Source organism: Microcoleus sp. CAWBG27 (assembly GCF_020883145.1).
Lineage (GTDB): Bacteria > Cyanobacteriota > Cyanobacteriia > Cyanobacteriales > Microcoleaceae > Microcoleus.
In genome coordinates this window covers 1-42,560 of record NZ_JAHREU010000063.1, presented here as the reverse complement: position 1 = coordinate 42,560, position 42,560 = coordinate 1, and the positions used below count along the sequence as shown (strand labels likewise).

Annotated in this window: 31 protein-coding genes; 18 read left to right on the top strand and 13 right to left on the bottom strand. The window is 44.9% G+C overall.

Annotated features, from left to right (window positions below):
- Positions 1-7,225, bottom strand: a 7,225-nt coding sequence (locus QZ938_RS26315) for a filamentous hemagglutinin N-terminal domain-containing protein (RefSeq protein WP_293365656.1), incomplete at its 3' end; no start/stop codon positions are given.
- Positions 7,226-7,613: 388 nt separating this feature from the next.
- Here QZ938_RS26315 and QZ938_RS26310 point away from each other — a divergent pair.
- Positions 7,614-7,769, top strand: coding sequence for a hypothetical protein (locus QZ938_RS26310; RefSeq protein WP_293151297.1), 156 nt, complete (start codon positions 7,614-7,616; stop codon positions 7,767-7,769).
- Between the two features lie 664 nt (positions 7,770-8,433).
- Here QZ938_RS26310 and QZ938_RS26305 read toward each other — a convergent pair.
- Entirely contained in the window at positions 8,434-8,670 is a 237-nt protein-coding gene (locus QZ938_RS26305) for a hypothetical protein (RefSeq protein ID WP_293151300.1), read from the bottom strand.
- On the opposite strand from QZ938_RS26305, the gene QZ938_RS26300 reads away from it, so the two are divergent.
- The 3 genes from QZ938_RS26300 (at position 8,669) to atpC (ending at position 11,538) form a co-directional block, all read left to right on the top strand.
- Positions 8,669-9,373, top strand: a complete 705-nt coding sequence (locus QZ938_RS26300) for a PEP-CTERM sorting domain-containing protein (RefSeq protein ID WP_293354406.1) — start codon at positions 8,669-8,671, stop codon at positions 9,371-9,373. The two genes, QZ938_RS26305 and QZ938_RS26300, sit on opposite strands and share 2 nt — an antisense overlap.
- A gap of 126 nt (positions 9,374-9,499) precedes the next feature.
- Complete coding sequence (gene atpD, locus QZ938_RS26295) at positions 9,500-10,957, top strand: F0F1 ATP synthase subunit beta (protein ID WP_293151306.1); 1,458 nt, start codon at positions 9,500-9,502, stop codon at positions 10,955-10,957.
- Positions 10,958-11,130: 173 nt separating this feature from the next.
- A complete protein-coding gene (atpC, locus tag QZ938_RS26290) occupies positions 11,131-11,538 on the top strand; it encodes an ATP synthase F1 subunit epsilon (protein WP_293151311.1) in 408 nt (135 codons plus the stop codon).
- Between the two features lie 217 nt (positions 11,539-11,755).
- Here atpC and QZ938_RS26285 read toward each other — a convergent pair whose 3' ends face one another.
- Positions 11,756-12,055: a hypothetical protein gene (locus tag QZ938_RS26285; RefSeq protein ID WP_293151314.1), complete on the bottom strand. Its 300-nt coding sequence runs from the start codon at positions 12,053-12,055 to the stop codon at positions 11,756-11,758.
- 136 nt (positions 12,056-12,191) lie between these two features.
- Between QZ938_RS26285 and QZ938_RS26280 the strand changes: the two genes are divergently transcribed.
- The 6 genes from QZ938_RS26280 to QZ938_RS26255 all read left to right on the top strand — a co-directional run bounded on the left by QZ938_RS26280 (position 12,192) and on the right by QZ938_RS26255 (position 21,761).
- Entirely contained in the window at positions 12,192-13,019 is an 828-nt protein-coding gene (locus tag QZ938_RS26280; RefSeq protein ID WP_293151317.1) for a transposase, read from the top strand.
- Positions 12,934-13,206: an IS200/IS605 family accessory protein TnpB-related protein gene (locus QZ938_RS33155; RefSeq protein ID WP_363318898.1), complete on the top strand. Its 273-nt coding sequence runs from the start codon at positions 12,934-12,936 to the stop codon at positions 13,204-13,206. The genes QZ938_RS26280 and QZ938_RS33155 overlap by 86 nt, the downstream gene beginning before the upstream one ends.
- Positions 13,091-13,360, top strand: coding sequence for a hypothetical protein (locus QZ938_RS26270; protein WP_293354404.1), 270 nt, complete (start codon positions 13,091-13,093; stop codon positions 13,358-13,360). The genes QZ938_RS33155 and QZ938_RS26270 overlap by 116 nt, the downstream gene beginning before the upstream one ends.
- Before the next feature lie 194 nt (positions 13,361-13,554).
- Positions 13,555-14,610, top strand: coding sequence for a sulfonate ABC transporter substrate-binding protein (locus QZ938_RS26265; RefSeq protein ID WP_293151320.1), 1,056 nt, complete (start codon positions 13,555-13,557; stop codon positions 14,608-14,610).
- Positions 14,611-14,728: 118 nt separating this feature from the next.
- Positions 14,729-18,004 (top strand): response regulator, encoded by a 3,276-nt coding sequence (locus tag QZ938_RS26260; protein WP_293354402.1) that lies wholly within the window; start codon positions 14,729-14,731, stop codon positions 18,002-18,004.
- A gap of 358 nt (positions 18,005-18,362) precedes the next feature.
- On the top strand, positions 18,363-21,761 hold the full coding sequence (locus tag QZ938_RS26255) for an ATP-binding protein (protein WP_293354400.1): 3,399 nt from the start codon (positions 18,363-18,365) through the stop codon (positions 21,759-21,761).
- A gap of 210 nt (positions 21,762-21,971) precedes the next feature.
- Here the strand turns inward: QZ938_RS26255 and QZ938_RS26250 are convergent, their stop codons facing one another.
- From QZ938_RS26250 to QZ938_RS26240, 3 genes are all read right to left on the bottom strand, one after another.
- Positions 21,972-22,244: a peptidoglycan-binding domain-containing protein gene (locus QZ938_RS26250; protein WP_293151329.1), complete on the bottom strand. Its 273-nt coding sequence runs from the start codon at positions 22,242-22,244 to the stop codon at positions 21,972-21,974.
- A 70-nt stretch (positions 22,245-22,314) separates the two neighbouring features.
- On the bottom strand, positions 22,315-22,596 hold the full coding sequence (locus tag QZ938_RS26245; RefSeq protein WP_293354398.1) for a peptidoglycan-binding domain-containing protein: 282 nt from the start codon (positions 22,594-22,596) through the stop codon (positions 22,315-22,317).
- A gap of 949 nt (positions 22,597-23,545) precedes the next feature.
- On the bottom strand, positions 23,546-23,752 hold the full coding sequence (locus QZ938_RS26240; protein ID WP_293151338.1) for a hypothetical protein: 207 nt from the start codon (positions 23,750-23,752) through the stop codon (positions 23,546-23,548).
- Between the two features lie 622 nt (positions 23,753-24,374).
- On the opposite strand from QZ938_RS26240, the gene QZ938_RS26235 reads away from it, so the two are divergent.
- Together QZ938_RS26235 and QZ938_RS26230 are read left to right on the top strand one after the other, a co-directional pair.
- A complete protein-coding gene (locus QZ938_RS26235; protein ID WP_293365655.1) occupies positions 24,375-24,557 on the top strand; it encodes a hypothetical protein in 183 nt (60 codons plus the stop codon).
- A gap of 10 nt (positions 24,558-24,567) precedes the next feature.
- The gene (locus QZ938_RS26230; protein WP_293151342.1) at positions 24,568-28,029 is read left to right on the top strand and encodes a response regulator; all 3,462 of its coding nucleotides are present in this window, start codon (positions 24,568-24,570) and stop codon (positions 28,027-28,029) included.
- Here the strand turns inward: QZ938_RS26230 and QZ938_RS26225 are convergent.
- The 3 genes from QZ938_RS26225 to QZ938_RS26215 all read right to left on the bottom strand — a co-directional run bounded on the left by QZ938_RS26225 (position 27,962) and on the right by QZ938_RS26215 (position 30,707).
- Positions 27,962-29,416 (bottom strand): hypothetical protein, encoded by a 1,455-nt coding sequence (locus QZ938_RS26225; protein WP_293354396.1) that lies wholly within the window; start codon positions 29,414-29,416, stop codon positions 27,962-27,964. The genes QZ938_RS26230 and QZ938_RS26225 overlap by 68 nt on opposite strands.
- A gap of 125 nt (positions 29,417-29,541) precedes the next feature.
- On the bottom strand, positions 29,542-30,162 hold the full coding sequence (locus QZ938_RS26220; RefSeq protein ID WP_293151344.1) for a DUF3177 family protein: 621 nt from the start codon (positions 30,160-30,162) through the stop codon (positions 29,542-29,544).
- A gap of 308 nt (positions 30,163-30,470) precedes the next feature.
- Complete coding sequence (locus QZ938_RS26215) at positions 30,471-30,707, bottom strand: Calvin cycle protein CP12 (RefSeq protein WP_293151347.1); 237 nt, start codon at positions 30,705-30,707, stop codon at positions 30,471-30,473.
- Positions 30,708-30,734: 27 nt separating this feature from the next.
- Between QZ938_RS26215 and QZ938_RS26210 the strand changes: the two genes are divergently transcribed.
- Together QZ938_RS26210 and QZ938_RS26205 are read left to right on the top strand one after the other, a co-directional pair.
- Positions 30,735-30,878 carry a hypothetical protein gene (locus tag QZ938_RS26210; protein WP_293151350.1) on the top strand — a complete coding sequence of 48 codons (144 nt, stop codon included), beginning with the start codon at positions 30,735-30,737 and terminating at the stop codon, positions 30,876-30,878.
- 291 nt (positions 30,879-31,169) lie between these two features.
- Complete coding sequence (locus tag QZ938_RS26205) at positions 31,170-32,423, top strand: FIST N-terminal domain-containing protein (RefSeq protein WP_293354394.1); 1,254 nt, start codon at positions 31,170-31,172, stop codon at positions 32,421-32,423.
- A gap of 852 nt (positions 32,424-33,275) precedes the next feature.
- Here QZ938_RS26205 and QZ938_RS26200 read toward each other — a convergent pair.
- Complete coding sequence (locus tag QZ938_RS26200; protein ID WP_293354392.1) at positions 33,276-35,291, bottom strand: iron uptake porin; 2,016 nt, start codon at positions 35,289-35,291, stop codon at positions 33,276-33,278.
- Between the two features lie 1,567 nt (positions 35,292-36,858).
- Between QZ938_RS26200 and QZ938_RS26195 the strand changes: the two genes are divergently transcribed.
- The 4 genes from QZ938_RS26195 (at position 36,859) to QZ938_RS26180 (ending at position 40,736) form a co-directional block, all read left to right on the top strand.
- A complete protein-coding gene (locus QZ938_RS26195) occupies positions 36,859-38,481 on the top strand; it encodes a glycosyltransferase family 39 protein (RefSeq protein ID WP_293354390.1) in 1,623 nt (540 codons plus the stop codon).
- Between the two features lie 5 nt (positions 38,482-38,486).
- Positions 38,487-39,455, top strand: a complete 969-nt coding sequence (locus QZ938_RS26190) for a hypothetical protein (RefSeq protein WP_293354388.1) — start codon at positions 38,487-38,489, stop codon at positions 39,453-39,455.
- Between the two features lie 283 nt (positions 39,456-39,738).
- On the top strand, positions 39,739-40,275 hold the full coding sequence (locus QZ938_RS26185) for a hypothetical protein (protein WP_293354386.1): 537 nt from the start codon (positions 39,739-39,741) through the stop codon (positions 40,273-40,275).
- Positions 40,276-40,295: 20 nt separating this feature from the next.
- A complete protein-coding gene (locus tag QZ938_RS26180; RefSeq protein WP_293354384.1) occupies positions 40,296-40,736 on the top strand; it encodes a hypothetical protein in 441 nt (146 codons plus the stop codon).
- 47 nt (positions 40,737-40,783) lie between these two features.
- On the opposite strand, the gene QZ938_RS26175 is transcribed toward QZ938_RS26180, so the two are convergent.
- Genes QZ938_RS26175 through QZ938_RS26165 form a run of 3 tightly spaced genes read right to left on the bottom strand, consistent with a single transcriptional unit; the run spans position 40,784 to position 42,429 of the window.
- Positions 40,784-41,212: a hypothetical protein gene (locus tag QZ938_RS26175; protein WP_293354382.1), complete on the bottom strand. Its 429-nt coding sequence runs from the start codon at positions 41,210-41,212 to the stop codon at positions 40,784-40,786.
- 45 nt (positions 41,213-41,257) lie between these two features.
- Positions 41,258-42,031, bottom strand: coding sequence for a hypothetical protein (locus QZ938_RS26170; RefSeq protein ID WP_293363479.1), 774 nt, complete (start codon positions 42,029-42,031; stop codon positions 41,258-41,260).
- Entirely contained in the window at positions 42,007-42,429 is a 423-nt protein-coding gene (locus QZ938_RS26165) for a hypothetical protein (RefSeq protein WP_293354378.1), read from the bottom strand. The genes QZ938_RS26170 and QZ938_RS26165 overlap by 25 nt, the downstream gene beginning before the upstream one ends.
- Between the last annotated feature and the right edge of the window lie 131 nt (positions 42,430-42,560).

Here is a 42,560-nt window from a genome sequence, read left to right as displayed (position 1 = left end):
GCCGAACACTACCAGTGTTCGGCCCATTTGTCGGCGGAATGATACCCGGGTTCGGCTCATTTGTCGGCGGAATGATACCCGGGTTCGGCTCATTTGTCGGCGGAATGATACCCGGGTTCGGCTCATTTGTCGGCGGAATGATACCCGGGTTCGGCTCATTTGTCGGCGGGATTGGCTGCCGATTTGTTGGCGCTGGATCTTTGCCGTCGTCAGTCAACAACACAATATTACCCACAATACTAGAACGCGGAAACGACTGCGATGTAATTCTAGATTGTCCAGTTGTAATTGCACCCGCCGTACCGTTAATAGTAGTATCTCCCACGACAAACGGTTGAATCGGCGGCCCTTGATCTCCACCAGCGTGCACAATTGTAATTTTGCCACCACCGGCGCCACCGGCAGTAGAAATACTAGCAAATCCTGTTGGCGAAAGTGAGGTGGAAAAACCACCTGTAGCGCGGAAAAAATTCCCCGTCGAAATAAAGACATCGCCACCAGTGCCACCTGTACCGCCTTGGGCATTAATTGACTCTACTTGCAGATCGCCGATCGGATCTAAGAACACATTACCACCATTTCCGGGTGTACCGAAGGAGGTAATTTTTCCCGCCGTAATTGAATTTAAAGCTTTAACGGTAATGTTCCCGCCAGTATTTCCCGCTGTATTCAAATCTCTAGCATTCACTTTTCCGGTAGGGCTCAACAGCTCGATTGTCCCTCCATTTGCCCCGTTTGAAGCAGTGACATTTCCCAACAAATTGATATTTCCGGTGCTATTTACTTGCAAGCTTTGCGCGTTAATCTTCGAGTTTGCTGTCACATCCGCAGCATTGGCTGTCAGATTTCCTAGGGCTGTGGTTGCGCCCACCGATCCATTGAAAGTGATGCTGCCGCTACCTGCTGCGAGATTTAGATTCCGGGCGCCATCTATACTGTCGATCGCACCTCCAAAGCCAATATTCCCCCCAGCCGTCTTCAATACAGCATCTTTCGTCAACCCGAGAGTACCGTTAACATTGATATTGCCGTTATTCGTGGTAACATTGCCACCCAACTTAGTATTTAAGGCAGTAACATTCAAACCTGTCAGTGGCGTTGTGTTGCCGATATTTCCTTGCAGCAGCACATTGCCTTTAGTAGCATTGATGTTCAAGCGCCGAGATCCATCGATCGCACCTGCGATACTAACATTACCGACGGCACTGCTGAGAGCGACATCACTGCCGAGTTTGACATTATTGCTGTTAAGAGCAATACTGCTGTTGTCATTTCCGGTAATATTGGCGTTAAGTGCGATCGTACCACTGCCCGCTTGAATCGTGACTGGGGCGGTAAAAGTGAGATCGTTAGGAATAGTAATATTGCCGGTGCCATTCAATTTCCCGATCGCGATCGAGCTAAATCCCTTTTGAATCAAATTAATTTCCGATGCCGTCAAATCTAAAGCGGGAGTAGTGTTGTCGGTGCCACCAACCACAATATTTTGTCCTGCCTTTGTCGGTTGCAACGCTAGCGATGCCGTACCAGAAACCTTATCGGAAAAATTTATTTCACTTGCTGTTAAATTCAGCGAGTTACTTCCTGCTGCTAAAGTCGAACCGAAAGCAATAGTTGCATCTCCCGGTGTCAAACTTACAGGAGCTTTTAGTGTCACCGGGCCTTGAAAACTGATGTTATCATTAGTTGTGGTGACATTGTCGCTAAGCGCAACACTTCCCGGCCCTTTTTGACTGAATGCACCGTCTAAATTCAGGTTTTTCTCAATATTGAGATTAACCTTATTGGTAATTGTGAGCGTGCCGTCATTGTTGGTTGTGACAATTCCTTTGAGATTAACATTGTCAGCAGCAATACCGAGATTGCCAGCTACCTCAACAGTCTTGTTGAAAGTAACGTCGCTGCCTGCGAGAATCTGATTGTTGGCAATTGTCACTGCATCTGCATAAGTTTGAGCGCCAGTTGTCGTGACGCTGCCACCTAAAGATGTTTTGCTGTTGGCAGTTAAACTTGTCAGAGGAGTTGTTTTGCCGATCGCACTTGTGAAGGTAACATTACCGCTAGCCGCCTTCACCGTCAAATCGCCACCACCGTCAACAGTATTGTTAAAAGTTAATTCGCTGCCAGACAGAATCGGATTGTTGGCAATCGTAACTGCATCGTTATAGGTTTGAGTGCCGGTTGTAGTGACATTTCCCTTCACTTGAGTTATACCACCCGCATCTGTAGTCAAACTCGCCGCCTTGACTGTTTGATTAAATGCAGTTATTCCTTGAGAGTTAGCTTTCAGATTGCCGATCGCACTTGCAGCCCCAACTGCACCGCTGAATGTAATATTGCCACTACCCGAATTCACAGTCAAATCGCTACTACCGTCAACACTATTATTGAAAGTCACAGCGCTACCTGACAGAATCGGATTGTTGGCAACTGTGACAGCATCTCCATAGGTTTGAGCGCCAGTTGTAATGACATTCCCCTTGAGTATAGTTGCACCAACCGCATTGGTAGTGATGCTAGCAGAACTGACAGTATTAAATGTGGTTATACCTGTAGAGTTAGCAGTCAGATTGCCGATCGCACTTAGAGTCCCAACTGCACCGCTAAATGTAATATTACCGCTACCCCCATTCACAGTCAAATTGCTGCTACCGTTCACAGTATCCTTGAAAGTAACGCCGGTGCCTGCGAGAATTGGATTGTTGGCAATTGTGACAGCATCTCCATAGGTTTGAGCGCCGGTGGTAGTCACATTGCCATTTAATTCAGTTTTGCCGCCAGCATTGGTAGTGAAACTGGTAGCAGTGACAGCATTAAATGTAGCCGTACCACCACTGTTGACAATAATATTTCCTAAGGGTGCGGTATTACCTATAGCACCTTTCACCGCAATATTTACCGTACCTGTTTCTAAAGTGAGATTGCCACTGCCATCAATATTATCATTCAACAGAATCTTGCCACTTGCTGAATTTCCATTGCTGATTAAGACGCTATCTCCGACTGAGACATTACCCTTAATTGTGATATCTTGAGCTGCGGTGGTAATATTTCCATTCAGGTTATTAGTAGTAGCGTTGAGAGTAACTGAAGCATCATCAGTTCCCGAAATTGCTTGACCTTTATTTACAACAATTGTGCCTTGAGTATTAAAAGTCACAGGATCTTTGAAAACAGCAGGCAAATTGTCTACCGTGATATTGCCTGTTGTAGAATTAGTTCCGATCGCAATTCCACTAAATCCATTAGCCAAGGACGATAAAAATTGTTTTCCTAAATCGATCGCCTTCGGATCGTCAGCAAGTGCATCCTGGAAGCGAATTCCGACATTGGGCGAAGACGGCGCAATTGACAAAGTACCCTTACCCTGTACGGAATCTGGGCCTCCCGAAAAGCTCATGTCATTACCGCTAATGCTAATATTTCCCGTACCGGGCAATCCCCTAGCATCAATGATATTGATCCGAACTAGATTGGGTGTGGCGATCGCGATATCGCCACCCGCACCGTTCGTAGAACTAGAGTTCCAAACTACTCCGGGATCTGCTAAAATGTTGCCTGTTTTGCCCGTGAGGGTGATTTTTCCACCATAGCCAGCGGTAGAACTAGAGTTAAGATTACCAGGACTAATATTGTTGGCACTCAGTGCAATCGGGCCGCCAATTCCGGTAGTAGAACTGGTATCGATCGCCCCTGTGGAACTCCTCGTAATATTACCATTGTTGCTCGTAAGCGCGATCGCCCGTCCGGGATTCGTAATATTGCCTGTAGTAATATCGCCAGTAGTGGTAATCGCGATCGGGTTTGATTTAGAATTGGTAACATTCAGAGAATTAACTATTGTCAGGGAAGCCAAAGGCACAGTCCCCCCTATTGCTTCGCTGAGATTGATAATACCTGTTCCCGAAGTCAAAGTTAACTTCCCATCACCGTCAACAGTTCCCCCAAAATTAATATCGCCTGCCTTCGTTAACCCAGTATCGAGAGTGACATTAGAACCCTGAACGAGAGACACTTTACCACCAAACGTAATATTCTGTTCGTTGGTGACAACATTTGCATTTAAGTTAGTAGTGGGAGCATCAAAACTAATTGAAGCATTATTTATCCCTTTAATGTTGCCATTGACTGCAATTGTGCCGCTAGTTTGGGGAGATCGAAAGGTGACCGGAAAATCAAAAGTAACAGCACTGGGGTCAGCAATTGCGATCGTCCCACTGCCGTCCGCCCGCCCGACAATCATTTGGGAAAATCCCTTGAAAGCTGCGAGTTCAGTAGTGCTGAGATTCAAATCAGTAGAATTACCAGCAGTGCCAACAGTAATACCTAAACTTGGAGTCAGGGGTTGCAACAGAATCGTACCTTTCCCACTGACTTGAGACGTGGGTGAAACCGTAATTGCATCACTGGTCAAAGTAACATCATTACCGGTTCCCGCCGTCAGGTTAATGTTGCTATTATTCAGGTTAATTTCATTAGTACCGCTTGGCCCATTACCAGTCAGAGCAACATTTCCCACCGTCGATTTGAGCGCTCCATTATTCAGATAAATTGCCGCCGAACCGATTGCTGCCTTACCATTCAGATCGATACTTGCCTTCGTCGATTCTACTGCTGAATTACCCTCAACAATAATGCCATAATTTGTTTTATTGATACCAGTCCCCGCACCTGTGCCAGTCATGGCGATATTTCCACTCGCCGATCGCACGTTAGAATTAGCAACAGATATCCCGCTGTTATTGTCTGTGCCCGCACCAGCCGTACCGTTGAAAGAAATACTTCCGCTTCCAGTTGATTCAACTAACGATCCATTTAGAAGTGGTACCTCTGACGACGGCAGGTTTTCCATGCGAATACCCTGGTTACCGCTTCCAGTGCCACCACCTGTCCCTGCGAAACTGATGTTTCCATTGTTTGATAGCACTTTGCTGGCGTTAATCAATATCCCGAGATTGTTGTTTGTGCCCGCACCGCCGGTACCGCTGAAAGAAATACTGCCGCTTCCAGTTGATTGCACTAAGGCCGCGTTGTCGATCGCAATACCGTAATTACTGCTGCCACTGCTGCCACCTTTTCCAATAAGACTGATATCTCCATTGAGCGATTTAACGCTGCTATTTGTCTCAATAGATATCCCTCTATTGCTGCCATTAATCCCATTGCCACCCGTACCCGTCAGGCCGACTTTTCCCGTTCCCGTTGATTCCACCACGGCATTACCCAACATCTGAATTCCGTATCCAGATCCGCTGCCGTTACCAGTCAGTGTAATCTCACCATTGAATGAACTTATCGTAGGCCCGCGCAAAACTATCCCGGAACTATTGAGGCTACCACCGCTAGTGCCGCTAAGGGTAATCTTTCCCGTTCCAGTAGTTGCTAAAGTAGCTGTTGTAGCAGGTGTAACGGTTCCGCCAGATACTTGAATGCCGACGTTGCCTGACGAATTTACTGCACTACTACCAGTGAGATCAATATTTCCACCACCAGCATTAATTGTACCACCATTAATATTAATCCCATTTCCATTGACAGTATTCCCGCGGCCAATACCGGTAAAATTGCCACCATTTGTATTAATCGTCGCATTGGTAATGGTGAGACTACCACCGGTGAAATTATCGGCATCTGCATTGACGGTGATATTGCCTCCCTGAGTTGTGATATTGTTGTTAACAAATATGCTATTACTGGCATTCAGAGTCAGGGAATTTTTATTGGCCCAAGCAATCGGAGCGCTAACTGTAATATCCCCTGCACTCGCACCAAGAGATGTAGTAGAAATAGTGACATTACCTAAACCCAATTGCGTTTGCAGCGTCCCGTTATTAATTGTAGCCGTAGGCGCAGCGATACCGGGAGCAAACACTCCTCCCCCGAATGCACCGCCTGCATCCGCACCTGTGCTAATAGTAATATTAGTAGGATCTAACAATAAGGTTCCGGCACTGCCCACAGTCGATCGCAAATCCACCAACCCAGCGAAATCCAGCGATTGTTTTCCCGATACCTCCACAAACCCGCCATTCCCAGAAAACAAGCCACCTCGGGCAGTAATATTCCCATTAAAACGAGTAGTTTCATCAGCCCAAACAATCACTCGCCCGCCATTACCGTTGCTAATCGCATCCACATTAATTGTCGAATCTGCACTCACAAACGTCCGCACAGCATTCGGCACAGTCCCCAAACCCTGAAAATCTCCGCCAATCAGTACATTCCCGCCGCCGTTAATACCCGAAGCATCGATGTTAGCCGCGATCGCGCCTACTTGAGAACCCAATATGTTAACATTACCGCCAGTATTGCCAGAGACGTTGATACTGCCGCTGGCGATCGCAGTTCCCGCAGTTACAGGCACAGCCACATTCCCCGCCAGCACAACATCCCCATTCGCATTTACCGTCAAATTCGTTGCTTGTTCCTGCCCTTTACCCGTCAGTAACTCCGGCAAAGATAACACCGGCTGCGTCCAATTATTCGGCAGCGAACCCCCAGTTGCTGTTGGTTGAACATCCAAACTCAATAAATTTCCCGCTTGAGAAATCCGCACCAAATTTTGACCGGGTACAGCCGCAATCAGAATGTTACCTCCGGGCGCCGTTAACTGACCTGTATTGACAACTGTACCCCCCGTCAAACTTAAACTTTGACCGGGCGCCACGGTCAAATTTCCTGCATTTACAATGCTTCCTGCTTGCGGACTGGTAAATGCGAGACTGTTCGGATTCCCGATTAAAGTTGCCCAGTTGTTATTGGCGATCGCGCTAAACCACTGATTGTTCCCAAAACCGATACCTGTGGCCGCCGTGGCGTTAAAAGAACCCGGTACGTTGAGGCTGGCATTTTGTCCGAAAATTATCCCCGACGGATTCATCAAAAACAGGTTGGAATTGCCACCTGTCACTTGAATTAAGCCGTTGATTACAGAAGGATTTCCTCCGTTAATTCTTCCTAAGATATTTTGAATGTTGGGATTGCTTAAAAAGTTTGCCGTTTGACCGGAACTGAGACCAAACTGAGTAAAACTGTGAAACAGGTTAGCCTTGTCACCGCCCAATGACCCCCCGGAAATGTCGTAGCGATTGCCGTTGGGTGTCACGACTGTGTTCGTGCCGTCTGGTGCGGGGGTGATGGGTTGCGCGGAAGCCGAGCCGGCCGCTGCATTGAGGCAGCCAACTATGAATAACCATGCGAGCAAATGTAGTTTGTTGGCTGCCATTGTGGTTAAAGATTTGTGCTAAAAGTGCGATCGTATTTATCTTTCCCTATTCTGACTCATGAAGGTTCCTCCTGTCAATAGGATTGATACTATTTCCCCTCAGAAAAATATAGTAAATCCGCAGGAAATCTATCTATTTAATCACCATAAATAATTGTTTTAAAGCTGGAACCCTTTTAAGGATAAATTAAAAGCAGACTATTCATTACTCCAATCCTCTTCTTTGCTTTGTCAAGTGCTGTCAACTATCAAATATTAATTATCAAATATTAACTAAGCTGTGGAGGATTTAAACCCCTAACTATCCAGCTCCGGGTGCGTCAGCTACAACACTGACTATACATGGAAAATACCTTGAAACTGACGCACCCTACAATACGCATTTTAAATGCTCCACAGCTTGTCAACTGTCAACTGTCAACTGTCAACTGTCAACTGTCAACTGTCAAGTGCCAAACAACTCCCTCCCATCGCTACTCCCGGCCGCCGCCACATCCCAGCTCGCTTTAGCCAAGCAACTCACCCAACAGCCAAAATTTTCTGAGAAACTTTATAATTTTGGGACGAGCTTTACCAAAATTTCACAAAAATTGACAAAAAAAATATATAAATTTTGATGAAAGCTAATATTTGCAAGTCTTCCAGTCAATTTGAGACACTTAGCGATACCAATAGATGTAGTAGCTTGTAAATCTATACTGAGTAAAAATCTGGCTGTGACAGGTCACCAACCCCAGCTATCAAGGCATGGGGCTTGAAATCGGACTACGCACCTTCACAAATTCAGGACTAAACCAGTGTCTAGCCTACGTCTTTAAGACAAACTGAACTATCACTCCTTGTGGTATCCCCCAAAACGTTAAGAATGCCACCGCAGCGTTTTTAACCACTTTGGCAGTCAGTGGCTAGCGGGAAATATACACCTAGAAATAGGGCTTACCGTAACTTTTCGGTAGCAAACACTATGCGTACAGGGTCGCAAAATTTGAAACGGTAATTGTCCCGTTGAAAGTGCAACACTTTCATCACACCGAACTCTTGCGACTCGCCCGGCGGTAGTAACAACAAATGTAAAGCCGTCCTAAAAGGACGGGGTTTCAAACCCATTTTTCTGATGAAAATATTCTGCCACTAGAGTATCAGTGAAAACTCTTAGAACAAGCACTCATTGACTCAAAAACACACCTAAGTGATATCAGTCTCTAGAGTCACTGGTGTAGAGCCTGTTTGGTCGGTTTGACGATCGCCCTTAATATCCGAGGGTCGCGATCGTCTATTCCCGTCATGGCAAGATACAAGCTAGGATTTAGCACCTTACTAACTAACAATACTGGAGGAATCAGGGTTATGGCTACCTTAACGCTAGTCAAAAAAACATCTTTTACAGTCGCCAGCTTGGCAACCACAATCTTGCTCAGCATCTGTACGCCCGCCCGAGCTTTCATGTTTGGCACCAGCGGCATCCAGTTCGATCGAGATACCAATATCAACTTTACATTCGACCAATCTCACGGCGCTTACCAGTCTAGCTTGTGGGTAGCCCAAGCTCAGACAGGAGTCAATGGCTACAGCAACATCACCCGACTGTTTTACGAGTTCAAACCCTCAGATAACGGAAGCGCCTATGAATGGAAAGGAACCTTCGGCAACTCAGTCAGCTCGAACAACGGCTCCCCAACTCAAACCTTCACCTTTTTGCAGGATCAAGTTTATGCCCTGCTGCTGTGGAGCGACAGCGGTAGTGGCAAACAATTCGAGCAGTACGCCTCCAGCAGCACCTTCATGAACAGCCCCGAATGGTTTGCCGCCAACACCCAGTTTCGCAGAGATGACTGTGTGGCGGCCGGATGCCAGCAAGCCGTCTTTGGCGACTTTGAACTCAACCCCCGCTCCCCCGACTCATTTACAAGTATCAACGGCGGTAAAGGCCCAGAACAATATTCATCCCTCACAATGGCCCAACTGGTTCAGGGTACAAAAATTTCCTTCGACGATGCCGGAGATGGAAACGATCGCGACTTCCAAGACTTCACCGTCTCCGCCGAGCTAGCACCCGAGCCTGTGACAGTGTTCGGCACCATGCTGGGGATCGGGGCTTTGGCGGCGGCTCGCGGAAAAAAAAAGCGACAGCAGCAACCAAAAAAATGACTCTTAAGCATCCCCATACAAATCTAAATAGTGAGTCTGTTCAGTGGTACTCTGAGAAATAGCATTTCTAAATGTTAAGACTTTTTCCACAACGGGAAAAATAGAATCCTAACAAAGGCACTATTCATGGTATCCACTGCAACAAAAACGAACGTAGGCTACATCACCCAAATCATCGGGCCTGTTGTAGACGTAAAATTCCCAGGTGGCAAACTGCCCCAAATCTATAACGCTCTCACAATTTCCGGCAAAAACGAAGCAGGTCAAGACGTTGCCGTTACCTGCGAAGTTCAGCAACTGCTCGGAGACAGCCAAGTGCGTGCAGTTTCCATGAGTACCACCGACGGCTTGGTGCGTGGCATGGAAGTAGTAGATACAGGAGAATCCATCCAAGTTCCGGTCGGAATCCCAACTCTCGGCCGTATTTTTAACGTCATCGGCGAACCCGTAGACAACCTCGGCCCGGTCAATACTTCCGAGAGTATGCCCATTCACCGCAACCCGCCGGCTTTCACCGAACTGGAAACCAAACCTTCGGTGTTTGAAACTGGGATCAAGGTCATCGACCTCCTGGCTCCCTACCGTCGCGGTGGCAAAATCGGTTTGTTCGGCGGCGCAGGCGTCGGCAAAACCGTAATTATGATGGAACTCGTGAACAACATCGCTAAAGCTCACGGCGGCGTGTCCGTGTTTGGCGGTGTGGGCGAGCGCACCCGTGAAGGTAATGACCTTTACAAGGAAATGATCGAATCTGGGGTTATTAACGAAGAAGACCGCAGCAAGTCGAAAATTGCCCTGGTATACGGTCAAATGAACGAGCCACCTGGTGCTCGGATGCGCGTGGGCCTGTCGGCTCTGGCGATGGCGGAATACTTCCGCGATGTCAGCAAGCAAGACGTGCTTCTGTTCATTGACAACATCTTCCGGTTCGTACAAGCTGGTTCTGAAGTATCCGCTCTCTTGGGTCGGATGCCTTCGGCTGTGGGATATCAGCCGACTCTCGGTACAGACATGGGCGACTTGCAAGAACGGATTACTTCGACTACTGAAGGTTCGATTACTTCGGTACAAGCTGTGTACGTACCTGCGGATGACTTGACTGACCCCGCTCCAGCTACAACTTTTGCTCACTTAGACGCTACAACTGTGTTGTCTCGCGGTTTGGCTGCGAAGGGCATTTATCCGGCTGTTGACCCGCTGGATTCTACTTCTACAATGTTGCAAGTTAGCGTTGTTGGCGAAGAGCACTATGGTGTTGCTCGTCAGGTGCAGTCTACTCTGCAACGCTACAAGGAATTGCAAGATATTATTGCGATTTTGGGTTTGGACGAGCTGTCTGAAGATGACCGCTTGACTGTTTCTCGCGCTCGCAAAATTGAACGCTTCTTGTCTCAACCGTTCTTTGTAGCAGAAGTGTTCACCGGTTCCCCCGGTAAGTACGTCAAGTTGGCAGATACCATTAAGGGCTTCCAAATGATTTTGGCTGGCGAACTTGATGAGTTACCTGAACAAGCTTTCTATTTGGTTGGCGATATCAATGAGGCGATCGCCAAAGCTGAAAAAATGAAGGCTGACGCTAAGTAATTTTAGTCAGTTGACAGTTGACAGTTGACAGTTGACAGTTGTCATTAGTCAGCAGTCATTAGTTAATAGCTAATGACTGCTGACTAATGACGAATAACTAACAACTAATAACTAACAACTAATGACTAACAACTAATGACTAATGACTGCTGACTAATGACTAAGGACAATTTATGACATTAACTGTGCGCGTAGTGGCCCCAGACAAAACTGTTTGGGATTCTAATGCTGAAGAAGTAATTCTGCCAAGCACGACAGGCCAATTGGGTATCTTGACCGGTCACGCTCCGATGTTGACTGCTTTGGATACCGGAGTGATGCGCGTCCGTCCTGGTAAGGAATGGGTGTCTATTGCTCTGATGGGCGGCTTTGCAGAAATCCAAGAAAACCAAGTAACTATCCTTGTCAACGGCGCTGAAAAAGGCGAAACGATTGATAAAGAAGCTGCTCGTACTGCTTACACCGAAGCAGAAGCTCGTTTGGAAAGCTCTGCTAGTGGCACTTTGCAAGAGCAAATTCAAGCTAAGCAAGCAATCAAACGTGCGAGAGCTCGTTTTCAAGCGGCCGGCGGCACGATTTAGTCCTCAGGGTAGGGACACGGTGCTTTTGTATCTCTGGTTGGTATCCAAGTCTAGATCCCCCCTAACCCCCCTTCTTAAGGGGGGGGACAAGAGTATTCAAAGTCCCCCTTCTTAAGGGGGATTTAGGGGGATCTAGACTCAGGGATCAACGAGATTTCTTAAGGGTTTTAGACTTAAGTTGACACCAATCAACATTGTTGTGTTCCTAGTGTGAGTGCTAAACCCCGGCCTCGGACAATAGAAATTGCATTGTTTCCCAAGATAGCCCTTGCTCGATATAGCGGGGGTTATTTGGATTGTAGGGACTATAGAGCCGATCGACACTGACAATCTTTGCTGTCTCCGGCAAAACTGGCACTTCTGGATCGCTCGCGGTCGATCGCACCAGGGAGCTAGAAAACCCTTTAAAAATAGCAATTTCGTCGAATTCGCCGTCAATTTCGGCCTTCACGATTAACACTTCGTGCGATCGGGCGATCGTGTATTGTTCCAAGCGGCGAGCAATAGAGTCAGCCATAGCAAATATCACCGATAATGCGCGAAGGGAAGCCCCCATCTTTCCAGTATGGGAAGGAACGTCGCGCCAATTAATTAAACGTCCGACAGGACATCCGCTTTGACAGTATAATGCACTTAGGTGAGTTTTGATTGGTATGAAACAATTTCTGACGCTAGTTGTCAAGCTTCAAGTAGATATTAATCAGCAGCAAATGTTGATTGATACAGCTAGTGCTTTTGCGTCAGCTTGTAACTGGATAAATCAAAATGTCAATCCAGGTTTGACTAACAGAAACTCAGTTCAAGCCGTCTGTTACAAAGAAGTAAAAGAACAGTTTCAATTAACAGCTAATCATGTAGTTAGAGCTTGTGCCAGAATAGCTGCCAATCGTTTAACCGCCAAACACAAAGGTAAAAAGGTTAAATCTATTCAACCAACGAGCTTTGATTGTGATGCGAGAACTTTTCGTTTCATTGAGTCTAACTGGACGGTTAGTATTAGCACTATTGGTAAGAGGTTAACTGCACCCATTAGAGCGAGTAGCTACCATCGCGACAAACTGCACGGCCAACAACCTACCTCTGCTCAAATCTGTTTACATCGTGATGGGGATTGGTACGTTCATCTTCAGCTCAAATCCCAAACGCCAACCCCTCTTGCATCGGCAAGTGTAATTGGGGTTGATTTGGGTAGACGAGATATAGCTGTTACAAGCACGGGGAAATCCTGGTCAGGAAAGGAGATTCAAAAAACTAGAGACAAATATAGTCGTGTTAGAACTTCTCTTCAAAAGAAAGCATCTCAAGGCACAAGATCAACTAGACGTAGAGCTAGACAGATTTTGAAACGGTTATCGGGACTTGATGTGAAGATACCAAGCATGGCTCACCCACAACATCTCGAAAGCGATTATTCAAGAGGCAAAACAAACTCAATCCTTTGTTTCTATCGAAGATTTAACAGGGATTCGCGAACGAACTAACTCGAAACCTAGAAACAAAACTGAAAGAAGGCGGTCTAATTCTTGGGCTTTTTATCAGTTAAAAACATTTCTTGAATATAAAGGAATTAAGGAAGGAGTATCGGTGGTTACCGTCAACCCAGCCTATACAAGCCAAAGCTGCCATTGTTGGCAAGCATATCGGTGTCAGAACCCAGAAGCAATTTAAGTGCAGCAATCAAGCCTGTGGCCCGATTGGAGGCGCCGATGTTAATGGCTCAAAGATGATTGCTTTAGTGGGGCTGAGTGTAAACCAGCCCAGAGGTTCTCAGTTGTTGGCTTGCACGATAACTGAATGGCTACCAAAAGCCCTCGCCTTCTAGGCGTGGGGTAGTTTACTTTCCTGAAATCTGCTATAATATAGCTTAATTTTGCCGCTCATTTCAGAGACGGCCAGCCAAAATTTTCTATTTAATTAGACCGTTTTTAACACCTGGAAATCAGCGGACATAACATAAGTCCTGTCAAAAAGATCTCGAAGATATTACTCCTGCAAAACCTACTTCGACGATATTTTATGAGCCACAAAAATCCGAGGTTTCAATTATCGTTTTTGATTCAAAATATTAAACAGCATTTGGCTTGGAAATATTCGCTGCTATTTATACTATTTTTTTGCTTGAGTTTAACTGTAGCAAGTTGCAACTCCGATCTGATAAATAGCTTTACAGAAAAAAAAACGAACTCATTCTCAAACTTAACAAAAATAGTAAGAATCGGCCATCAGCCTTTCGGAGCGCTGTTTTATCTCAAAGCTAAAGGATCTTTGGAAACCCGTTTAGCAAAAATGGGATGGTCTGTAGAATGGACGGAATTTGTCACAGGGCCACCAATTTTAAAAGCAATAGGACAAGGAAAAATTGATCTGGGTTATGCAGGAGTTACGCCGCCAATTTTTGCCCAATCAGAGGGCATACCTTTCGTTTATATTGCTAATGATTCAGCTTTACCGGGCAGCATTGGCATCATAGTTCCTGAAAATTCTCCTATTAGGACTCTCGCAGATCTTAAAGGCAAGAAAATAGCAGCCACTCGGAAAACATCAGCTCACTATTTGTTAATTCGGGCGTTAACTCAAGGCGGATTGAAGTTAAAAGATGTCGAATTAGTCGATTTGTCTCCGCCAAAAGCTCAGGAAGCATTTCTGAGAGGTGAAGTTGATGCTTGGGCGGTTTGGCAGCCGTTTTTAGCTAAGTTACAGGAAACTATGCCTGCTCATTTCCTGACTGATAGCGAGCAACTGATCAATGACAGAAACTTTTATTTGGCAAGTCGCTCTTTTGCTAGCAACTTTCCCGATATTGTTAAAACAGTCATGGGAGAAACGCGACAGATGGCTAATTGGATAACTAAAAATCCCGAGCGAGCAGTAGAATTTATCACCGCTCGAACCGGAATGAAAAAAACCACAGCTAGAAGTTTAACTAAAAGCCGTACCTACGATTTGTTACCAATTCAAGACAGGGCAGTTGAAGAACAACAACGCATTGCTGAAATTTTCTTTAGGTTGGGACTCCTGCCGGATCGAATTTGGATTGAAGATCGGATCTGGAAACAAAAATTAGATTTATAAAACCACAAGTTAGCCAAAGGTAACGATAAATTAAAGGTGGCGATTGTAGCGACGCTACGAAAAATGAAATTAGGTGTATTCTAGAGAGAGAGTTAAAACTGTTAAGTAGCAGAATCAAATGTCCTCAATTGCCAATCAACTGCGTTATGGTTTTGTCTCGATTGTTGTGGCAAGCGTATTGATGGCAGGGAGTACGTTAGCTTACCTCAGCTTTCGGGGACAAATAGAACAGACAAAACAGTTTCAGTACGAGCGATCGCAAGCTGCGGCTGCCCAAATTAGCGCTTATCTGGATAACTTGCAGCGCCAACTCAATTATTTGTCAGAATTGCGTGGCTTAACAGAATTCAATGCTGAAACTCAGCGCAGCATTCTTGAAGGATTAATCAATAGCAATAGCGCCTACGAAGTGGTGGGAATTTTAAACAATAACGGTCAAGTCGTACAAGTAATGTCGCCTTACGAATCATACTCTACATCTAGCTTGAGTTTAGCAGGTATTTCGGGAGATTCGCCTCTATTTTGGGAGACGTTTCGACAGGCTCAAAATTATGTGAGTTCAGTAGATGTCGATATGAAGACAACGGTTAATGTTGTTAATTTGTCCGTGCCTATTCGCGACAGTAAAAATAAAATTGCTGGAGTATTATTTGCGAGAGTAAGTCTAAACTTTTTAATTCAAATTGCAGCCCGATCGCAAGTTGGAAAAACTGGATACAGCTATGTTATCGACAACCGCTCGGTGCTGATTTCGGAAACAGGAAACAAGGTTAATCCGTATTTACTCGGAGATTTGAAAGGGCGATCGTTTGTGGGAGAGTTATCGAAATTAGCTTTAGCTTCGGGGATGCAATCTCCGCTGGTTTATCGAGGCTGGCGCGGGGAGGAAGTCATGGGCACGGGTGCGATCGTCCGCAGGGTACAGTGGATGGTGGTTGTAGAGCTACCTACAGCCGAAGCTTACGCTCCCGTGCGATCGCTCATCTACGTCATGGGTGCAGTTACCACCGTCAGCGCCCTCGCCGCCGTGGGCTTGGGAGTCGCTTTTGCGCGATCGCTCACAAATCCTTTAAAATCTCTAACATCCGCAGCTACTGAAATGACTAGCGGCATATTGGAAACTCGGGTAAATATTGCCGCATCTAACGAACTAGGAAAATTAGCTAATGCCTTCAACAGCATGGCCGGTCAATTGGAAGTATCTTTCACAAAATTAGAGCATCAAAATGCTCAATTGCAGCGACTTGACAAACTCAAAGACGAATTTTTAGCCAATACTTCTCACGAACTCCGCACCCCACTGAACGGCATTATCGGTTTAACAGAATCTTTGATCGATGGTGCTACAGGACAATTACCAGCACTGACTATTTCCAATCTAGAAATTATTGCATCTAGTGGCAGAAGACTGTCAAATCTCATCAACGACATTCTCGATTTCTCCAAGCTGAGACACAAAAATATTGAACTACAAATCAAGCCCGTCGGCATTCGAGAAATTGTCGATATCGTAGTAACTCTTTCTCAACCTCTAATTGGCACAAAAAACTTGCAGTTGATTAATTCAGTCACTCCCGACATTCCCCTGGTGGATGCCGACGAAAATCGGGTGCAACAAATTCTTTACAACTTGATCGGCAATGCGATTAAATTTACCGACAATGGTACTGTAGAAATTTCGGCGAATGCGATCGGCTTGGAATCGCCGCAGTTGGCAAAAAAAGAAAGTTCAGTAACGAGCCAGCTTCTATCTTTAATTGTGAGGTCAAAACTGCAAATTACCGTATCCGATACGGGAATTGGCATTGCTGAAGATAAGTTAGAACGAATTTTTGAATCCTTTGAACAAGCAGACGGCTCCACTGCTAGAGAACACGGAGGAACTGGTTTAGGTTTGGCAGTTACAAAGCAGTTAGTCGAGCTGCACGGTGGCGAAATTCAAGTATCTTCAGAACTCGGTGTTGGTTCCCAGTTTACCTTTAGTTTGCCAATTTCTAAAAATCAATATCTCGATGACAAGCAGTTGCCAGCAACTGCTCGACATTCTTTAGTTTCGAGAACAGAAGAGCGCAAGTTGATAATTAATGAAGCTGCTCCACCAAGTTTTAACAATAACAGTTCTAGTGCTACTAAGCTCCCCTTAGATAATAAAAAAGTAAAAATTTTGATTGTAGATGACGAACCTGTAAATATTCAGGTATTAACTAACAATCTACTTCTTGAAAATTATACAATCGCCGAAGCTAGCAGCGGTAGAGAAGCTTTAGCTCTTCTCGACAGAGGCTACAAACCCGATCTAATATTGCTAGATATCATGATGCCACGGATGACTGGTTACGAAGTTTGCGATAAAGTCAGGGAGAAATTCACGGCTAGCGAATTGCCAATCGTCATGCTAACCGCCAAAAATCAAGTATCTGACTTAGTCCAAGGTTTCAATGCAGGAGCCAATGATTTTTTAACTAAACCTTTTCTCAAAAATGAATTGCTAGCTAGAATCAAAACTCACATCCGTCTCACAAAAATCAATGCAGCTTATGGTAGATTTGTGCCTCACGACTTTCTGCGATTTTTGGGACACGAAAGTATTGTTGATGTTCAACTAGGCGATCAAATCCAGAAAGAAATGACAGTTTTATTTTCTGATATTCGCTCCTTTACAACTATCTCCGAAGCTATGACTCCCCAAGAAAATTTTAATTTTCTCAACAGCTACCTAAGTCGAGTCAGTCCGGTAATTCGCGATCACAAAGGTTTCATTGATAAATATATTGGCGATGCGATTATGGCACTATTTCCTGAGTCGGCAGATGATGCTGTTCGCGCGGCAGTGGAAATGCAAAAACAAGTTATTCTTTTCAACGATCGCCGACAAACAAGGGATTACGCACCAATTACGATCGGTATTGGTTTGCACGCGGGCACTTTAATGCTGGGTACGATTGGCGAAGAAGAACGGATGGAGAGTACCGTGATTGCTGATGCGGTGAATCTCGCGTCTCGTTTGGAAGGATTGACTAAGGTTTACGGCTCTGGAATTCTCGTTACTGAATCAATTTTAGAGCGTTTGGGCGATCGATCGCAATATCTGTGCCGATTTGTCGATCGAGTCACAGTAAAAGGGAAAACATCTGCCGTGTCGGTGTTTGAAATTTATGATGCAGAAACAGAACAAAGCATTCAGCTAAAACAGGAAACTGCTGCTGCATTTCAACAAGGTATACAGCTTTATGTCGAGCAAAATTTTCCTAAAGCGCAAAAAATCTTTAAGAATATTTGCGAAACAAATCCTCAAGATAAGTTGGCAGCAATCTACTACCAGCGCTCTCTGAAACATCAAATGTATGGAGTTCCAGAAGGATGGTCGGGGATAGAATGTTTGGATGAAAAGTAGTAAAAGTAGCATCAATCTGAAGTCAGAAATTTTCAGGTCTTTATCGATTTTTCTGGAGCTAGTCTCAGTCATAATATATTCATACCGAAGCCTGAAGACCCAAAATGGGGAATTTCCCCGAAAATCCGCTGTAGAGTTCGCTAGGTTTGACTTCATAATCGAATATAATGCGTAAAGCTATGCGAAAAAAAACCTGGTTTCTATAAAAAATCTCAGGTTTGACAGCGATTCAGGAAACAACCTAGAATCAGGCTGTTATTGTGTAACTTTTGTTCAACTACAACAAGGTTTACAATACTTAACAGCGGTGTAGCTTCCCTCCGACTATAAACCGTGTCTTTTAATCTAAATTAATGTTATGTCAACTTTTTCTCTTAATCGCTTAGCTGCCAAACTTTCAGGAAAAATGCCGCTGCAAACTGTACTCATAGTTCCGTTTGTCTTGCAAGTATTTGCAGCGGTGGGAATTGTGGGATATTTATCATTTAAGAACTCTCAAAAAGCCGTGAACGATCTTGCAGATCAGTTAATGGGGGAAGTGAGCAATCGCATCGAGCAAAATTTGATAACTTATTTGCAAACTCCGCACCAAATCAATCAAAGCAAGCTGGATGCACTGAAGCTGGGTTTTGTGAACATCAAAGACTTGCCAGCTTGGGAAAAGTATCTGTGGCGGCAAGTGCAATTATATCCTTATATCAATTTTACCTCCTTCGCCAATCGCAATGGAGAATACCGCACTGGCGAAAAGATGTCGAATGGGACTTTATTGATTAACGCCTCCGGCCCGTCTACCAAATTTAATTTTTATTCCTACAATACTAATGATAGTGGCGATCGCACAAAAATAGCAGCCACCATCAAAAACTTCGACATCCGACAGAACCCTTTATACAAAGATGCCTCTGTAGCAGGCAAAACCACTTGGAGTTCAGTTGATGTCTCCTTGCTAGAACCCACACTGCTTGTCAGCGCGCTGCAACCAGTTTACAACAACCAGAAACAGCTAGACGGAGTATTAATTACGGCTTTGCGTCTGGACAGTATCGGTGAATTTTTAAACAGCCTCAAAATAGGCAAATCCGGTCAAACTTTTATTATCGAAAGAAAGGGAACGCTGCTGGCAACTTCCACCCCAGAAAAACCTTTCCGCAACAAAAACGGTAAAAAACAACAGTTTCAAGTCAAAGAAAGCAGCGATATCGTAACCCAGAGTACAGCTAAATACTTAGAAAGTCACTTTCAAGACTTGCAGCAAATTACCAAATCGAAACTAATCCATTTTGAAATCAACGGCAAGCAGCAATTTTTAAAAGTTATGCCATTCCAAGATGGCAAAGGTTTAGATTGGCTCATTGTCGTCGTCGTTCCAGAAGCCGATTTTATGGAACAAATAAATGCCGGCAATAGAACTACAATCTTGCTATGTCTGGCAGCTTTGGCTGTAGCTACTGCGATCGGAATTTGCACTTCTCGCTGGATTACCAAACCAATTTTAAAATTAAAAGATGCAGCAATAGATTTGTCTCAAGGACAATTTGACAGAACTGTCAAGCTCGATCGTTCCGACGAGTTGGGCGTGCTTGCTACTGCTTTTAACAGCATGGCAGCACAACTGCAAACATCTTTTAGTGCCTTAGAAGCTAAAAATATCCAATTGCAGCAACTGGACAAACTGAAAGACGAATTCTTAGCCAATACTTCCCACGAACTCCGCACTCCCCTCAACGGCATTATTGGGATTGCAGAATCTTTGATAGACGGTGCTACCGGGAAACTGCCAGAAACGACCAATTTCAACTTAGCTTTGATTGCATCGTCAGGAAAAAGATTGGCTTCTTTAATAAACGATATCCTCGACTTTTCTCAGCTCAAACACAAAAGTCTTGAACTGCAAACTAAGTCAGTCAACCTCCGAGAAATCGTCTTTGTGATTCTCAAATTATGTCAGCCATTGGTAGGCACAAAAAAATTGCAATTGATTAACTCAGTTGCTCCGGAATTGCCACCAATAGCAGCCGACGAGAATCGTTTGGAGCAAATACTTTATAACTTAATCGGCAACGCGATTAAATTCACTGAAAGCGGCACAGTTGAGATTTCAGCAGCATTGATAGCGAGCCATGAAGAATCATCACCTAATCCCCAATTGGCGATTACTGTATCCGACACAGGCATTGGCATCCCCGAAAATAAATTAGAGCAAATTTTTGAATCCTTTGAACAAGCTGACGGTTCCACTGCTAGAGAATATGGTGGGACGGGTTTAGGGTTGGCTGTTGCCAAGAAATTAGTGGAATTACACGGCGGTAAAATCTCGGTATCTTCAAGTGTAGGCGTAGGTTCCCAATTCATATTTACTTTACCCGTCTCAGAGAGTCAGCCCGATTTTAGCAGCAAACAACCTGGTTTAACCGAGGGCGAGGAGATTTTAATCGCTCCTGAATTAGACCCCGAATTATCTCTAGTAAATTCTACTATCTTAACCAAAATGGACTTGATAGAAGAAGGTGAAAAAGTAAAAGTTTTAGTGGTCGATGATGAACCAATTAACATTCAGGTCATTATCAATAATCTCGCTCTGGAAAACTATGCGATCACTCAAGCGATCAACGGTAGAGAAGCTTTAAATCTGATTGAATCAGGATTTAAGCCCGACTTGATTTTACTCGACGTAATGATGCCGCAGATGACTGGTTATGAAGTCTGTCGAGCAGTTCGCCAACAATACTCACCTTTGGAAATGCCGATTCTGATGCTGACGGCCAAAAATCAAACGAGTGACTTGGTAGAAGCTTTTAACTCAGAAGCGAATGATTATATAACTAAACCTTTTATCAAAAAGGAATTGTTAGCCCGAATCAAGACGCAAATTAGTCTCGCAAAACTGAATGCAGCTTACGGCAAGTTTGTGCCGCACGATTTTTTAAAGTTGCTTGAAAGACCGAGTATTATTGAAGTCAAATTAGGCGACAATCAGGAAAAGAATATGACTGTACTTTTTGCTGATATTCGCTCTTTTACGGTACTTTCAGAACAGATGACACCAGCCGAAAACTTTGCATTTATCAATAGTTACTTGGGAAGGGTTAGCCCTGCAATCAGGGAAAACAACGGGTTTATTGATAAATATATTGGCGATGCAGTGATGGCTTTGTTTCCGACATCTCCATCAGATGGTGTGCGAGCAGCAATTGATATGCAAAAAGAATTGAGTATCTACAACGAGCAGCGAGAACAAAACGGCTTGTTGCCGATCGCGATCGGCATTGGTTTGCACGCGGGCAATTTGATGTTGGGTACAATTGGCGAGCGAGAACGGATGGAAAGTACCGTGATTTCTGATGCGGTAAATCTCGCGTCTCGTTTGGAAGGATTGACTAAGGTTTACGGCTCGGGGATTCTCGTTAGCGGTGAAATTATCGATCGCCTGGACGATTCAGAAACATACAACTACAGATTTGTCGATCGAGTAACGGTGAAAGGAAAGACAACTGCTGTGTCGGTGTTTGAAATTTATGATGCAGAAACAGAACAAAGCATTCTCCTCAAACAGCAAACTGCGGAGATTTTTCAAGAAGCTCTCAATTTTTACTACCAGAAAAAATTTGTTGCTGCTCAAAAAGTATTTGAGAATATTTTAGAAATCAATCCTGAGGATCTGGTAGCCACGCTATATTTCAAGCGTTCTCGCAAGTATCGAATGTATGGAGTACCCGAGGGGTGGTCTGGGGTGGAAGACGGGGCGGAAAAGTAGGTGGCTTTTCTAAGGAAGAGGGTTCGCTTCGGCTTCACTCGGAGGGTAAAAATAGGGATTCCGCAAGAAGACTTGAGTTATGGAGGAGAGAAGGAAGCGATCGCATTGGTGTCAGCATTTAAAAACGTTCTCAGCGTCGGGTGCGGTTGCTATAAAAGATAGGGCGCGCACGGCACGCCCTACTCTGTTTAAAATATGGTAGTACAAACTTTAAAATACAGTTGTACAAACGCCCAATTTATTCCAAGTTTTCGGGCCGACAATGCCATCAGCAGCGATTTTTTGTTGCTGTTGAAAACTGATGACTGCTTGTTGGGTTTTCGCGCCGAACGATCCATCAGTATTTAGGGAAGCTCCACTGACATTTAAAAGTCGTTGGAGGTAGCGGACATCCTCATTTTGGGTGACAGCATCGTTGCGTTGGAGTAGGGGAAAATAACGGCAGGAAGGTAATTCAAGGCGAGTTGCGTTTGTGGTTTGCATGGTTGGATTCTCCATTTATTGTTTGCAAATTGCGATCGACAAAAAAGTGCGGGCAAATGTTGGCAGTGATTTAACAAGGAGGTTCGCTAACGCAAGCGCCTAATTTCGTCCAAGTTTGCTGGCCAACAATGCCATCTACAGTAATCTTATTTTTCTTTTGAAAGTTGATGACTGCTTGTTCGGTTTTGGCACCGAAGAATCCATCAGTTGCTACGGGATATCCTTTTTTAACTAAGGATTGTTGGAGATAGCGCACGTCTTTATTGGCGGCAGGGCTGCTATCATTTCGTCGCAGTGTGGGCAAGGAAGAGCACATCGGTAATTGAGCCTGAATTTCGTTTGTGGCTTGCATGGTTTTATTGGGGATTAGTGGTTTGCAAGTTGTTTGAACCTGCTATTCCCTAGTTGTAGCTGTGGTGGAAAGTGCTTTAACAGTCGCTTTTTTCAGTGACGCTTGTTTGAGGTAGCTCAGATGAGTGACAGAAGAAAGGAGGTTCGTTCAGTTGACAGTTGACAGTTGACAGTTGACAGTTGACAGTTGACAGTTGACAGTTGACCTGGGATAGCGACCTCTACCTAGAAGTCCGAGGATTGGAGTAATGAATCGTCTGATTTTAATTTCTACGCCAAAGAGAGAGGCTTTCAACCAATTCTTTAGCGTATTGAGATAGTGCTTGGTTATTTCATATAAAAAAATATTTTATATTGACGAAGATAATATCGGGATTTTTGGGTTCAAATTAGCTTAAGTATCGCTACTCGCAACTATTTTTTAATGACATATTCAAATACGAAAATCCCCAACTATTAAGATCTGGGGATTTTCTCGATATGGCGCGCTTGAGCCAAGGTATGTAGTTGCGCTTCATCGCGCTCTTTCCTAATCTTATAAAGCAATACGGTTTACTTAACGCTTTTGATGAATTTCATCTGACGATTTTTGGATTATAAAGAGGTGAAGTAGATATTAAGAATATTTTACCACAGAGAACACAGAGAACACAGAGAGGGGAGGGATAAAAGGTTTTTTTACGACATCCAAAACCCTCGCAATACTCTGCGCCCTCTGCGCCCTCTGCGCCCTCTGTGGTTCAAAACTCTTCTCTTGATGGAGTGGATTGTATTTCAATACGGTTTACTTAATGCTTTTGATGAATTTAATCTGACGATTTTCTGGCAATATAGCCATTTTGGGCAAGTCAGATTTTTCTTAAGTCAACTGTATTGTCTTATAAAGAGCGCGCAGAAGCGCAACTACTTACCTAGTCAGTAAGGTTGAATAGACTTGCTGCACAAACAACCTATTTTTTTTCTGCTTCTTTTTCTGAAGGTGAAGGAGCTAGCAGACCGGAGATGGCGCCGATCGCATTACTGCCAATCACAACAAAAAGCGGAGGGATTTCCTTGCCCATGACAGAGAGTGTCATGCCAAAAGTAAGTGAAATCATAATCGAGCCTGCTAAACTGCCAACAATTAGGCGGTAACAAAAGTTATCAGATTTATACATGATTAATTCAATTGTGAATGATGGTTTACTGCCAAGATTAATATTTATATTGCAAAACATAATCTAACTTGGCGATTGTATGCGATAAAGTTTAGATGCGCTGCTATCAATATTTGAGCGTTCCCACGCTCATCTGCCGTTGTAACAAACTTCTAATAGTGGTGCGGGAAATAAGCCCGTTGAATGCTCTATCAGTAATTGCCCAACAAGCTCCGCTGGCATTCAACCGTCGCTGAAGTTAGCGGACATTTTCATTGTTGATAACGGCATAGTTGCAGGTAGTAAGTAACAATAACGGCGGGAAGGTCATTTAATGTGAATTGCGTTTGTACTTTGCATGGTTTTTTGATTTGACCTTGGTTGTTTGCGAGTTGTTGAACTTGCTATTCCCCAGTTGTAGCTGTGGGGAAAAGCGGTTTAACAGTCGCTTTTTCTAGTGACGCTTGTTTGAGGTAGCTTAGATGAGTGACACAAGAAAGGAAGTTGGCTAATATATTTTAATGGATGTAACAGATGGATGTTGAGAGTTGAGGGTTGAGGGTTGACTTAATTAGACATTCTATGAGGCCGCACTTAATTATGTAAAGTTGCAGGGAATAATTGTGTAGCGGAGATTTATATCATGAGGTACAATGCGTTCTATCGGGGAATTTGCCTATGTTTGACTCGGTGCTTTTTATTACATCATGCAGCCAGTATCGCTAATTTGGGCGGAATTCGCGATCGCCAATTAGCTCAAACTAAATTACTAATTACGCTCAAATGCAACAATCTGCGGATTTGGGCTGGATCTCAGAGAAGTTAGACTATTTATTATGTTAGTGAAAATAATTAGCAGATCGATCGCAAAAATATCTGGTACTGTGCCCCTCGGTTTAGCGCTGACATTACCATTCGTCGTGCAAACTTTCGCTGTAGTCGGTACAGTTGGATATTTGTCGTTCAAAAATGGACAACAAGCAGTTCAAAAACTCGCAGACAACTTGCAGGGCGAAATCAGTGGGCGCATTCAAGAACACCTCGCCCATTACTTAGAAAAACCTTACAATATCGTCCAACTCAACGCAGGTGCAGCTCAACTTGGGAAACTGAAACCTGAAGATTTTAGAGAAACTGAACGCTCGTTTTGGCAGCAGGTAAAAATATTTTCATCGGTGCGTCAAATCTATTTAGGGACGAAAGAAGGTCAGTTTATTGGAGTTAGTCGAGAAGAATTTGGTCAATTAGTTGCCAGAATTACAGAAAACTTTCCTCGACGTTCTTTTTATGAGCTGGATGCTTTTGGCGATCGAACGAAGCTGTTGCGTTTTGACCCAAATTATGATTTGCGAAATCGCCCTTGGTATATTGGTGCAACCGCAGCCGAATCACCGATATGGACTGCGATTTATACATTTTTTCAAGGCGATTTGGGCATCACGGTGGCTCAGCCATTTTATGATACTCAGGGGGACTTTCGCGGCATCATGGCCGTCGATATTCTTTTGGGTCAAATTAGCGATTTTCTCAGAAAAATCAAAATTAGTCGATCGGGTCAGGTATTTATTATGGAGCGATCGGGCGCTTTAGTAGGCAGTTCGACGGAGGAAAAACCGTACATTACTGACGCCAGTGGCAAATTGCAACGCTTGCCAGCAATTGATAGCACAAATACCTTAACTGCATCGGCAGCAAAACACATAATTAGTAGTTTCAACTTGAGCTTAGTTGAACCACCACAAAAGCTACAATTTAAACTTAACAATCAATCTAATTTTATACATATTATGTCCTATAAAGACCAGGTAGGACTGGATTGGTTGGTGGTGGTAGTAATTCCAGAAAACGATTTCATGGATGAAATCAACAGCAACACCCGCAGCACTATTTTACTTTGTATCGGTGCCCTATTTCTATCAATAATTATTGGAACTTTGACAGCGCGATCGCTCACAAAGCCAATTCTGCGATTAAACGCAGCAGCCAAAAACCTTGCCGAAGGCGAATGGGAACACACACTAGATCTGGATCTCGATCGCACCGACGAAATAGGCCAGCTAGCCAAATCCTTTAGCAGCATGGCATCTCAACTGCAAATATCCTTCGCTACCCTAGCAACTCAGAATCAAGAATTGCAGCAACTCGACAAACTCAAAGACGAATTCTTAGCCAACACTTCCCACGAATTCCGAACTCCCCTTAACGGAATGATCGGCATTGCCGAATCAATGATTGACGGCGCCACCGGAATGTTATCCGAAATTCAACAACAAAACCTCTCAATGATTGCCGCTAGCGGCAGGCGGCTCAACGAACTTGTTGACAATATTCTCGACTTTGCCCAACTCAAAAATCAGAAACTAGAATTGCAGCTTCAGAGTGTAGGATTGAGGTCGATTGTCGAAGTGATTCTTACCGTTTGCCAACATTTAACGGCTGGCAAAGATTTGCAATTAATTAATGCCATCGATTCAGATTTGCCATTAGTTTTAGCAGACGAAAACCGGCTGCAACAAATCCTCTACAATTTAATTGGAAATGCGATTAAATTTACGGAATCCGGCACGATAAAAATATCAGCAGCAATTGTAGATACCGACGGCGAAACATCTCTGGGAGTGTCCCCGTCAAATCTCCCAGAATCAAACCCAGATTTTCAAATAGCTGTCACGGTTTCCGACACAGGAATCGGAATTTCTGTCGCGAATCTCGATCGCATTTTTGAACCATTTGAACAAGGCGACGGTTCCACAGTTAGGCAATACGGGGGCACAGGCTTAGGTTTGACACTCTCCAAACAATTTGTCGAACTCCACGGCGGCAAAATATACGCAGAATCCCAAATCGACATCGGTTCGCGTTTCACATTTACCCTACCTCTTTCTCCCGAAACCATTCATCCTAGCGAATCCGGAATAAATCAGCAGCTAGCAGCGCCAATTCAGGATTCTGAATCCGCAAATAACAGAAATAAAACTTATTTATCCTGCGATTGGAATTTGCCTAAACCCGCTCCGAATCCATTAGAGCAAACCACTGCGCTATTAGAAGTCGAAAAATTTAAACTTTTGATAGTTGACGACGATCCAATTAACCTGCAAGTTTTAAACAATCACCTTTCTCTACAAAATTACAGTGTGATTCAGGCGCTCAATGGCGAACAAGCCTTATCACTCTTGGAAAGCGGGACGCATTTTGACTTAATCATTCTCGATATCATGATGCCCAGAATGTCTGGTTATGAAGTCTGCGCCAAACTGCGAGAGAAATACCCATCTCACGAGTTGCCCGTAGTGATGCTAACTGCCAAAAATCAAGTATCAGACTTAATATCAGGATTTCAATTCGGAGCGAATGACTATCTAACTAAACCCTTCTCGAAAGACGAACTGTTAACCAGAATTAAGTCTCACATCAATTTATCGCAAACTAATAGCGCCTACGGGCGATTTTTCCCCGATGCTTTCTTAGACTTTCTCAAAAAAGAAAGCATTGTGGATATCCAATTAGGGAATCATGTCAGCAAACAAATGGCAGTCATGTTTAGCGATATTCGCTCGTTTACTGCCCTTTCCGAAACGATGACTCCGCAACAAAACTTTGACTTTGTTAATGATTACCTGCGAGAAGTAAGTCCAAAAATTAGAGAACATCACGGCTTTATTGTCAAGTATTTAGGAGATGGGATGATGGCTGTTTTTCCCAACGGTGCTGACGATGCTGTCAAAGGTGGAATCGCTAAACTGCAACAAGTGTACGAATATAATGCCGATCGCGCACACAGCGGAGATCCACCGATTCAAGTCGGCGTAGGAGTGCATTTTGGTCACATGATGGTGGGTATAGTTGGGGAAGCGGAGAGAATGCAGGGAGATGCTTTTTCGGATAATGTCAATTTAGCCTCTCGTCTGGAAAGTCTCACTAAGTTATATGGAGTATCTTTGATAATTTCTGAGAAAGTTTTGGATAATTTGACGGATCGCGAACAGTATCAAATCCGTTTTTTAGATAGAGTAATTGTTAAGGGCAAACAGCAGCCAATTTCTATCTATGAAGTCCTCGATGCAGAAACAGAGTTGCTTAGGGAAATGAAGTTACAAACTCAGGCTGATTTTGAACGGGGTTTAGAACATTATCGCTCTCACGAATTTAAGGCTGCTAAAATCTGTTTTTATCAAGTTTTAGCCGTTAATCCTGACGATAAAACGGCGGCACTGTATTTGGAGCGAGTCAATCATTTGATTGAGAGAGGCGTACCGGAAAATTGGTCTGGGGTTTGGACTTTAACTCAGAAGTGATATCGTAGTATCGGTAGATAGTAGATTTGCGGGTTTCAAACAACTTAAGAATTGAGTCAACGACAATTTCTGTAACGATGGGGTTAAAGTCGGTAATAAAGTCATCGGCTTCCAGATTTGCCCTAAAAAATTGCTTAGCCCGATCGCACTGATAGCGCATTTCGTCAAATCCGACAATTTTGACCATAAACGTTGCTAGGGGGGAGTTTTCCAAATCGGTATTAGAAGTGCTTTTCGCCCGCCCATTTTCTAATAAATTGAATACTTCTGTTTCTAAAAGAGTTTGAGGTTGGCGAGGTTTCTCTATTTCAGGAAAAAAGCTTTCCAGACGGATGCCTTTATCGGCTCTATCTGGCAATTCTCCCATCATCATGGCCAGAGAAACATCGAGTCCCAAACCTGAAGAAAGAGCTTCCAGCAGGGAGATAGCGGCCAGTTTGCACCCCAGATAAAGCTGGGCAATTTCGAGATTGTACCTAGCAGTAGTTTCCCAGCGTTGATATGTGCGATCGTCTGGGAATCCCTCAAACTGCCGAAAAATCACCTCGGGCTGGAGATAAGTCAGAAAACCCTCCATCTTCAGCAAAGCAACTCGGTAGTCGCGAACGGTATAAAAACCGTAGCTGGTGATATTGTGATTAGTTTCCGGTAATAAATTCCAGGTATTTGCCAAAAAATGGGCTGAACTTTCGTGAGCAAAACTAATTACATCCCGGTTGGCAATTCGCACAGCTTTTTTCACTGTTTCCCGTATTTGCTCATCAGTTAAACTGAGGTGCAACAGGCTAGTTATTGCTTGCAAGCGGTCATAAAGGCGCCCAGTTGCGGTTACTCCCCACTCGGCGGAGCGAAACGGAATTGTTTCTTCAATGCAGGCGGCAATTTGAAGCAATTGCTCGGGCTTGAGAAATGGTTCGAGAGATTTTGCTGCAACTAAAGCGCTGAGAAATTCGTTTTGTCCGGCGAAGGGATTGAGCACTTCTCCGGGTACAAAACCGAATACGAGCATTACCATTTCTAAGGTAGCATCAGCAGGGAGTTCAGATTGCTCCCGAATCCGTAGCTGTTTGTTAACCTCTTTGGTAACAGGAGTGATGTAGTAGCTGACGTTAAAGTTAATGCTGCGATCGACTTGTACGTAGACGATATCGTGAAATAAAGCTGCCAAAACCTCGATCGCATCTTCATTTCCCCCCACCTCAAAAATATGTTCGGGAGTATGGAAAAACCGCCAGGGCCCTGTCATTGGCTGAACTATAAGTTCGGCAATCCGAGCTAGTTCGGTTGGTTCGACTTCTGCGTTGAGGCGAGCGATCGCCCAAATCAGCTTTTCTAAGCATTGTAAGTATGCTTCTTTGCTATCAATCACAGTCTTTTCCACTAACATTACACCCACTTCTACCATCCTCTTATTGTTTTTATTTTTCCGTAAATTTGCCCCGTTTTTTATTTCTGAGTTTTTTTGAATAGATTAACAGGAATTTAGGAAGCAAATACTTCCTTGAAATCAACTTAATTCCCTGTAGCGGATCTGCCTTGTTTTCCCAATCTAATTAGGACAAAGTATGATAAGTAAACTACATAAATTGCTAAACCAGTCAATCCCAGAAATCCCAAAAATTGAGGGCTTGCCTTAGCATGAAACATCTGTTTGTACAGCCAAGGCGGGTCAAACCAAATGCTGCAAAAAGGTTCGTCAATTACTTGTATTTGAGATTTAAAGGCACAGGTTAAGAAGGGAATTTGAGCTAGAGCGCCCAAACCGCTGTAAACAGTAATCGCCCACCGCCAAGCTGTAAAAGCCAGCTTTAAAGACGACTGCGGTCGATCGGCAATTTCGTCGTTTAAGTCTTCCCAAAACCACAGACAAGCAGGAATCAATGCCCTCCCCATCACCGACGACACAAAGCTTACAGGCAGTGCAGCCATCATCAGGTAAAGTGTAATTGCCAACAAACTCGCCACCCGCCAATAAATCATCAACAAACGGGCGATCGCGTCAGCTTTGGCAAAAACAGCCCAAATCAGCACTACCAGCGGGATCGAAATGGTTAATAACACAGATAACCGGTAATCCATCCACACAAGTGGTTGAAACCAAGGTCTGGTGGCTGCCAATAAAAGACTAAACATCTTTGGGAAAATATACTTACTTATTTGTGACAGATTTTACTACAAAAACGCTCAAAAATCAGAGATAAGATAAGACGGCGGTTGAAACCGCGTCTATAAAAACGAAGTCCGAGCTCAGAGGGACTGAAGAAGAAGATCGCGTAATTTTAAGCGTCGGTTATTCAACCCGCGGAGGCGGGTTTTGTCTGTGTAGACGCGGTTTCAACCGCCCGGTCTTCTTGCCAAGGTAATTGATAAACTGATGAAAAAATCCCGCGCCAAAAGTTAATTTTGGCGCGGGATCGAAGGGAGAGAGCTAAATTGCTCGTTTATTCGTCGTAGATGCGGCACTCAGCAGCGTCAGGATTGTCGTCGCAATACTTTTCAAAAGAATTCTTAGGTTTGACTTGCTTTTGGTGGGAAGCTTCAGCTTGCAGTTCTTCAACTGCGTCCCAGGCTGCTGCACATTCCCCGGAAGTAGCGCCCTTCAAGTCACAGACGGTACGAGCGCTTTCTAGTTCTTCTTCAATTTTTTCTTCGATGTTGCCTGCGGGTGTTGTTGTCATAAGTTCTTGGTATGAAAGGTTTTCTTTTTGGATGTTAGCTTGTGTTTGACTTGCCGTTTCTGTCTGGCGATCTCAACTAATACTAGCTTGAGATGTGCTGCTGTGGCAGCCCAGATAGAAATCATCCATCACTGCGATCGCAGCAGCCGTCTTTACTTCCTGCTTTACTGAGATCCCGTCGGCGGGTTCTAGTCCACAGGCCTGAATGCAGGTTGAGCCGACCTGACTTTTGATGAAAACATTACACGAAGTTGGTGTGTCAAACTGTATTGAGCTTTATCTTTTAAGATTTTGCTGAACGTGGCTTTTAACACAAAACAGATTGAGTCTCGACTCATGTTAACTTATGTTAACACGATCGCGGACTCGGAGGGGAATCGATCGCCCCAGAAAACCGTCCCGCCAGTGGCCTGTTACGGTTAGCCTAAGTATAGAAATAGTTTTTATAGAGAACTTTGCCTTATGTACACCGAACACCAAATGCAATGGGTCAGTGCTTTATCAACCCGTCCGTCTTTGGAATCAGCCCTGAAAGAAGTTGTAGAACAAGCCGATCGCGAATTACAAGGCCCGGCAGATTTAGCGCTGATCTTTATCTCATCTGCCTTTGCTAGCGAGTATTCTCGGCTGATGCCTTTACTGCGAGAACTGCTGCCCGTGCCCGCGATTTTGGGCTGCGGTGGGGGAGGAGTCATCGGCACGAACCGGGGCGGGCTCACCGAAGAAGTTGAGGGTTCTCCAGCAGTCAGCCTGAGTTTAGCCCGCTTACCGGGAGTAAACGTCAGAACATTTCACGTCGGTGCAGAACAACTGCCGGACTTGGATAGTCCCCCGGATACTTGGGTGAATGTCTTAGGTGTCCCAGCCCAGGAAGAACCGCAGTTTATCATCTTGGCAGACCCATTTTCCTCACAAATTAACGATTTGCTCCAAGGACTCGATTATGCCTATCCGGGCGCGCCGAAGGTAGGAGGACTGGCCGGCGGGGACGGTGCGGGCAGAGGTGCGGCGCTGTTTTGCGACTATCAGTTGTACCGAGAAGGGACGGTGGGAGTGGCTTTGAGCGGGAATATAGTTCTGGAAACGATCGTCGCGCAAGGCTGTAGACCGATCGGGCATCCCTATCGGGTGACGGAAGGAGAGCGCAATATTTTGCTGAAACTCGAAGAACAAACCGACGATATGGGCAGCAGGGGCATCGAGCGATCGCCCTTAGACGCCCTGCGAGAGTTAGTTCAAACTTTGAGCGAAGCAGATCGAGAATTAGCGCAGCACTCGTTATTTGTCGGCTTAGTCAGCGATGAATTCAAGATGACATTAGAGCCTGGGGATTTTTTAATCCGCAATTTGTTAGGTGTAGATCCGAAAGTGGGGGCAATTGCGATCGGCGATCGAGTCCGTCCCGGACAGCGCATCCAATTTCACCTGCGGGACGCCCGCACCTCCGCAGAAGACCTAGAAATGCTGCTCTCTAGGCATCAGCGGGCAGCCGAGGACAGAGGTAAATCCAGCGCCGGGGCCTTGATGTTCTCCTGTCTGGGGCGCGGGGAAGGGCTTTACGGTCAATCGAACTTTGACTCGCGACTGTTCGGCCGATACCTCAAAAACATCCCCTTGAGCGGCTTTTTCTGCAACGGCGAAATCGGCCCCGTCGGCGGCAGCACATTTCTGCACGGTTACACATCCGTATTTGGGATTTGCCGCCAAAATTCCTAATCTTGCTGGCTCAAGGGCGATCGAATAGGTTCGTAGAGGCAGACGGCGGTTGAAACCGCGTCTAGACAAACGAAGTCCGCCTCCGCGGACTAACGCTCTTTTGTCACTCCAGAAAAATAAAAATTGCAGCCAACTGATGAAACTTATACTCAATGGGCAATCTGGCGATCGCAAACTGATAGGAACCCATACCTCAAGCTCAAAAGGGGAAAGTCTCTCGGTGTAAAAGTTCCAGGTTTTTATATGACGAGAGTGACGAAAGAGCGCTAAAGAAAATCAAGAATTCCAACCCGCAGGGAGTGGATTTTGTGTCCATAAATGCGATCTTAACCGCTGACTCTTCAACCTGCGGAGGCAGGTTTTGTTTTTATAGACGCGGTTTCAACCGCCGGGGTCTTCTGGGAGTGGATTTTGTGTCCATAAATGCGATCTTAACCGCTGACTCTTCAACCTGCGGAGGCAGGTTTTGTTTTTATAGACGCGGTTTCAACCGCCGGGGTCTTCTGGGAGTGGATTTTGTGTCCATAAATGCGATCTTAACCGCTGACTCTTCAACCTGCGGAGGCAGGTTTTGTTTTTATAGACGCGGTTTCAACCGCCGGGGTCTTCTGACTCTTCAACCTGCGGAGGCAGGTTTTGTTTGTATAGAAGCGGTTTCAACCGCCCGGGTCTTCTGATCTGCATAAATGTGATGTTAACTGTTCACTCTTCAACCTGCGGAGGCAGGTTTTGTTTGTATAGAAGCGGTTTCAACCGCCCGGGTCTTCTGATCTCAAGCGTATTGACCCATAACCAAAAACTAAAAGCGGCAGTCACCTGCCGCTTTTAGCTCTAACTAGATATCGGGAAACCTTAGAAACTAAAGGTTGTCCGCAGGACTCCTACCCAGATATCATCATTCTGTTTGTTGTGTTCTGGATTCAGAATCACGTAAACGCCCGGTGTCACCGAAATAAAGTCATTAACTTGGAAGCGATAGAAACCCTCTAAGTGATAAGAGGTGTCGCGGTCTCTTCTGACATCGCTCTGAGTAACTTTTGGCGGTACGCCGGCAATAAAACCGAGGAGGTTTCCAGGCTTGCCAAAATCTGGCAGGGCCAAGAAAAGAGCACCATTTTGAATAGTAGCGTCTCGATCTGCGCCACGTTCTTGGTGAGCCTTGGTGTAACCGTACCAACCACCCAACTGGAAGCGCGGGCTGGGTTTGAGGTTAAGTTGTACGCCAAAGTTATCTGATGCAGTGGATATTTGACCGAAGGGACGGTTAGCCAAGGAACTCCCGGTACTGCCCATGATCGCAACATCGCCACCCCGATTGTATTTCCGGTTGTAAGTTGCACCAATGTCAATAAATTTGCCCAGGGAGAAGTTGAGCTGACCCAAAGCGCTGAAAGAACCGTCGAAAACGCCCCGACCATTAGCTGGGTTGGGAGCGTCGCCGTCGGAGGCGAGATAGGCTACTGTAGCTCTGACGGCGCCGAAGTTGTATTTCAGAGCAGCACCTGCTCCTTCGGGGCCGCGGAACACTGCTGGGTTGTAACGTCCAAAGGCGGAGAGAGCGCCGGTGCCAGGACTTTCCAAGGGAGCATTCAGCTCAGCAACGTCATCGAGCCTCAGTCCTTTCGGGCCGAACCAGACTGTAGCGTTGCCTGCGGGGAAGCGATACCACAATTGATCCAGGGAGAATTGGCTGCCGTCTTCGCCGGTGATGGCGAGGCGAGCCATGTTCGTATTAGTGGCAGTGGCTGCACCGTAGTTGGGGATGTTTCTAGCTTGCAAGCGGGTTCTGAGCAAGTCTTTGCCGGTGAAGCTGGTGTTGAAGTTCAACCGCACCCGGTAGCCGAGGGTGGTTGTAGTTTTGTCGTCGTGCTTGCCGACACCATCTCCGAAGCTGTCGCTGGCGAGAAAAATGGCTTCTCCTGCCAGTTTGGTTGTGGTGGAGAACTGGTTGGCTTCGAGTTCTGCGGTGCGAGCTTCCAGGCCGTCTACTCGTCCGCGCAGGGTAGCGAGTTCGGCTGCAAATTCTTCTTGCAGGCGTTGCAGGATGGCTAAGTCGTCTTTGGTGACGAAGGTCGATGTTGCCGAGCTAATTTGCTTGGTTACTTGGTCTAAGCAAGCGTTGACGCCGGCTGCAAATTCGTAGCGAGTCAGGGCGCGGTTGCCGCGGTAGGTTCCGTCGGGATAGCCGACGATACAACCGTAGCGTTCGACTAGGGATTGCAGGGCTTGGAATGCCCAATCTGTCGGCCGCACGTCGGAGAGCTGAGAGACCGATGTCACTTGGGACATGGCTCCAGATGGTTCGGCGGGCAGGGCTTGGGGTGCTGCTGGGACGATCGGGCCGCCCATGCCTGCGGGTGCTGTCTGAGCAATTTCTACCTTGGCGGCTGGGGTGCTAGCAATTGCTGGCACTTCAGTTTTGGCGGTTGCTGTCGGGGTGCTTTCCACTGCCAAGTCTGAGGCTTGGGGCAATGGTTGGGCTGTGGTGACAGCAGGTAGGGGAGCGATCGCTGCCGCTGTTGTGGCGGGGGCGATGGGCGCTGCTGCATTGATGTCGATCGCTGCTGTTTGCAGTTCTGTGGCGCTGGTTTCTGGTGCGATTGCTGCCAGTTTTTCGGCGTCTGCGGAGTTGGCTTCAGCAGTTTCGGCCGCCGGAGCGATGCTGTTTAAAGCCAGCTTTTCTGGGGCAGCAGGGGTTGCTGCAACTGGTTCTACAATTTTTGACTCAGATGGCTGTGCTGTTGCTACCTGGTTGGCTTCAGCAGTTGCGGTCGCGGTTTCGGCTGCGATCGCAGCGGTACTGACGACTGATGATAGCCCCAGAATTGCCGGGGATACTAGAAGTAAATTCCAAAAAGTTCTGTTCATTTTCCTCACACCTTCACACTCTATTCAACTCGATTCAACTCGATCGGCAATGCCCAACTGATACTTTTTGTGGTTCATTGCCTGTTGACATTGACACTCCTCGACTATCAAGGTACGAGGATTCTTGGGCTGAATCGTGCCTCTACCAACAATGTCAGTTTTGGTCTTACAGTTTCATGTCTAGTCCGACTACACCTTTTACAGCAAGCACTCTTACGGACTACTCCCCAAGCGTAAATTCGCGTGTGTCCCACGCTATTTGATTTTTATTTGCTCTTACCGTGTGGATTTGGTTTTTACCATTGACGGTTAAAGATTTTGAGATCGCCCAGGAGGACGTTCAACCTGTTTCCTCACGTTCTCACGGTCAGCAACCTACGAATACTATAGCAGAAAGCCGTCGAGCGAAGGACGGGGTTTTAAACCCAAATTTCTGATAACTGACAGAATAGAACCTATCGATAACTGTTGATGCACAGTAGGCGTGTATAGTTCCTGCTTGAACGTAGAAGGCTGGCCCTTTTTACGGCCTAGACCTCAATTCAGGTCAAGCCCACTTTACACTACGCTTGATTATACCATCACTTGCTAATTTCATCTCTCGATCGCCAGACTTGCTTGAGTTGCTTTCTCCGACAGGGCGATCGACAACTGGTGGTAGGGGTTAGACCACAATTAGCCTCAAACTGACAAATACTGATAGTCCTTGCTTATGTCTGAGTTAACAGACAGTTATCGGTAGGATTAGGGCTGCTTGTCGCATTCCTTATACAGCTTTCGATCCTATTATGTCAAGCTTTTTAACCTAACTTTAAACCTCGCGGCCCGGACGGGGTTATTTTTCCGCCAGCAGTGGGGAACGAAAGGTTAAACGCTGCTAGATGCACCCGTGGGAGCAAAATACCAGTCTTGACTAATTTGGGTGTTCTGATGCGCCCAAGGGCCGAGACTTGCCAGGGCGATCGGCATTTTTGAGATAGCCCGTTCGGCGGGTTTAATTTGCCACTATTAATTTGCCACTATTTTAACACATTTTTTTGTAGTCTGACAGTGGCAGCCGACTGAATATCTGTGACCTAAAATTAAAGTTTTGTTCCCTCGCTGCGAAGGAGTTTTACAGCCAGTTATTTTTTTGGCACAGCCGATGTCTTTCAAATCACCTTTTGTATGTGATTTATGCTACCGAACAAGGAGCTATTGATCCTTCAGCATTCCTGGACGCATCAACCCGGTCAAATGGATGAAAATACTTGCTTCGAGCTATTCGCGCGCAGTAAAAAAAACGGTGTATCAGAGTAAAAATTGTCTCCTCGACTTTCCCCATTGACTGCTAACAGAATAAATAAGGCTCACAAATTATTAGAGGGAGATCTTATACCATTTATCTAAAATTGTGCAACACTCTTTGACCCCCCCCCTAACCCCATGAATCAGGGGGGGGACAAGAATACTGTTGCATTCTTTTTTTAAATTGGTATTACAACCTGTAGGTTTGGCAATCCACTCAACCTCGCTCTGGTATGTTACATTGAGGCGCAGCATCTATCTTTTGTGACACCTTCCATCTATGACTTTGATTAAAAGCAAACTGGGCTTCTTAGTAGTTATCTTATTGATATTAGGATTGTTTTTTCGATTCACCAACATCGACACAAAGTTTTATTGGTATGATGAAGTATTTACTTCCCTGCGGATTTCGGGATACACGCAAACAGAAGTGCTGCATGAAATAAGCAGCGTTCAGTTAGTCGGCGCACAAGATTTGATGAAATATCAGCGCTCCAATCCCGCAAAAAATTTTGGCGATACAATTAAAGGTATTGCCATTGAAGAACCTCAACTGCCACCTCTATATTTTCTGGCAGTCAAGTATTGGGGAAAACTATTCGGTGATTCTCCTTTATCGACCAGAAGTTTCTCAGTTTGGGTGAGTTTGTTAGCCTTTCCCGCTCTGTACTGGCTGTGCCGAGAATTGTTTCCTGCACCGGAAGTAGCCTGGATAGCCGTGGGATTGCTAGCAGTTTCTCCCTTGCACGTGCTTTACGCTCAAGAAGCTCGTCCCTACAGTTTGTGGCCGGCGCTGGTTTTGGCTTCTTGTGCGTCTCTGTTGCGAGCAATGCGGCTTCAAACTAAACTGAGTTGGAGCATTTACGCAGTAGCAACTATTCTGGGATTTTACACTCACTTGTTTAGCCTGTTAGTTGCCTTAGGACACGTAATTTATGTATGCGTCATCGAAGGTTGTAGGTTGACTGACAAGGTAGTTAATTACCTGATAGCAAGTGCTTTGTCTTTGTTAGCTTTTCTGCCTTGGATAGCAATTTTAGTAGTGAACGAAAAAGCGGCAACGGAGGCAACACGTTGGGCGAATGGAGACAGTAGCCTGCTATCTTTAGTTAATAATTGGAGCGGAAATATCGGTCGTATTTTTTGGGATTTTGGGCTAAATTCTCAGGCTGCATCAATATCTTTGATTGCCTTGATGGCAGCGACTTTGATTTTATTGGCAATCGTGGGGTATGCGGTTTATTTTCTGTGTTGTGAGACAAAGAAACAGGTTTGGCTGTTTTTGCTGGTGTTGATGGCGGTGACAGCAGTGGCAGTGATGCTTCCAGATGTTATATTGGGAGGAATCCGATCGACTAAACCTCGCTACCTATTTCCGACTTATTTGGCGATGCAAATATCTGTGGCTTACCTGTTAGCGACTAAAATTAGCGCGCTGGGCGTGCCAAGCTGGAAACGGCAGATGTGGAAAGTTCTGACAGTTGTACTGCTAACGGGATCTGTGTTGTCGAATGCTGTTAGTTCTCAAGCCGAGACTTGGTGGACGAAGGAATTGGGCCGGGAAAATCCCGTAATTGCTCGGAGGATCGATCGTGCTCCAAAGCCGCTGGTTGTCAGTGATATCTCGGAAGTCACTCTGGGAAATATACTGTCAGTGAGTCATTTGTTAGAGCCGAAAGTGATGTGGCAATTGGTGTTGCTTGACCCCGAAGGACGCCGTCAAGCTCAGTTGCTAGACGCACCCGCGATACCCAAAATTCCCAGCGGTTTTAGCGATGTTTTTGTTTACGGGCGAACGCAGAATTTTAGTGCTAAGCTGGCAAAAATGCACAACTCGAAAATAGATGTGCCGAAAAAACAAACAATCCAAATGCTGTGGGTTGGCAAGTTAGAAAAAGAGTGAGAGTTATGGAAGATTTTGGTATTATTATTGCCTGCTGCGACCAGGATTATCTGTTTGCTAAGGGTTGCTGTGCTAGCATTCGATATTTCCTGGGAGATGTACCGATTTGTTTGTTGATTGACGGTACGTTTTCTGTGAGTGCTTTGGAAAAGTCTTACGGGGTGCGAGTTATCGATCGCACAAACGTTTCCCAAGAGGTTCTCAGAAAGAGGAGTTTTGGCTGGGGCAAAACTAAAATGATTGCTTTCTGGGAAAGCCCTTGGTCGAATTTTATGGTGTTGGATGCCGATACAATCGTCTGGGGCGATGTTCTGAAATTGGCTAATTTTAAAGAATTTGATTTTACGATAGATAAGCCTTGTTACGATTACTCGGATGCTGATGTTTCGGAATTTTTCTTTGATATTCCGGGCGTTGAAAAGCATTTCCCGAACTTTCGGTGGGCCGAATCGCGATCGAACTATTTCTGCACGGGTACTTTTTTTGCTAAACGCGGTATTTTTAGCTTGGAAGAATACATAGAAATTTTAGATTTTACGGAGGTCAATCCGGGGATATTTAAGTACGGAGAAATGGGTTTTTTGAACTTTATGATTTTCCGAGCGGCCCAAGAAAATCGGCTGCGGGTGCAGAATGTGGATATGCAGTTATTGGTGCCGGATTTTGACCAGGATTTGCTGAGAAAGCAGTTTCCGGTGGCAGAAAACGGGCCTGCGGGCGATCGCGAGTCGGCGACTGTGATTCACTGGTGCGGGCCGAAGCCGACTTTATCGACATCTAAAGTTTACTCGGAACCGATGAATTTTTGCCGCCGCAAGTGTCAGGAGGATGCTTGGAACCGCACGGGTTTGGCTGCGGAGGTGTCGCTGCAAGTTGAGGATTTGCAGCGATCGATCTACGTGTATAAGAATAAGTTTAAGAAGAAGTTTCGGCAGTTGATATCTTCCCCGGTTAGAAAGTTGGGGGATTCTTAGAAGTTGCGGCTACGGGATCTATAAGAATCCCGTAGCCGCAACTACGGTATAATTTACTGGCTAAAATCATTAGGTTTGAGACAGTAAATCGTCGATTATCCAGCACGGAAAAAACCATTTTTCATTGAGAATCATTCTAATGGACTAGCGCTATAGCGGACTCGGCATTTAAAAAAGCTACTCCACAAGCTTGCCTTTGCCTACGCGGACTAAAACATAAATGGAATATTTAACCTGGATTTACTATGAGATTCTAGATTTAGCGAACGCTAAGGACTGAAAAATGCCAACCCAATCGACAACTGGTTCTGAGGACGAAAATCAAACAAAGCTCGTGTTTGTAGGTAGAGTTTTGCTTGCTCGTAACACTATTTATTATATCCGTAATATCAGCAGTGTTCAGGTTAGCAAAAAATCCCAAACCTTGACAAAAAAACTACCTAATTGGTACTGGATATTCCTAGGAATTGGTCTGGCAACTATCCCCGTCAATATAAATGTATTTCCCTTGCCAATGGCATTATTTATTTTCTTAATGTGTGACTATATAATAAATCGAGTTCAAATCATAGAAAAGTATGGGATTACGATTGAAATGAATTCTGGTTCCATTTCTATGTTTTTTGTAGGTGAAAAAAAGTTTATAGATGAAGCTATTATCAAATTATATGAGATTCTAAATGAGAAAGAGTCCAAACCGCTGATTTTTGACTTCAGTCGGAATATAATTAACGATAACTCTATCGAGGTGGAACAAGCTATAGGCACAGCTTTAAATTCCGGTAATGTGAGCGGAAATATTAATACCCAATCCAACTAATTAACAGGAGAAGATTGAAGATGCAGAACCGTTCTAAAAATCATTCAACCAACAAGTCAATCCGTGTCGGTCAATCTGATAGCAGCGCGATCGTCTCCGGCAGAGTTAATGGTAACATCACAATTAGTTCTAACTCTACCCATCAGAGTGGCAACTTTGGTGTGGGTGCAAACAATGGAACAATCGGCACCGACAAACTGGCTGGAACTATTAATGAAGCGCCATCGCAGAGCCCTTGCAAACAAAATGAGGTTTTGCGAGTACCCAAATTCCTGCTTTATGCCATAGACCATGCACAACGCTTTATGTTTGGGTGGCAGTTTTTCGCAGTCATCTTCGTTTTGCTGATGGCAATAATTGCAGGAATCGGAACACAAATTTACTTCGATGGTCTGCTGGCGAAGCAGAAAGAACAAACTACTCAGCAAAAACTCGCACCAACTGATCCGGAGCTTAAATAAGCTAAGAGACTTGCAACCTCAGCGCCACCAGAGAGAGCGCGTTGAGGTTAACTTCCCTTAGTTTCCTGCCAATCTGCCAACGCACCGATGACAAAACTAGCAGCCGGATGGTTAAGCAACTGTTCAAATGCCGAAATGCCTCCAGCTTTCAGGGCGCTAAGGATTCGACCAGCTAACGTTGGATTGCTGTCAATTTGCGAAATGGCTTCAGTGGCAATTTGCATCTTGCCCATCGTAGTATTAGTTGGGTAAGACTTCTCCAGTTGTTCGAGTAATTGCTGGATTTCAGCAGCAACTTCTGCAAGGTTCCGTTGCTGGGCTTCGTTGATAACTCCAGCGATTTTCGCACCGGACTGAATTGTGCCACCACTCATGTGACCGATGCCGAAGTTTCCGCTCTGGTTGTATCCATACGCTTGACCACCGGAAACATTAATACCAACATTCTCAGGATCGGGCTGATTTTGATTTGACATAACTGAGTAACTCCTTATTGCAATTGAATCGAGGACTTATTAAATTTATTCGTACTTTGACAAACTTTCTTGTCTCGTTGTAACTTGATTAGGTGATTTAGATTGACCCAGATTTACGTAAATAGGAAGAACTTGATTATTCATCACACTTTTTTGATACAAAGATTCATCTTCTTTTGTTAAATAAAAATCAATTTTTTCCCTCAACTGAGGTTTTCCTTGAGCTTTTGTCCACGCATAGATTCTTAAGGTGTACGACCCTTCTCTGATTTCTATTTTTTCTCCTCTAAGAGGACTCCAATCAAATCTAACAAATTTAGTTAGAGATGATTGAGATTGAAGAGCCAGTGGGTGTGCCATCGTGTCACTTTCCCATCGACTACCCCCATCTAAGAATTTTACAAAACTATTCCAGGCAATGTCAAAACATTTAGTAGGATTTTCTTTACGTTCTATTAAAAATTTTATTTCTTCGATTGAGCTTCCTTTAGGACTCCAGTTGGAGAAGGTGATTGGCAATATAAAAGATAATCCGCCCCATTCTCTTCCAAGTTCTGTATCTAAATAAGTATTTGCAATTATAAAAATTCTGCCCACCAACATTCTACCTTGAGAGGGCTTCAAATAAGCAAAATATGCAGTCAGAATTGATATTACTAAACTGAGAAAGGCGATAGTCATTGAAACAATATCAGCAATTTTCATATTCTTAGCACTGAAATATAGAAGAGACAAGAAGAAAGAATTTTTGAAATAATAATGAAACCCAAACCCACCTCTATACAATCTTGAGGTTAACTTTCCTTCGTTTCCTGCCAATCCGCCAACGCACCGACGAGAAAACTGGCAGCCGGATGGTTGAGCAACTGTTCAAAGGCCAAAATGCCCTCAGCTTTTAGGACACTGAGGATTCGAGCAGCTAGCGTCGGATTGCTGTCAATTTGCAAAATGGCTTCGGTAGCAATAGCCATTTTGCCAGCAGTTGTATTAGCCGGATGGGACTTTTCCAAGTTTTCGAGTAATTGCTGAATTTCAGCAGCAGCTTCAGCGAGGTTCCGTTGCTGGGCTTCGTTGATGACCCCAGCTACTTTTGCACCGGACTGAATCGTGCCACCGCTCATGTGACCGATGCCGAAGTTTCCGCTCTGCTGGTAGCTATCCCCAATCTGTTCGTCGTGATTTTCGCTTCTTCGATCGAAGATGTTTGATCCAGTCATGGTTGCTGCGTATCGGCTCAATAAGTAGGGGTAGCAGTTAATCTGGCTGCCAAGACAATCCCAAGGGATAAAGAGCAGATTTGGAGCGAATAATAGTGGACAGAGAGGGAATAACTCCAAGTTGAGAAATT

Bases quoted from the DNA above. Each gene is read 5' to 3' on its own strand.
- QZ938_RS26310 (WP_293151297.1), top strand. From the start codon at position 7,614: ATGCTCCACAGCTTGTCAACTGTCAACTGTCAACTGTCAACTGTCAAC.
- QZ938_RS26165 (WP_293354378.1), bottom strand. From the start codon at position 42,429: ATGACTGGATCAAACATCTTCGATCGAAGAAGCGAAAATCACGACGAA.
- QZ938_RS26280 (WP_293151317.1), top strand. From the start codon at position 12,192: ATGAAACAATTTCTGACGCTAGTTGTCAAGCTTCAAGTAGATATTAAT.
- atpD (WP_293151306.1), top strand. From the start codon at position 9,500: ATGGTATCCACTGCAACAAAAACGAACGTAGGCTACATCACCCAAATC.
- QZ938_RS26240 (WP_293151338.1), bottom strand. From the start codon at position 23,752: ATGTATAAATCTGATAACTTTTGTTACCGCCTAATTGTTGGCAGTTTA.
- QZ938_RS26190 (WP_293354388.1), top strand. From the start codon at position 38,487: ATGGAAGATTTTGGTATTATTATTGCCTGCTGCGACCAGGATTATCTG.
- QZ938_RS26300 (WP_293354406.1), top strand. From the start codon at position 8,669: ATGTTTGGCACCAGCGGCATCCAGTTCGATCGAGATACCAATATCAAC.
- QZ938_RS26175 (WP_293354382.1), bottom strand. From the start codon at position 41,212: ATGTCAAATCAAAATCAGCCCGATCCTGAGAATGTTGGTATTAATGTT.
- QZ938_RS26215 (WP_293151347.1), bottom strand. From the start codon at position 30,707: ATGACAACAACACCCGCAGGCAACATCGAAGAAAAAATTGAAGAAGAA.
- QZ938_RS26180 (WP_293354384.1), top strand. From the start codon at position 40,296: ATGCAGAACCGTTCTAAAAATCATTCAACCAACAAGTCAATCCGTGTC.
- QZ938_RS26200 (WP_293354392.1), bottom strand. From the start codon at position 35,291: ATGAACAGAACTTTTTGGAATTTACTTCTAGTATCCCCGGCAATTCTG.
- QZ938_RS26250 (WP_293151329.1), bottom strand. From the start codon at position 22,244: ATGCAAACCACAAACGCAACTCGCCTTGAATTACCTTCCTGCCGTTAT.
- QZ938_RS26225 (WP_293354396.1), bottom strand. From the start codon at position 29,416: ATGTTAGTGGAAAAGACTGTGATTGATAGCAAAGAAGCATACTTACAA.
- QZ938_RS26285 (WP_293151314.1), bottom strand. From the start codon at position 12,055: ATGGCTGACTCTATTGCTCGCCGCTTGGAACAATACACGATCGCCCGA.
- QZ938_RS26205 (WP_293354394.1), top strand. From the start codon at position 31,170: ATGTACACCGAACACCAAATGCAATGGGTCAGTGCTTTATCAACCCGT.
- QZ938_RS26230 (WP_293151342.1), top strand. From the start codon at position 24,568: ATGTTAGTGAAAATAATTAGCAGATCGATCGCAAAAATATCTGGTACT.
- atpC (WP_293151311.1), top strand. From the start codon at position 11,131: ATGACATTAACTGTGCGCGTAGTGGCCCCAGACAAAACTGTTTGGGAT.
- QZ938_RS26245 (WP_293354398.1), bottom strand. From the start codon at position 22,596: ATGCAAGCCACAAACGAAATTCAGGCTCAATTACCGATGTGCTCTTCC.
- QZ938_RS26195 (WP_293354390.1), top strand. From the start codon at position 36,859: ATGACTTTGATTAAAAGCAAACTGGGCTTCTTAGTAGTTATCTTATTG.
- QZ938_RS26235 (WP_293365655.1), top strand. From the start codon at position 24,375: ATGAGGTACAATGCGTTCTATCGGGGAATTTGCCTATGTTTGACTCGG.
- QZ938_RS26260 (WP_293354402.1), top strand. From the start codon at position 14,729: ATGTCCTCAATTGCCAATCAACTGCGTTATGGTTTTGTCTCGATTGTT.
- QZ938_RS26185 (WP_293354386.1), top strand. From the start codon at position 39,739: ATGCCAACCCAATCGACAACTGGTTCTGAGGACGAAAATCAAACAAAG.
- QZ938_RS26255 (WP_293354400.1), top strand. From the start codon at position 18,363: ATGTCAACTTTTTCTCTTAATCGCTTAGCTGCCAAACTTTCAGGAAAA.
- QZ938_RS26305 (WP_293151300.1), bottom strand. From the start codon at position 8,670: ATGAAAGCTCGGGCGGGCGTACAGATGCTGAGCAAGATTGTGGTTGCC.
- QZ938_RS26220 (WP_293151344.1), bottom strand. From the start codon at position 30,162: ATGTTTAGTCTTTTATTGGCAGCCACCAGACCTTGGTTTCAACCACTT.
- QZ938_RS26265 (WP_293151320.1), top strand. From the start codon at position 13,555: ATGAGCCACAAAAATCCGAGGTTTCAATTATCGTTTTTGATTCAAAAT.